The sequence below is a fragment of the Pseudolysinimonas sp. genome, from assembly GCF_057350545.1.
Window position 1 is genome coordinate 1 of the sequence record NZ_JBMRCP010000006.1, and the last position, 42,460, is coordinate 42,460.

The window sequence follows — 42,460 nt, forward strand, 5'->3', positions numbered from 1 at the left end:
GAACGGCAGACGGAGCGACGGACATGGCGGTGCCTTTCGGATCGAGATGCAGCACGTTCAGCCCTTGACGCTTCCGGCGAGGATGCCGTTGATGAAGTGCCGCTGGAACGCGATGAAGATGACGAGGGGCGGGATGAGGGCGACCGACGCGGCGGCGGGCAGCTCCCCTGTGAGGGTCGCGTAGTCGGCGGCGATCTTGTTGCCCGAGATCGTCGCCGCGAGTGTCGAGAGCATCACCTGGAGGGTCGCCATCCGTTCGGAGCTCGCGACCACGACGGGCCAGACGAAGTCGTTGTAGATGTTCATGACCGTGAGCACCGCGAGGCCGGCGAGACCGGGGCGGATGACCGGCACGACGATGCGCCAGAAGATGCCGAACTCGCCGCAGCCGTCGACCCGCGCCGCATCGAGCAGCTCGTCGGGAACCGCGGCGATGACCTGCCGCATCCAGAAGATCGCGAACGCGTCGACGGATCCGGGGAGGATGAGCGCCTGGTAGGTGTTCACCCAACCGAGCTCCTTCATCTCCAGCAGCAGGGGGATGATGAGCACGATCGTGGGCAGCATGAGCGTCACGAGCACGGCGCCGAAGAGCAGGTTCTTGCCCGGGAAGTCGTACTTCGCGAAGGCGTAGGCGGCGAGCGGGGCGAAGAAGAGCGTGATCGCCCCCTTGATCACCAACACGATGCCCGTGTTGAGGAAGCCGAGCCCGATCGGCACGTCGGAGAACATCTCGGTGAAGTTGTCGAGCGTGAACGTCGTCGGGTCGAACCCGAGCGGGTCGCGGATGATCTCGATCGCCGGCTTGAACGCCGAGAGGATCGCCCACGCGACCGGCGCGAGGAAGCCGAGGGTCAGCAGCAGGAGGAACAGCTGCGAGCCGACGGCGGGCAGCTGTCGCCGCGCGCGGGCGGGAGTCGGGGTGCGGTTCGTCATCGGGATCAGTCCTTCGCCCGCAGCAGTCGCACGAAGGCGAGCGAGAGCACCATCACGAAGATCACGAGCAGGAACGAGTTGGCCGCCCCGGTACCGAGGTCGCCGCGCGTGATGTGGTTGTAGAGGTAGTAGCCCGCGGTCGTCGTCGAGTTGTAGGGCCCGCCCTGGGTGACGACGTAAGGCTCGGCGAACATCTGGAACACCGCGAGGGTCTGCAGCACGACGGCGAACATCATGGTGCGGCGGATGAGCGGAACGGTGACGCTCCACAGCTGACGCAGACGCGAGGCCCCGTCGAGCGCGGCGGCTTCGTAGACGCTGCCGTCGATCGCCTGGAGTCCGGAGAGCAGGATGATCACGATGAAACCGGTGGTCTTCCAGAGGAAGAGCAGCGCGAGGGTCGGCTTCGCCCACTCGCTCGTCGTGAGCCAGCCGACATCCGGCAGCCCGACGAGGTTCAGAGCGCCGTTGATCGCGCCGTAGTTCTGGTCGAACAGCACGACCCAGATCTGGGCGATCGCGACGAGCGGAGTGACGAACGGCACGATGAAGGCGGTGCGGTAGAAGCCACGCAGACGGGTCTTCGCGTTGTCGAGCAACACCGCGATGACGAGCGCGACCGCGATCTGCACGGGCACGATGAGCAGCCAGAGCACCCCCGAGTTCGCCATCGACGACCAGAAGCCGGGGTTACCGAGCAGGTAGGTGTAGTTGTCGAGCCCGACCCACTCCGCGCTGCCCGCGCCCCGCCAGTTCGTGAACGACAGGCGGAGCGTGAACAGCATCGGGTAGACGCTGAAGGCACCGAAGACCGCCACGAACGGCAGGACGAACACGTACGGCGCGAGCCGGCGGCGCAGCGGGAAGCGCGAGGCTCCCCGTCGCGGCCGGGCGGCCGGACGCACCGTCTCAGGCGCGGTCGTGGCGGTCATCGGAAGTTCCTTCTTCGCGGGTGCGGCGTTACTGCCGGTCGACCAGGTTGGTCTGGATGTCGGCGGTCGAGAGGTCGATGACCTCGCGCGGCGTCAGGTCGCCGTCGAGCATCCGCTGGAGGTTGTTGCCGAGATAGTCGACGGCTCCGCCCCACCAGGAGGGTGTCGGCACGCTGCCCGGGATCTGGGCGCCCGCCTCGGTCGCGACGGCCCAGAGGTCCTGCCCGCCGAGCGACGACAGCGGCTCGAACAGCGCGTTGTCGGGGTCGGCCGCCGGCAGGTACGACGGGATCGACGTGTTGAGTCCGCCGGGGTAGACGTCGTTCGGCCCGTAGACCGCCGTGTACCCGGCCTCGTCGAACATGAGGAACTCGTAGAAGAGCCAGGCGAGTTCGGAGTTCTCGCCCTCCTTCGGCAGGATGAACGACGCTCCGCCCATCGCACCGCTGCGCGGCCCACCGGTCTCCCACGCCGGGAGCGGCATGGCGCGCCAGTCGCCGTGCGTCTCGGGCAGCAGCTGCTCGGTCGCGAAGTCGAACCAGATGGCCCACGGGTAGAAGACCTGCTGGCCGGACTCGAGGGTCGCGATGTCGGTCGGGCCCAGGTACTCCGCGCGTGTGCCGAGCCCCTCCTGCGACACGGTGTCGAGGAAGCCGAGGATCTGCTCGTACTCGGGGGAGTCGATCCGCAGCTCGCCGTTCTCGTCGGCGATGCTCGTGCCGAGCTGGCTCGCGTACATCTCGAGCTGCAGCTGTCCGAGGAACGGGCTCTGCTCGAGGTGGATCGGCGCGGAGCCGGGCACGGCCGCCTGGTAGGCGCGCGCCGCGTCGAGCAGGTCGTCGTACGTCTCGATCGCCTCGGCGTCGACACCGGCGGCCTCGAGCGCCGCGGCGTTGTAGAAGAGCAGACCCGGGTCGAGGTCGAACGGCACCCCGTAGATGCCGCCGTCGAGCGTGTTGACGTCGACCTTCTGCGGCGCGATGTCGTCGACGTAGGGCGCGAGCACGTCGCTCAGGTCCCACAGGTGGTCGGCGAAGCCCGCGACGAGCGAGTCGTCGAGGAAGACGCCGTCCGGCACATCGGTGCCCGTGATGAGGGTGTTCTGGAGCTTGCCACCGATGTCGACGGCTTCGTGGTTCACGACGATGTCGGGGTACTTCTCGTTGAACGCCGCGATCGCCGCGTCGAACACCTCGAAGAGGTCGCCTTCGCGATCCCAGATGGTGATCTCGCCCGACGGAGACGCCTCGGTGGGTGCCTGGAGACGGTCGGCGTCGGGCTCCTCGCCACCGCCGATCGTCGGGCCGCAGGCCGTGAGGACGAGCGTGGCGGCGGTCAGTGCGCCCGCGGCGGCGAGTCGGCGCCGGACCGGGGACGGACGGGATGACCTGAACAGTTGCATGACACTCCTTCGTGATCGAGACCGCGCGGGGGAACGGCGCGGTGCCTCAACTGCGTTTGCCAACGTACGCAAACGGTAGCACGGTTTGCACACGTTGCAAGCGCTAGGCTGATGCCGCCAGGGAAGGAGCCCGGATGCCCGCCACGCTGCGCGACGTTGCCGAGAGGGCGCAGGTCTCCATCCGTACCGTCTCCAACGTCGTGAGCGGCTACGAGCACGTGAGCGACCGGATGCGCGCCAAAGTGCTCGCCGCCATCGACGAACTCGACTACCGCCCCAACCCGGTCGCCCGCACGCTCCGCACCGGCCGCACCGGGGTGCTCGCTCTCGTGGTGCCCGAGATCGACGTCCCCTACTTCAGCGAACTCGCCCGCGACGTCATCAACGCCGCCGACGCCTTCGGCTACCGCGTGCTCATCCACCAGACCGGCCACGACCACGAACGCGAACGCGCGCTGCTCACCGGCGCCGACCGCACGATGCTCTTCGACGGCGTGCTGTTCAGCCCCCTGGTCACCGAGAGCGAACTGCTCGAGATGAACGTGAAGACGTCAATGCCGCTCGTGCTGCTCGGCGAGCACGACTTCGACGGACGGTTCGACCACGTCGCGATCGACAACTTCCGCGCCGCGCACGACGCCACGACGCACCTCGTCTCCCTCGGTCGCCGCCGCATCGCCGCGATCGGCGCGCAGCCGCTCGAGGCCTACGCGACCCCGCGGCAGCGCACGGCGGGCTACGAGGCGGCGCTGCGGGATGCCGGCCTCGCCCCCGACCCCGCGCTCGCCCGTGCCGCCGCGCACTACCGACGCGCGGAGGGCTACCGGGCGGCCCGCGAGCTGCTCGACGAGCACCCCGACGTCGACGCGATCTTCTGCTACTCCGACCTGCTCGCGATCGGCGCCGTGCGCGCGGTCTTCGACGCCGGCCGCACGGTACCGGGTGACGTCGCCGTCATCGGGATCGACGACGTCGAGGAGGGCCACTACTCCCGGCCGAGCCTCAGCACCGTGTCGCTCGACACGCCCTTCATCGCGCATCACGCCGTCGAACGGGTCGTCGCCCGCATCGACGACCCGGGAATCCCCGCGGAGGAGCGGATCGCGCCGCACCGTCTCGTCGTGCGGGAGAGCACCTCCGCCGGCTGACGTCAGGCGACCGGGAGCATGACGGGCGGAGGCTCGCCGGCGTCGGAGAGCGCGCGGGAGACGAGCCGGTGCCGAGTGTCGATCGCCTGCCCCATGTCGCGCGCGAGCTCGGGCCGTGAGCGCACGAGATCGTCGATGACGGTGAGCGGCACGTACAGCACCGCGACATCGGTGACGGCGACGACCTCGGCACCGGCGATCTGTCGGGTCAGTGCCGTGACACCGAGCACGTCGTCGCGCCCGAGCGTCGCGACGGGCAGCCGGGCCCCCTTCGAGGCGTTCACGTACAACTCGACGGTTCCGCTGATGATCACGCGCACGGCGTCGGGTACCGAGCCGCCGGGCTGCACGGTCTCGCCTTCGCCGTAGCGCTGAAGACACGCGCCCTGATCGGCGAGGGCGACGGCCTCGTCGGCGCTCAGGTAGAACCGTGGCGCCAGCCGGATGAGGTTCTCACGCGTCCGTGCCGGCGTCGCGTAGTTGTCGGTGAGGTCGCGATCGAGGTGCAGCCCCACCCGCCGAGCGGCGTACCAGAGCCTCGTGCGGAAGAGCCCGAGCGTGCCGTACGACTTCGCGGGACTGGTGAGCGGGATGCTCACCTCGTACCAGGTCTTGCGGACCGGGATCGCCGAGGCCTCCTCGTCCGGGTGCCGTTCGGGAAGTCCGTTCGCGACCGCGACGATGCAGTCGATGACGGCCTGGGGCGGATCGTCCGTCGCGAACCGCACGGTCGTCGACGCGCAGTACGGCGAGGTCGCCCGTGTGAGGTTGCGGAACGACGATCCGGCGAGCGTCGAGTTGGGGATGACGAGGATGCCGTTGAGCGTGTCGAGGTGCGTCGCCCGCCAGTTGACGGCGACGACGCGGCCCCTGCCGTCGGGCGTCTCGATGAAGTCGCCGATCTGGAACGGCTGCTCGAATAGCAGGAGGAGCCCGGAGAGCACCGCCCCGACGGCGTTCTGCAGCGCCAGACCGATGACGATCGACCCGATACCGAGAGCGGTGAAGAAGCCGCCGACATCCGCGTTCCAGATCCAGCCGAACAGCACCGCGAGGCAGATGACGATGAGCAGCACGCGCGCGATGTCGACGAAGATCGACGGGATGCGGTTGCGCCACGTGCCCTGCTTGGCCGTGACGAAGATCGCCAGGTTGAGCCCGTTGAGCAGCACGAGGATGAGCACGAAGCCGAACGCCGTCGCGGCGACCTTCGGCCAGGTGAACTCCGCGTTGCCCGCCTCGGTCGGGATCTGCGTGAAGAGGATGATGATCGCCGCGAGCGGCGCGAGCACGTTGCGCACGAGCAACACGATGTGCGCCCCCGGCGTGCCGCGGCGCACCATCCCGGTGTGCACCTCGCCGAGCACGAGCAACACGATCGGGAGGCCGACGATCACGGATGTCGCCGGCCAGAACCACGGTTCCGCGACGATGTCGCCGATGCTCGCGAAGACGTCGTCCATGGGCTAGAGCTCGACCGCGGCCGGGTCGACGCGCCAGACCCGCTGCCAGCCCGTGCTCGTCTCGACGACGCCCGCATCGCCGTACGGCAACGCGTCGGGGATCTTGTCGACGACGCGCTGGGTCACGAACACGCCCGACTCGGTCGCGCCGCCCTGGAGCCGGAAGGCGAGGCTCACGGCGTCGCCCCACAGGTCGTAGACCATCGACGAGCGGCCGACGAGGCCGCTCGTGACGGTGCCGGTGTCGATGCCGACACGGATGTGCAGGTCGGCGCCCTGCTGCGCGCCGAAGCGCTCGACGATGCGCGAGATGTCGAGCGAGAACTGCACGGCACGTCGCGCGTTGTCGAGGCGCGGGACGGTGAGGCCGCAACTCGCGAGGTAGCCGGCCCGCGTGCTGCGCACCCGCTCGACGCCGTGCTCCTCGGCCGCGTCGTCGAAGGCGCGGAAGATCTCGTTGAGCAGGTCGAGGGACTTCTCGGAGTCGACGCCGCGCCCGTACTCCTCGAAGCCGACGACGTCGGCGAAGAGCACGGTCACCTCCTGGTGGTCTTCGACGATCGTGCGCGCCCCCTCGCGGTAGCGCTTCGCGACGGTCTCGGGCATGAGGGTGCGCAGCAGCCGTTCGTTCTCGAGCCGCTGCTCCTCGAGCAGGGCGTTCTTGAGCTCGAGGCTGCGGCTCATCTCGTTGAACGCCGTCGCGACGTCGGCGAGCTCGTCGCTCTCGCCGGCCTCCACCTGCACACCCGTCTCACCCGCGGCGATACGGCGGGCGGCATCCCGGAGTCGGCGGAGCGGGCGCACCGCGAGGCCCGCGATGATCACCGAGATCAGGGAGACGACACCGACGATGACCGCCGACGAGATCGCGAGGTTGCGCGTGAACTCGTCGACCGGGGCGAGCGCCTCGCCCGCATCGATCTCGGCGATGATCGCCCAGCGGATGACGCCGTCGGGAGAGATCGGGGCGTAGGCGGCGATCGACCGGGCTCCGACGTAGTTCGCGCTCGTGACGATGCCCGAGCGGCCCTCGAAAGCCAGGTCGACGGCCTTCGTCGTCACGGTCTGGAGCAGGAGGGTCTGTCCGCTCGCGACGGCCTGCGCGGCTCGCTCCGGCGGGAGGCCCGCGGCGGTCGCGGCCGCCAGATACCCCTCGGGGTCTTCGACCAGGTCGCGTGACACGGAGCGCATCGTGCGATCGGTGCCGACGAGGTAGGCCTCGCCCGAGCGGCCGAGCCCGCTGTCCTCCCAGTTGCGACCGCCCGTCATGACGGTGTCGATCCGATCGATCGGCAGCCGCACGGCGATCGCGCCGACGATGGCATCCTCGCTCGCGAGGGGGGCGACCGCCCAGCCGGTCGGCGCATCGAACGCGGGCGCGTAGCCCTCGAAGTCGCCGAAGGTCACCGAGTCGAGCCGGTTGCCCGACATCGCCTGCTGGTAGGCGAGGGCGAGGTTGGTGAAGCTATACGGTCCGTCGACGAGGTCGGCTCCGAGATCGACGTCCTTGTTGACCGAGTAGATGACCTGTCCGGAGACCGAGATGAGCACGAGGCCCGGGTAGTCGTTGAGCCGCGCGAGCCGCCGCAGGTAGTCGTGGTACTCGGCGTGCGCGGCCGACCAGGCCGACCCGTCGCCGGCGTCGTCGACCGCGGACGCGTCGTCGCCGCCCTTCACTGTGTAGTGATACAGGAGGTACCGCGCGGCGTTCGACGACGGGATGAAGCTCGAGGCGTCCGACTCCTGGCCGGAGGCCTCGTTGAGCCTCGGCCCGAAGTCGTCGGTGAAATAGGCCACGAGCTCGGCGTCCTGCTCGGGAGTCAGCACGCCCTCGTCGTCGTCGAGCTCGGCGAACGCGGTCGAGAGCGCCATCTCGGCATTCACGACCGCGCTGTCGCGACTGGCCAGGAGCAGGGAAGCTTCGATCGTGTCGAAGAGGGAGACGATCTCGCGGGCCCGGGAGTCGCGCACCTCGATGAGACGGTCGTTCGCGGCCGTCGTGAGCGACTCGGTGCCGTTGATGTAGCCGATGACGCCGACGACGACGTTCGACCCGACGCTCACGAGCAGCAGCATGAGCAGCAGCAGCGACTTGATGCTCAGCGAGTGACGTTTGCGCGCGCGCAGAGCGAGGTGATCGCCCGGAGCGTCGTCGACCGTCACCGCGGGGCCTCCTGACAGCCTTCGAAAGAGTTGACTCACTTTAGCGGCTGGTACGTTCAGCGCATCCCCGGCGAGATCCGGGGATGATATGAGGACACGTCCACCAAAACCCCAGGAGCGCGCATGGCCACGCCCCCGAACAAGCAGACCCGCGAGCAGCAGCGGGAGGCCGCGCGCCTCGCCGCCGCGGAAGCCCGCCGGAAGATGCAGGCGGCCCAGACGCGCAACCGCATCCTCGCGATCGGCGGCTCGGTGGTCGGGCTGCTCGCCGTCGCGGGCATCGTGACCGCCGTCATCCTCACGAACCTCGCGCCCCCGGCCCCGGTTCCGACGGAGCGACTGAGCGGCGACTACGCCGACCGTCTCGAGACGTTCGAGGGGCTCGACGGCACCCACACCGAGAGCCGCGTCACCTACGAGCAGACGCCGCCCGCGGGTGGCCCGCACAACCCGGGCTGGCTCAACTGCGGCGTCTACGCCGAGGAGCAGGTCGACGAGTACGCGGTGCACGCGCTCGAGCACGGGGCCGTCTGGATCACCTACGACCCCGCGTTCACGACCGACGAGGAGGTGGACGCCCTCGTCGCGCTCGCGCCCGACACGTACACCGTCATCTCCCCCTACCCGGGCATCGGCGAGCCGATGGCGATCTCGGCCTGGGGTGCGCAGCTGCGCTTCACCGACGTCGACGACCCCGCGGTCGAGGCCTTCCTCGACGAGTTCTGGCGCTCGCCGAGTTCGCCCGAGCCGAACGCCCCGTGCAGCGGCGCGATCGAGGGTCCCGGCCGGGTCTCGTGAGCCGTCCGCGCGGACGCACCGTCGCGGGCCTCGTGCTCGCGGCGGCGCTGCTGCTGACGGGCGGCTTCGTCGCCGGGCGGCTCACTTCGGGAGCCTCCGGGTCGGTTCCGACGACGGAGAGCGCAGCCGCCGGCTTCCTGCGCGACATGCAGGTGCATCACGCCCAGGCCGTCGAGATGGCGCTCCTCGTCCGTGAGCGCACCGACGACGATGTCGTGCGCACGGTCGCGTACGACATCGCGGTGACCCAGGCCTCCCAGTCCGGAGCGATGTACGGGCTGCTCGACGCCTGGAACCTCCCCCAGCGTTCATCGCAGCCGCCGATGACCTGGACGCTGCTGCCCGTGATCGACGGCTCGTCGGGCGGCGGGCACGAGATGCCCTCCGGCGACACCGGGATGCCGGGGCTCGTGTCGGCCTCGCAGCTCGACGCGCTGCGGGACGCGACCGGCGACGACGCCGTGCGACTCTTCCTCGAGCTCATGATCACCCACCACGAGGGCGGCGTCGAGATGGCGGAGGCGGTGCTCGCCCGCACCGACGTGCCGCAGGTCGTCACCCTCGCGACGGGGATCGAGACGGCGCAGCTCGCCGAGATCGACCTCATGCGCGACCTGCTCGCGAAGCTGCCCGCAGTTCCCTAGCTCTCGACGGTCGCGGCCGCGAGCTGCTCGGCGAAGAGTCGCGCGTAGAGTCCGCCGGCCGCGAGGAGCTCGGCGTGCGCTCCCTGCTCGACGATGCGACCCGCCTCCACGACGAAGATGACGTCGGCGTTCACCACCGTCGAGAGTCGGTGCGCGATCGCCAGCGTCGTGCGGCCCCGCGACGCGTCGTCGAGGGCGCCCTGGACGACGCGTTCCGACACCGTGTCGAGCGAGCTCGTCGCCTCATCGAGGATGAGCACCGCCGGATCCTTGAGCAGCACGCGTGCGATCGCGACGCGCTGCTTCTCGCCGCCCGACAGGCGGTAGCCGCGCTCGCCGACGATCGTGTCGTAGCCGTCCGGGAACGACGCGATGGTGTCGTGGATGTTGGCCGACCGAGCCGCCGTCTCGAGCTCGGCGTCGGTGGCATCCGGCTTCGCGTAGCGCAGGTTCTCGGCGATCGTCGCGTGGAAGAGGTAGGTCTCCTGGCTCACGATGCCGATCGCATCGACGAGCGAGCTGCGGTCGAGGTCGCGCACGTCCTCGCCCGCGAACAGCACACGCCCCGAGGTGACCTCGTGCAGCCGCGGGACGAGGTAGGAGATCGTCGTCTTGCCGGCGCCCGAGGGGCCGACGAAGGCGGCGTAGGTACCCGGCGCGAGCGAGAAGCTCACCCCGGAGAGGGTGGTCGGCGCGTCGTCGGCCTGGTCGGGGTAGCGGAATCGCACCTCGTCGAACGCCACCTCGCCGAGGCGGTCCGGGTCGACCGGCTTCGCGTCGGGACGATCCTGGATGCTGGGGACGAGGTCGAGGTACTCGAAGATGCGCGCGAAGAGCGCCTGCGAGGTCTGCAGGTCGAGGGCGACCCGCAGCAGCCCCATGAGGGGCCACATGAGCCGCGCCTGCACCGTCGTGAACGCGACGACCGTGCCGGCGGTGACCGGGACATCCTGGTACAGCAGCCAGGCGGCGACGAGGTAGATGACCGCCGGGATGGTCGAGAGGATGACGCTCACGATCGCGAAGAACCACTGCCCCGCCATCGCCTGCTGCACCTGCAGCTTGATCTGGCGCTGGTTCTCGTCGGCGTAGCGGCCGACCTCGGTCTGCTGACGGTTGAACGCCTTCGCGAGCAGCACGCCCGACACGCTCAGCGTCTCCTGCGTGATCGCCGTCATGTCGGAGAGCGACTCCTGCGTCTTCGTCGCGATGCGGGCGCGCACCTGCCCGACGTGACGTTGCGCGACGACGAGGATGGGGAACAGCACGACGGCGACGAGTGTCATCTGCCACGACAGCAGGAGCATCGCGACGAGCGCCGCGATCACCGTGACGGTGTTGCCGACGACGCTCTGCACGGTGTTGCTCAGCACGCCCGCGACGCCGCCGACGTCGTTCTGCAGGCGCGACTGGATGATGCCCGTCTTCGTGCGGGTGAAGAAGCCGAGCTCCATCGATTGGAGGTGCGAGAACAGCCGCACCCGGAGCGCACCCATCACGCTGTTGCCGATGCGTGCGGTGAGCAGTGTCTGCGCGACGCCGAGTCCCGCCGAGGCGAACCAGGCGAGCATCATGAGTCCGACGAGCTCGAGCAGCACCGGCACGTCGGGGCGCCCCTCGGGCGGGAAGAGCCCGCGGTCGAAGGCCTGCTGGGTGAGCAGCGGCGGCAGCACCCCGAGGGCCGCGCTGAAGAGCACGAGGGTGATCGTGCCGATGAGCGCGCCGCGATAGGGACGGAACAGCCGGCCGATCCGTGCGATGAGATCCGGGATGCGCGGCGCCTCGGCGTTGAGCGCCTTCTGCAGGTCGGCATCCCGAGCCCCGACGCGGCGGCCGCCGGGTGCCATCCCCCCGCCGCCCATGCTCACGCTCGAAGCCTACGCCGCGGGGTCGCCCGCCGGCCGAGGCGCCGCGGCGTGCGGGGTGGGGCCGTCGAGACTTTTGCGCGGTTAATTGCACATTGCTCCGTCCTCCCGCAGCACTCTGCAACTGAGTGCCGCGTCACCGATCCCCGGTTGCAGAATGTCGCCGGAAGACGGAGCAATGTGCAACTAAGTCGACAAAACCCGAGGCCCGGGATGCGGAACGCCCCGGCCGCGCGGCGACCGGGGCGTTCCGTGTGCTGTGCGGGTCAGGCGACCCGTCGGCGCGGCGCGAACTGCAGCATCGCGGCGAGCGCGAGCAGCGCCACACCGAACTGCACGAGACCGAGTGCGCCGAGCATCGGCATCGTCGTGTCACCCGCGCCGGTGAGGGCGAGGGTCGGCAGCTCCGGCAGCGGGAAGGTCGGCAGGTCGCAGATGGCGGCGAAGATCTCCGCCGACGCCGTGATCGCCGGGTTGAGGAGGTGCGTCACCGTGATCGTGTAGGTCACGTTGTTCGGCACCTGGAACTCGAGCACCGTCGGGGTCGCGGCACCGGTGATGGTCTGCGACGAGATCACCGCGACGGCGAGCGGCGCGACGTTGCCCGGCGCGGGCGGAGGCGTCGACGCGATGACGTCGACCTGGTACTGCGCGCCCGGGTCGAGGTCGTCGATCGTCGCCTCGATGAGCGACTCACCCTCGATCAGGAGGCACTGGAGGTCGAGCACGATGCCGGGCGTGAGCGGGCAGGCGACGAGCGTCTCGGACGCCGCATCCTTGATGCCCGGCAGCGCCGCGTCGGCGATCGTCACCGTGTACGACTTGCCGACCTCGAGCCCCGAGTAGACCTGCGGAGCCGACGCCGACGTCACCGTGAGCGGCGTCGTGTAGCCGGGCACCGAACTACCGGCACCCTCCGTGATCGTCACGACGTAGTCACGACCGACACCGAGGTCGCTGAACGTCGCCGTGAGCGAACCGGTGCCACCGGGCACGTCGCACTGGGTGGCCTTCACACCGACGAGCGGCTGGGTCGGGCAGTCGTGCACGTCGACCGGGTCGGCCGCCGCGAAGACCGTCGTCACGAGCTTGTCGACGATCTTCACCGTGTAGGTGCCGGCCGTCGGGAGCGGGTAGGTGCGAGCCGCCTCGTTCGACGTGGCCGCGGTGAACTCATCCACCTGCACGTCGTTGATGAGCACGAGGTACGTGCGCGTCGGCACGAGCCCGGTCGGCGTCACCGTGAGCTCGAGGTCGCCGCCCACGACGGTGCACTGCTGAACGGTCACCTCGGGCTTCGCCGGGATGTCCGGGCAGGGGTTCGTCGAGAAGCCCGTGCTCGTGACGAGCGTGGCCGCGGCGACGTCGGTGAGGACGACGGTGAGCCCGGTCAGGTTCTCGGGGATGCCGTTGATCGAGAAGTTCTTCGACGTCTCACCGGCACCGGCGACGAACGCGAACTCGAGGCCGCCGTAGGCCGCACCGTCCTTGTGGACGCGGGCGACGTAGCTGCGGCCGGGGACGAGCGACGACGCCGTCACCGAGACCGAGGCGTTGCTCGTGTCGGTCGCCGTGCACTGGTTCGCGGTCACCTGCAGCTGCGAGTTCTGCGGGCACCCGACGACGACGGTGCTGATGCTCTTCGTCAACCCGGGCTGCTGATCGCTCGTCACGGTGAGCGTGTACTTGGCACCCGCCGCGAGGTTCGGCCAGCTCTTGCCGGCGGTGGTCGCGACGAAGGTGTCGAGGAGCTCGACGTCGTTCTTGAAGAGCTTGCCGGTGTAGGTCTGACCGTCGACGAGCTTCGAGATCGTCGCCGTCACCGTGGTCGTGCCGCCCACCGTGTTGCAGACGGTCGCGTCGAGCGTGAGATCGGGCGCCGCGCACGGGGTCGTCGTCTGGTTCTCCCTCTTGACGCTCCAGCCCTTGTTGAAGTCGCGGTCGTCGTGGGCGGTGACGATGACCGTCCAGGTGTTCACCTTCGTCGGGTCGGCGAAGGTGAACTTCTCGGTGAGGCTATTGCCGAAGTCCTTGTCGGCCTTCACCTCGCCGTTGATCACGACGTAGACGTGGTTCGTGCCGTTGTAGCTCTTGAGGTCGACCGAGAGCTCGTAGCAGTTCGCGTTCACGGTCGGCGTGTGCGCGTTCGCGGCGCTCACACCGGCGACGATGCCCGCCGACACGAGGAGCATCACGATCAGGCCGGCGACGAACGCCGCCCAACGAGGACGCCGAGAGCCCGTCTCGACATCGAAGGAGAAGAACGGCGAGCGCGTTCGCAGGGGGACGGAGGACATGCGGGTCTCTCGATCGGATTATGCCGCCGCGAACGGCGCTCTCGATTGCGGGGCTCGAGAGAGACGTGGGGGACGCGGCAGGGGGGATACGGGGGGCACCCGAACGGGGGACGGTCGGGCTCGGTCCTCATTATGGTGGACAGCCCGAACCGCCGCAACTAATGTTTACTCGACTCAGGTCCACCCGCCAGGCTCAGGCACTGGGAGCCCATTCCCGGCGGCACACCTCCGATCCACCAGCACCACCACGCGCCCTCCGCGCCGACTACCCCTCTTCGCGGCAGGGAGCACTCGCAGGAGACCAGTGCCCCATCCTTCCTTCGACGACGTTCGGCGCACGGCCGAAGCCGCGCTCGACCTCGGCGACGGGTCGGCCGCCGTCGCCGTGCTCCGCGCCTCCGCGCGGTGGCTCCCCGCCGAGCACGGCATCGAGTTCCGCGCGCTCGTCGCGAGACTGTCGGATGACGCCTGGCGCGACGACGCCGTCCTCGCGAGCGCGATCGGCGCCAGCTACCGATCGGCGGGTTCGCCCCCGGGTCGCGCCGCGCTCGCCTACTTCTCCGCCGCCGACGTCGCGCTGACCGGTCGCGACGACTCGGCCGACCCGGACCGCGTGACGGTCGGACTGGCACACGCGGCGGCCCTCCGCGGCCTCGGCCAGCTCGACGCCGCGCGGCAGCTTCTGTCACGCACCGAGGCCCTCGGTGCCACGAGCCCCAGGGTCTCCATCCCGCAGCGCGTCGAACTGGCGGCCCGCACCGCCCTCGAATCGGGGATGCTGGCGCTCTTCGAGGGGGAGCTGACAGCAGCGCGGGAACGACTGGAGTTCGCGCGCGGGCTCCCCGCCGACCATCTGACGCGCGCGGAGCGCCTCGAAGCGCTCGGCGGACTCGCCGTCACCGACTACCTCTACACCGGGCTGACTCAGGCAGAAGCCCACTACGCCGAGGCGCGGGAACTCGCGGGTGACACCTCCCTCTGGCAGACCGGCTACGCGGCGCCCGCGCTCGCGGCCGCGGCCCTCGTCAGCATCGAGCGCCACGACCTCGACGGCGCCGAAGCCCTCGAGGCCGAGTTGATGCGGGCGGCGTCGACCACCGAGTGGGAGCCGTTCGCCTTCGTCGTCGCGGGCTACCGCCGCCTGGCACTGCGGCGCTTCGCCGAAGCGCTCGACGAGTTGTCGCGCGCGCGACACGGCCTGCAGTCCTGGGAGCCGCCGGGCCTCGCCCTCTCGGCAGAGGAGGTGCTGAAGGGCACGGTCCTCGTCGCGCTCGACCAGGGCGACGAGGCCTGGAGCGTGTTGCGCGACGTCTCCCCCCACGAGCATCACGCCCTGTGCCCGGCGCGGATCGTCGCGCTGCTGCGCTTCCGCCACGGCGACCTTGGCGGAGCCCGGGACGCCCTGCGCGACTGCGACGCGCTCGGCGACGACCACTCACCCCGCACCCTGGTCGAGGTGCGGATGCTGCGGGCGGCCATCGAGTACGAGAGCGGCGAGTACAACCTTTCCGACGTGCTCTTCGATCGGGGACTCGCCGCGATCGCGCGCAGCGGGTCACGCGCGCCGCTGCGGTTGATCCCTCCCGGGACGCTCGCCGGCCTGAGCGCGCGCGCTCTCACGCGTCCGCACGGGGCCGAGGTCGAGCGCATCCTCGGTCGGATCGTGGAGGCCACGCAGGGCATCGAGACCGCGATCGAACCGCTCAGTCACCGGGAACTGCTCGTGCTGGCCGAGGTCGAGAAGGGATCGACCGTCGCGGGGATCGCGGCGGCGCTCTTCATCTCGCCCAACACGGTGAAGACGCATCTGAGGCGGCTCTACCGCAAGCTCGGCGTCGCGACCCGGGCGGATGCGATCCGCACGGCGAGGTCCCTCGGATTGGGACATCAGGTCACCCGCGAATCACCCGAGTAGACAGGTTCGTCCCTCACCCCATAGTGATTTGATTCTCGAGTTGCATGCGACGCGCCGTCCCTGATCCCGGCGTGCTCGGTACGACATTGGCGGGGCCGTTCGGCTGGTTACCGGAGGCCCCGCCACCCGTTCGACACAGAAAGGCGCCGCCCCCGAGGGGACGGCGCCTTTCTCGTGAAGAGAGTTACTTCAGGGTGACCGTCGCGCCGGCGCCCTCGAGGGCAGCCTTCGCCTTCTCGGCCGCGTCCTTGTTGACACCCTCGAGCACGGTGCTCGGGGCGCCGTCGACGACGGCCTTCGCCTCGCCCAGCCCGAGGCTGGTGAGGGTGCGGACCTCCTTGATGACGGCGATCTTGCCGGCACCGGCGGACTCGAGGACGACGTCGAACGTGTCCTTCTCCTCCTCGGCCGAGGCTTCGCCACCGGCACCACCGGCGGCCGGGCCCGCGGCCGCGACGGCGACCGGGGCGGCGGCGGTGACCTCGAAGGTCTCCTCGAACTTCTTGACGAACTCCGAGAGCTCGATCAGCGTCAGGTCCTTGAACGCCTCGAGGAGGTCGTCAGTGCTGAGCTTGGCCATTTCTTACTCCTTGTATTTCTCGGTCTCGATCCGGACAGCGTCAGCTGCCGGACTCCTGCTTCGCGCGCAGCGCGTCGACCGCGCGAGCGGCCTTCGCGAGCGGCGCGTTGAACATGTAGGCGGCTCCGAACAGCGAGGCCTTCATGGCGCCGGCCAGCTTCGCCAGCAGCACCTCCCGGCTCTCGAGGTCGGCGAGCTTGCCCACCTCCGACGCGGTCAGCGGGGCGCCATCGAAATAGCCCCCCTTGACCACGAGCAGAGGGTTCGCCTTGGAGAAGTCACGCAAGGTCTTCGCGACGGCGACGGTGTCGCCGTGCACGAAGGCGAGCGCGGACGGACCAGCGAGCTGGTCGTCGAACGAGCTGATACCAGCCTCGTTCGCCGCGATCTTGGTGAGCGTGTTCTTCACCACGGCATAGCTCGCGTGGTCACGGAGCTTGCTGCGCAGATCCTTGAGCTGCGCGACCGTGAGCCCGCGGTACTCGGTGAGCACGACCGCGTTCGAGCTGCGGAAGTTCTCCGCGAGCTCGGCGACAGTGGCTTCCTTGTTCGCCATGGCGTTCCGTTCTGTGGTGTGTGAATCTCGGTTGGGTCGCAACCCGCGCCCACGAAAAAAGCTCCGGCGCAAGCGCACGGAGCCACTTCCCTCGATGAGGGGAGAACTTCACACACCTACGCAGGCTTCCTTGCGGAATTTCGTCCTCACGCGAACGTGCGGAACCGGCGGTCTACGGCCTCGAGAAGGATACGTGACGGAGGCCGTCCCGGCAAGCCGAGCTCAGCCCTCGGGCTCGGACTCTGCCTTCTTCGGCGGCTTCACCGGCTTCTTGGCCGGCTTCTTCGCCGGCGCCGCCTCGATCGCAGGCGCCTCTCCGGCATCCTCGACCGCCTCGACCTGCTCGACCGTCTCGGTCTGCTCGACCGTCTCGGTCTGCTCGCCCTTCTCGGCGGTCGCGGCAGCCTCGGCGGCGTCCGCCCTCTTTCCGCGCACCGTCGGCACCACGAGCGCGACCACGATGATCGCGAGGAGGAACAGCAGCACGGCGATCGCGAGCCCGACGCCGGTGTTCGGGTCGCCCGTCGGCGGCGGGGCGTCGCCGCCTGCCGGGAGGATCGCGACGTCGTCGATCGGCACCGGGGTGCTCAACCCGGTCGATCCGGGGACGAGCGGGGTGAGCGTGCCGTCCTCGGCGAGCGCGAACCACGCGGCGGAGGGCGCGTCGTGCACGAGGGAGGAGCCGTCCGGCACCTCGGCGAGCGCGGCCGCGAGGTCGGCGTCGCGGGTGAACGAGGCGAGCTCCGGCGCGACCGAGGTGGGGTTGATCCAGATGGTGGCGAGCCCGACCGGCTCCTCGGCGATCGAGATCGGCACGACCCATTCGTTGAGCAGTTCGACGTAGCGGTCGGTCTCCTCCCCGTCGCGCAGCGCGTCGCTCCAGACGTGCACGCGCTCGATCGCGCCCGGCTTCGTGGTGTCATCGAAGTCGAGCCCGTCGCCGGCTGAACCGGGGCCGTAGACGTCGTCGAGCTGTTGCACGAGCGAGCCGTCGGCGACGTAGGTGCGCACCTCGGAGGGTACGGAGCCCTCCGCCGGTGCCGCGAGCGCGGCGCCGGTCGGGGTGAGCGCGACGGCGAGGGCGAGCAGGGCGGCGCCGGGCGCCACGAGCGCGCTGCGGAGTCGGGGCATCCGAGCGCCTTTCTGGTCGAGGGACGCCTCAGTCTCTCACCTGCACCGGCCACGGGCGGCAGGCGCACGCGATCGAGCCGCGCGAGTCGCTCGCGGTCAGCGGGTCGCCATCCCGGACGAGACCGGGATGGCGTCCGCTCGATGTCGCCGCGGTGACGCAGACTGGACCGGTGAGTCTCGCGCAGCCCATGCTCCCCCTCTGGGACGAGCCGCGCCGCAGCCACCGCGACCGCATCCTCGCCCATCAGAGCGACCGCGTCGCGTGGCTCAAGGCTCGCGCGCGTGGCGTCACCGCGACCGACGTCGCCCGACTCACGAGTGAGAAGGCCGTGAAGACGCTCGCGATGGAGAAGCTGCTCGGCTCGCGCTTCGGCGGCAACGCCTACACCGAGCACGGGCGTCTGCGCGAGCCGATGATCGGACGCTGGGCGGGACGCGTGTACGGGATGCGCTCGTCGAACGAGCTCTTCCACGCCGACGAGAATCCCCTGCACCTCGCGACCCCCGACGGGCTGCGCGAACTCGACGGCGCACGCCTCGAGCTGTGCGAGATCAAGACGACGTCGCACGGCTGGAAGGGCATCCCGCGCCACTACCTGCGGCAGGTGTGGTGGCAGCAGTACGTGCTCGGTGCCGAGCGCACGCTCGTCGTCTGGGAGAAGCACGACGAGTTCGTGCCGGTCTCCGACGAGCCGGAGTGCCGCTGGGTCGATCGCGACGACGCCGAGATCGGCAAGCTCATCGTGCTCGCCGACGACCTCCTACGCGCGATGCGTCGCGACCCCGCCGACCGGCGCTGACTCCGGCACCGGCCCCCGCGGCTCGACGGGCTTCCGCTCGAACGCGATCGCGAGCCCGTAGACGCCGAGCCACGCGATCCCGAGCGTCGTCGCGACGAATTCGAGGCGGCTGCCGAACCAGGCGTAGAAGTCGAACACCGACATGAGTCCCCCGGTCGCCGCGACGAGCGCGACCGAGATCGCCGCGATGAGCGAGAAGCGGCGGATGGCGGCGTGCCCGACCGCGAACGCGCACTGCAGCATCGCCCAGGCGGCGAAGGCGAACGCGAGCGTCGCGGCGCTCACGTGCCCGAGGTCCTGCCAGGAGAGATCGGGTCCGAAGCGCGGCACGGGGCAGCCGCTCGTGCACGGCACCTGCGACGCGACGAGGAAGAGCGCGCTCGCGATCGCGATGCTGAGCGACGGTCGCCACAGGCGCAGCACGGCGGCGCGCGACACGATGCGACGCCCGGCCCAGGCCACGAGCAGTCCGCCGAGCACGAGCAGCAGGAGCGCGCGCTCGAACCACTCCGCGGTCGGCTCCCCGTCGGCGCCGAGCTCGCTCACGTAGAGCTCGCGCGGCACGCCCATCCGGATGATCCAGATGATCGCGAGCGACCCGGTCACGCTGAGCGTGCCGAGTGCGGCGAGGATCCGGTCCCGCATCCCTCTACTTCGCGGTGGCGGCGGTGCGCAGCGGCCAGCGCCCGCGACGCGACACCCAGATGATCGCTGCGCCGACGCCGCCGATGACGGCGGCGATGAGCACGACGTAGAAGCCGACCGAGACGTAGCCGAGCTGCGCGGTGATCGGGTTGAGGAACGGGTACGGGTACCAGCCGATGACGTAGTCGGGCACGAGCACCTGGCTCGACGGGTCGAGCACGAACGGCCCGCGCACCATCGTGTAGACGGCCCACACGATCGGGAAGCTCACGATGACCCAGATGGCCTTCCACTCGATGACGCGACGACCCGGCGCGAACAGCCAGTCGATCACCACGAGGATCGGGCCGACGACGTGGAGGATCTCGTTCGACCACGCGAGGGTCGCCCCCTCGCTCACCTCGACGCCGCGCAGCAGCGTGTTGTAGACGATGCCGGTCGTCGCCATGTACGCCGTCACCGCGGCGCGGCCGATCCCGAACCACCGAGGATCATCACCACGGGAGCGCAGCAGCAGGACCGCGCCCAGGAGGAACACCACGACGGTGAGGATGTTCGAGTCGATCGTGAAGAAGCTGAAGAAGTTGACGGCGGGGACGCCGTTCTCCTCGATCCCTTTCAAGGCCCGGAAGTTCAGCGAGTGGAGGTACTGGCCGACGATCGCGGCGGTGATCGCTCCGGCGCCGAGGACGCGGAACAGGACGAAGAAGACGCGCACCTGCGGCCTCGCTTTCCGGGGCCTGCGCCCCGCTCGCATGCTAGCGGAGGCGGTAGCTTTCACGCGGCGGTGACGGCCACGTAACACCGCCGACTCATCCGCCCCTTTTACTGTGGGAGGGGAAGGCGGAGACCAGACGATGACGACGATGCGCGCGATGACGATGCCGCGAGCGGGCGGGCCGGAGGTGCTCGAACTCGCCGACGTTCCGCGACCGCTGCGCGTGAACGCCGAGGTGCTCGTGCGGGTCGTCGCGGCGGGGGTCAACCCGATCGATGCGAAGACCCGCGCCGGCAAGGGTGCGTTCCCGGGGATCGCGGCGTTCCCCGCCGTGCTCGGGAACGATTTCAGCGGACTCGTCGTCGAGGCGCCCTACGAGTCGCACCCGCTGCAGCCCGGCACGGAGGTGTACGGCATGGGGATGGTGCCGCGACTTTCGGGCGCCTACGCCGAGTTCGTCTCCGTGCCGGCGATGAGTGTCGTGCGCAAGCCGTCGCGGCTGTCCCACGTCGAGGCCGCGGCGGTGCCGCTCGCCGCCCTCACCGCGTGGGGCATGGTGGTCGAGACCGCGAAGGCGCACGAGGGGCAGCGGATGCTCATCCACGCCGGCGCCGGAGGGGTCGGCCATTTCGCGGTGCAGTTCGCGGCGTACTTCGGTGCCCACGTCATCGCGACGGGATCGGCCCGCAACGGGAGGTGGCTCAAGGAGCTCGGGGCGGCGGAGGTGGTCGACTACACCGCCGAGCGCTTCGAGGAGGTGCTCGACCCCGTCGACGCCGTGATCGATCTCATCGGCAACGTGCACGACGACACGGGTTCGCGCTCGCTGCGCGTGACGCGACCCGGAGGCCTCGTCGTGAACGGCCCGACGGGCTCGTGGCCGACGATGCTCGAGGACGCCGCCGCGGCCGGAGTGCGCGCGACCGGCTACCGCGTGTCGCCCGACGGTTCCACGCTCGCGGTGATCTCGCGGCTGCTCGAGTCGGGCGACGTCAAGGTCTTCGTCGATCAGGTGTTCGACCTCGCCGACGCGGCCGACGCGCACCGCGCGATCGAGAGCGGCCACACGCGCGGCAAGATCGTGCTCAAGGTCGCGGAGAGCTGACGCCGAGGGGCCGCCCGCGCGACTCTGCTGTACCGAACGCTCTCCCGCGCCGCGTGTCTAGACGAAAAGTCCAGTGCTCCGCGGGCGCACTCGGGCTACGTTCGACGGAACGTTCCGGCACGCCGTGCCGACGCGATCGAAGGGTCCGAGATCTTGAACCACGACACCGCAGCACTTCAGCGCTCGGCGCGCGACCACCTGTGGATGCAGTTCTCCCGGCAGTCGACGATGGAGTCCGGAGTGCCCATCATCGTCAAGGGCGAAGGCCACCACATCTGGGACTCCGAGGGAAAGAAGTACCTCGACGGGCTCTCCGGGCTCTTCGTCGTCAACGCCGGGCACGGCCGGGCGCGCATCGCCGAGGCCGGGGCGAAGCAGGCCACCGAACTCGGCTTCTTCCCGCTCTGGTCCTACGCGCATCCGAAGGCCATCGAACTCGCCGAGCGGCTCGCGCAGTACGCCCCCGGCGACCTCAACCGCGTGTTCTTCGCATCGGGCGGCGGCGAAGCGGTCGAGACCGCGTTCAAGCTCGCCAAGAACTACTGGAAGACGCAGGGCCGCCACGGCAAGCACAAGGTCGTCTCCCGCGCGATCGCCTACCACGGCACGCCTCAGGGTGCGCTCGCGATCACCGGCATCCCGGGCATCAAGGAGCCGTTCGAGCCCGTCACGCCGGGCGGGTTCCGCGTGCCGAACACCAACTACTACCGCGCCGAGGAGTCGGGATTCGGCGGCGGCTCGCTCGAGGAGTTCGGCGTCTGGGCGGCCGACCGCATCGAGCAGGCCATCCTGTTCGAGGGGCCGGAGACGGTCGCCGCGGTGTTCCTCGAGCCCGTGCAGAACAGCGGGGGATGCTTCCCGCCCCCGCCCGGGTACTTCCAGCGGGTGCGGGCCATCTGCGACAAGTACGACGTGCTGCTCGTGTCGGACGAGGTCATCTGCGCCTTCGGCCGCGTCGGCCACATGTTCGCGTGCGACGCGTACGGCTACGTGCCCGACATCATCACGTGCGCGAAGGCCCTCACCTCGGGCTATGCGCCGATGGGCGCGACGATCGTCTCGGATCGGGTCTACGAGCCGTTCTCGAGGGGCACCGAGTGGTTCGCGCACGGGTACACGTTCGCCGGGCACCCGGTCGCCGCCGCGATGGCGCTCGAGAATCTCGACATCTTCGAAGAGGAGGGACTCAACGAGCGCGTGCAGAGGCTGTCGCCGGTGTTCCGCGCGAAGCTCGAGACGCTGCTCGATCTGCCGATCGTCGGCGACGTCCGCGGTGACGGCTACTTCTTCGGCATCGAGCTCGTCAAGGACAAGGCCACGAAGGAGACCTTCGACGCCGACGAGTCGGAGCGACTGCTGCGCGGCTTCCTGTCCAAGGCGCTCTACGAGGCGGGTCTCTACTGCCGCGCCGACGACCGCGGCGACCCCGTCGTGCAGCTCGCCCCGCCGCTCACGATCGGCGAGCCCGAGTTCGACGAGATCACCCAGATCCTCCGCGGCGTGCTGAGCGAGGCCTGGGCCCGCCTCTAGATCGCCTCCCAGCCGCGCGCCGCCGCGACGTCGGGGGTGCCGGCGCGGTAGCGCAGGAGCGAGGCGTCGACGTCGAGCGCGAGCGTGGCCTTCGTCTCGCAGCTGAGCTCGGGGACCTCCTCGTCGCGGTAGAAGACGCACACCGTGCCGCCGCCGGGGAACTCCTCGGCGATGGCGGCGGCGCGCGCGGTGGGATCGGCCTCGACGAACGCGCCGAGCCGGACGTCGAGGGCGGCGAGACGCCCCCGGGTGTCGCTCATGTCGGAGTTGCGCTCCCCGCGGGCGAGCTCGGGGTCGAGGAAGTGGTTGGTGCGCCGGATCGTCTCACCCGGCGCACCCTCGATCACGGCGACGCCGACCGGTGTCGTCTCGAGGAAGGCGGCGCGAGCCCGCTCGCCGTCGTAGGTGACGACGGTGAGCGCCGTCGACGCGCCCAGCGGCACCCCGCGGGCGATCTCGACCGCCTCCTCGAGGGTGCTCGCCTCGTCGTGGATACGCCGCGCGACGAGGTGGATCGGGATGCCGAGCACCGTGCCGTCGCTCGCGTGGTTGAGCAGGTTCATGTGGCTGCCCACTCCGGCGTCGTTGAGCCCGATCTTGCCGAGGATGCCGAACTCCGTGAACTCGTGCACGCGGCGTCCGGCGTCGGTCACGTACGACCAGGCGAGCGACTCCTTCGCGAGGTGCGTGTACCAGTCCCACACCTGCAGCGTGCGCGGAGCGGAGCCGTCGGCGGGGAGGTGCACACCGGTGGAGCATTCGCCCGGGCCGCTCGGCGCCGCGAGCGCGAGGACCTCGGTGCGACCGTTGAGCAGCGCCACCTCCCAGGGCTCGAGTCCGGCGCCGGCCGCGAGCCCCGTCATCTCCGTCGCGAGGCTCGGCGACCACGCGGCGACGAGGTCGAGCATGCGGTGCGCCGTGTCACGAGCAGCGTCGCGCGGCACTCCCTTGGCGTCGAACAGGCGCCGGTAGCCGTCGAGCGACTCGGCGATCTGGCGCCCGAAACGCTCGCCGATCTCGGCCCCGCGCACGTACGGGTCACGCGTCGTGGACTCGTGGCGTCGGATGATCATCATGCGGCGGCGCTCAGCACGGCATCCCACGCGACCTCGGAGGCGATCGCGCCGAGCGCGCTCGGCATGAGCGCGTGCACGCCCATCTCGGCCGTGGTCTCGAGCGGGAAGTCGAGCTCGTCGGTCGTGACGGCGAAGAGCACGTCGCCGTCCTGGCTCGTGTGGAACGGCTGGATCGCCCGGTGCATGGAACTGTGCACCTGCTTGGCGAACTGGTCGAGCGCGTGGTCGTCGAGTCGCACGTTCGTGAACACCGCGGTGATCGTCGTGTTCCCCGGGGCGGTGGGCGGCACGGTCGCGCCGGCGAAGGCGGTCGCGTAGTCGTCGGCCGGATGGCGTCGCGCCCCGGTCGCCGAGTCGTAGTTGCCGCGCACGACCCGCTGCTCGCGATCGAGGATCGCCCCGACGGCGTTGACGACCGTGACGACGAGGATCTTGATGCCCGCGACCTCGCGGTACGCGGCACCTTGGCCCGCGAACTCGGCGCGCGACCAGTCGATCTTGCCGACGGTCGCCGCCACGCCCGCCCCGACCCGGCCGACCGGCACGCGGCCCCCGACCGCGTAGGCGAGCGCCGCCCGGCCGAGCGCGGCATCCGGGATGATCGCGTTGTTGCGCGCCGAGAAGTCGTAGATGATCGCGCCGTTGACGAGCGACAGCCGCGAGAACGAGACGTCGTTGTCGCGCTCCGCGAGGAGCGCCTCGGCGACCCCGGTCGACGCCCCGAAGCCGTAGATCGATCCACCGGCGAAGCAGATCGCCTCGACGTAGTCGTAGCCACCGCTGAGGCCTTTCGACCCGCCGCGGAAGTCCGTCGCGACGCGCGCGTGGTCGGGCAGCCGCATGACCGTCACGCCGGTGGGACCCTCCGCGTACTCGGCCGTGCCGACCATGAGGCCGGGGAAGTCGTGCAGGAGGAACTCCCGGGCCTTGCCCTGCACGGGCACGGGCGTGAGCTGCGGGTTGCCGAGGAGCCCGCGGAATCGGGGAGCCTCCGCCGGGAGCCGAGGTGGATACGTCATGGCCGTTCAATCCCATCTGTCGCAGGTCCGACCAGATGCCGGAACGTTCCGTCTTTGGCGACCGTAACGTTCCGTCGACGGGCGGTCAAGTGCTACGGTCGGAACGTTCCGGCACCGTGACCACCGAGCGAGCGAGAGGCGAGCCATGACCCCCGATCTGATCCTCCATCGCGGTCGCGTCTTCGCGCCCGGCTCCCGACCCGCCACCGCGGTCGCCGTGGCGGACGGCCGCATCTCCGCGGTCGGCGACGACGATCTGCGCGACCTCGCCGGACCGTCGACACGGATCGTCGACCTCGCCGGCCGCCTCGTCATCCCCGGATTCCAGGATGCCCACGCCCACCCCGTGTTCGGAGCACTCGAGCTCACGACCTGCACCCTGGTCGGGCTCGAGACCGTCGACGAGTACCTCGCTGCGGTCGCCGATTACGCCCGACGCCATCCCGACGACGCGACCCTCGACGGAGGCGGCTGGATCCAGTCGGCGTTCCCCGACGGGCGCCCGACCGCCGCACTGCTCGACCCGATCGTGCCCGATCGTCCGCTCCTGCTCTGGGGCAACGACGGCCACCGCGCGTGGGTGAACTCGGCGGCGCTCGCGGCGGCGGGGATCGACGAGCACACCCCCGACCCCGCCGACGGACGCATCGAGCGGGATGCCTCGGGTCGCCCGACGGGGCTCCTGTTCGAAGGCGCCGTGCGGGCCGTCACCGACCTGCTCGCCCCCGCGACCGCGGACGACCTCGACGCCGCGGTGCTCCGTGCGCAAGACCATCTCCACGCGTTCGGGATCACCGCGTGGCAGGACGCGATCGTGTCGCGTGCCGAGGACGGCGTCGACCCCGCCGAGGCCTACCAGCGCGCCGACCGGGCCGGACGACTCACGGCGCGGGTCGTCGGAGCGCTGTGGTGGGATCGGGCCCGCGGTCTCGAGCAGCTCCCCGAGCTCCTCGAGAGGCGCGAGCGGTTTCGGGGAACGCGCTTCGCGACGCCGACGGTGAAGATCATGCAGGACGGCATCATCGAGTCGGAGACCGCGGCGCTGCTCGCCCCGTACCGCGCGGCCCATGCCCACTCCGGGCTGTCGTTCGTCGACCCCGAGGTGCTGCGCGAGGCGGTGACGGCGCTCGACGCGGCGGGATTCCAGGTGCACCTCCACGGGATCGGCGATCGGGCCGTGCGCGAGGGGCTCGACGCGATCGCCGCCGCCCGTGCCGCCCGTCGCCCGGGAGCGCCCGACCCGCGCCACCACATCGCCCATGTGCAACTCATCGACCCGGCAGACCTCCCCCGCTTCGCCGAACTCGGGGTCACCGCGAACATCCAGCCCTACTGGGCGACCAACGATCCCCTCATGGTCGAGCACACCATCCCGCTGCTCGGCGACGACCGCGCGGGACTGCAGTACCCGTTCGGCTCACTCCATGCCGCCGGTGCGCGCCTCGCCGGCGGGAGCGACTGGCCCGTCTCGACCCCCGACCCGCTCGCGGGCCTCCACGTCGCCGTCACGAGGATGCTGCCCGAGGGGCACCCCGGGCGCGCGGAGTCCCGCTTCCTCCCGCGCGAGTCGCTCGACATCGCCACGGCGCTCGAGGCCTACACGGCAGGCTCCGCGTTCGTGAATCACCTCGACGACACCGGGCGCCTCGCACCCGGCTTCGCCGCCGACCTCGTCGTGCTCGACCGCGATCTGCTCTCGGTGCCGGCCGACGAGATCGGCGACGCCCGCGTCGACGAGACGTTCATCGACGGGGCGTCGGTCTACCGGCGCTGACCCGGAGGCTCGGCCGCGGCGATCCGCACGATCTCGACCGGCATCTCGCGACGCGTGCCCGCCGGCACCTCACCGCGGATCAGCTCGAACAGCAGCCGCGTGCATTCGCTGCCCGCACGGAACCCGTTCGTCGAGATCGCCGCCGAGAGCGGCGGCTCCGGATTCTGCTCCGAACCCGACGCGAGACGGAAGTCCTCGCCGAGGGTGAAGCCCCGTGCGGTGATCCCGGGGGCGACCCGCGCCGCGACGCCGTCGCCGACGCAGACGATCGAGTCGACCTCGGGGTTGTCATCGAGGAGTCGCTCGACGATCTGCTGGAGCTCGCCGGCATCCGCTCCGTAGTCGGCTGCCGTGCGCACGGCCGGGATGCCCCGCCGGCGACACCACTCGTCGTAGGCCCGCTCGGCGTCGCGCGGCCAGAGCGCGGGGGTCGTCGTGCTGATCATCGCGGGCCGCCGCGAACCGGCCGCGACGAGTTCGTCGAGCAGTGCCGAGGTCGATCCGACGCCGTCCGTCCACACCATGGCGGTCGCCTGGCGGTCGCCGGGGATGGGCTCGAGGCTCACCATCGGCAGGCCCGACGAGAGCAGCCGGTCGACGACCGGGTCGCCTTCGCGCGCATCGCACACGATGAAGCCGTCGACGTGCGGCGCGTAGCCGGCGGGCGGGGTCTCGCGCGAGAAGATGAGCGTCACGTCGTAGCTCGACGCCGCCACCTCGTTCGCGATGCCGTGCAGGATCGCGAGGTAGTACTCCGACCGCACGAGCACCTGCGGGAGGTAGAGGCCGATCGCGCCGGTCGTCGCCGTGCGCAGCGAACGCGCGGAGCGGTTGAGCGTGTAGCCGAGCCGCTGGGCGGCGGCGAGGACGGCGTCGCGCGTCGCCTCGGAGACGCGTCCGTGACCGCGGAGGGCGTCCGATGCCGTCGTCTTCGAGACGCCCGCCGCCTCGGCGACGTCGACGATCGTGATGGACGCCACAGTCCCTCCCCTTCTCCGCCTGAATCCTGCCAGACCGCGCACCGGTCGCGCCGGTGCGCGGGTCTCACCGCGCGGCGCGCAGCAGGGCGTCCCAGGCGACCTCGGAGGCCACGGTCGCGAGCGCCGTCGAGTTCACGGTGTTCTCGCCCCACGTCGAGGCGTAGTCGGCAGGCAGCTCGAGCTCACCGGTCGTGAGCGCGAAGAGCGTGTCGCCGTCCTGGTTGGTGTGGAAGGGCTGGATGCCGCGGTGCATCGAGCTGTGCACCTGGCGTCCGAAGAGGCGGAGGTCTTTGTCGCTCATCGCGACATTGGTGATGACGGCGGTGAGGGTCGTGTTGCCCACCCCGGCCGGTCGCACTCCGGCGCCGGCGAGCGCCTCCGCGTAGCCGTCCGCGAGGTGCGTGCGCTGCCCGGTCGCGGCGTCGTAGTTGCCGCGCACGATCGTGCCGCCGCGGTCGACGATGACGCCGAGCGGGTTGGGCACCGTGAGCACGAGGATGCGGATGTCGCCGAGCGCGCGGAACGCGACCCCCTGCCCCGTGAACTCGCAGCGCGAGAGATCGGCCTTGCCGGAGGTCGCCGAGAGTCCGGCGCCGCCCCGGCCGACCGCGACCCGGTCGGCGCGGCGGGCGCGGTAGGCGGCGATGCCGAGGGCGGCATCCGGGGCGATCGCGGTGTCGCGCGCGGCGTAGTCGTAGATGACGGCTCCCGAGGCGGCGACGAGGTCGGCCCACGACGTGCGGTTGCCCGTCTCGCGCAGCAGCTCCTCGTTGACGCCGGTCGTCGCGGCGATGCCGTACGACGAGCCTCCCGCGAACACGATCGCGCGGTTGTACTCCTCATAGCGGCCGATGATGCCGATCGCGCCGCCGCGGGCATCCACCGTGGTCTTCGCGGGACGGTCCATCGCGAGGACGGTGACGCCCGTGGGGCCTTCGGTGTATTCGGCGGTGCCGAGCGAGACACCGGGGAAGTCGAACTCGACGAACCCGTCGCCGTCGCCGAAGACCGGCGTGAGGGAGACGTCGTCGTTGCCGGTGCGGATCTCCCAGCCCGGGGTCGGCGCGAGACGGTGGGCGTTCATCGGACGGCCTCCAGTACGGCATCCCAGGCGACCTCGGAGGCGAGCGCCCCGACCGCGAGCGGACTCACCGGGAGCCCTTCCGCGGTGACGCCGGGATCAACCTCGTCGGTGGTCAGGGCGAACAGCACGTCGCCGTCGAAGGCGGTCGCGAACGGCCGGATGGCGCGGTTCATCGAGCCGTGCACCTGGCGGCCGAACTGCACGAGGTCGCGATCGCTCATCTTGACGTTCGTGACGACGGCGGTGATCGTCGTGTTGCCCCGATCGGCCTCGAGCACCGAGCCGGCGGCGAGCGCCGCGATCCAGTCCTCCTCGAGGAGTCCGCGCTCCCCCGTCGCCGGGTTGTAGTTGCCGCGCACGACGCGGCCGTCGCGGTCGACGACGACCCCCATCGGGTTGACGACGGTGACGACGAGCACCTTGGCGGCACCCGCCTGGCGGAACGCGGCACCCTGCCCGGCGAACTCGGCGCGGGCGCGGTGCAGTTTGCCGGTCGACGTCGTCGCGCCCGCGCCGCAGCGTCCGGTCGGCACCGATCCGTGGGTCGCGGCCCGCACCGCGGCACGGCCGAGGGCGGCATCGGGGAACACCGAGTTCTCGCGGCCCGCGTAGTCGTAGACGACCGCCGTCGACACGAGCACGAGGTCGTCGATCGCGACGCATCCCGAGGGGCGCCGGAAACGCAGCTCGTCGGCGACGCCCGAACCTGCCGACATCCCGTGCAGTGAGCCGCCCGCCAGTGCGATCGCGTGGGCGTGATACTGGTAGCCGTTGCTCATCCCGATCGCGCCGCCGCGGGCGTCGATCGCGAGGCGGGCGCCGGCCGGGATGCTGACCACGGTGACGCCGGTCGGACCCTCCGCGTACTCGACGCTGCCGACCTCGACGCCCGGGAAGTCGTACGCGACGCGGCGACCCTCGGCGGCGCGGATCGTGAGGTCGTAGTCGCCGTTCGACGGGCGGTCGCCCCACGTCGGCTCGGGGACGAGCCGGGGTGCGGGATCGACGAGGGTGCTCACAGTGCCTCCAGGAGCTGGCGGGAGTAGGGGTGCTCGGGGGTCTCGTAGAACCGCCGGGTCTCGGCGAGCTCGACGATCTCGCCGAGCTGCATCACGGCGATGCGATGCGCGACGTACCGCACGGCGGCGAGGTCGTGCGAGATGAACAGCGCGCCGAACCGGTGCTCGGCTTGCAGGTCGGCGACGAGGTTGAGGATCTGCGCCTGCACCGAGACGTCGAGCGCGCTCACCGCCTCGTCGAAGACGATGAACCGCGGGTGCGTGATGAGCGCACGGGCGATCGCGATGCGCTGCCGCTGGCCGCCGGAGAGCTCGTGCGGGTAGCGGTCGGCGAGACGTGGGGAAAGCCGCACCTGATCGAGGATCCGCAGCACCGCCGCCTCGTGGCTGCGCAGCGTGCCGCCCTGCTGCGCAGCGAGCGGCTCGGCGACGGAGAGTCCGACGGCGAGCCGCGGGTCGAGCGACCAGAACGGGTTCTGCGGAACGGTCTGCAGCTGACCCTTCCGCTCCGAGCGGCGTCCGAACGGCTTGCCGAGGAACGAGACCGTGCCGCTCGTGGGCTTGAGGAGCCCCAGCGCGACCGATCCGGTCGTCGTCTTTCCGGAGCCCGACTCGCCGACGAGACCGAGGGTCTCGCCCTCCTCGACGGCGAACGTCACGTCCTTCATCGCGGTGACCACCTCGCGGCCCGGACCCCACCCGCTCGAGAACGTCATCGAGACGGCGTCGAGGCGCAGCACCTCGCTCATCGTGCACCGTCCTTCCCGTAGGGCGCGGAGAAACTCGACGTGCCCGACTCGAGCGGCGTCGTCTCGATGCGCTCCCCCGGCTTCGCCCGCGCCGGGTCGGCCGCCGCGAGGGCGATCGTGTACGGGTGGGTGGGTGAGTCGAGCACCTGAGCCGCGGGTCCTTCTTCGACGACCTTGCCCTGGTACATCACCGCGACCCGTCGGCACCAACGCCCGACCGAGCGCAGGTCGTGGCTCAGCCAGACGACCGTCGTGCCCGACTCGGCCGCGAGGTCGAAGAGCAGCTTCGTGACCTCGGCCCGAACGCTGCTGTCGAGGGCGGCGGTCGGCTCGTCGGCGACGAGGATGCGGGGGCGCCGGGCCATCGTCATCGCGACAACGACGCGCTGCGCCATCCCGCCGGAGATCTCGTGCGGGAACGCCCGCAGCACGCGCTCGGGATCGCGCATCTTGACCCGGCCCATGAGCTCGAGCTGCTCGGCGCGCCCCATCGGGATGTCGCGCAGCGCGAGCTGCAGCTGGCGGCCGATGCGCATCGTCGGATCGAGGGCCGGCACGGGATCCTGGGGGATGAAGCCGAGGAGCTCGCGGCGCAGGCTGCGCAGCCCGTCGCCGTCGAGAGCGAGCACGTCGCGGCCGTCGACCTCGATGGATCCGCTCGCATAGCGCGCGTTGCGGGGGAGGAGGCGCCCGAGAGCCAAGGCGACGGTCGACTTGCCCGACCCCGATTCGCCGACGAGGCCGACGCTGTCGCCGACGTCGACACGCAGGTTCGCGCCGTCGAGCGCGCGGATGATCTCGTCACCCTTCGTGTACTCGACGACGAGGTCGCGGATCTCGAGGATGCTCATTCGAACGACCTCACCTCTCGGGGCTCGAACCGGTCGCTCAGGCTGTCGCCGATGAGGTTGATGCAGAGGATCGCGAGCACCATCGCGATGCCCGGCGCGAGCAGCAGCAGCGGCGACTTCACCATGTAGACGGCCCCCTCCTGCACGAGCAGCCCGAGCGACGAGCCGGGCAGTTGCACGCCGTAGCCGAGGAAGCTCAGTCCACCCTCGACGAGGATCGCGACCGACAGGGCATAGGTGCCCTGGACGGCGATCGTGCCCGAGATGTTGCCGAGGATGTGGCGCACCATGATGCGGGGTGCCGAGACCCCGCCGACGATCGCGCTCGTCACGAACTCGCGCCGCGCGACGGAGCGCGATGCGGCACCGACCATCCGCGTCATGAGGGGCACTGTCACGAGCACGATGCTCGCGAGGGCCGCGACGTAGCCGGGGCCGACGATCGCCGCCACGAGGATCGCGAGCACGAGCGCCGGGAAGGCGTAGAGGATGTCGCCGACGCGCATCACCAGCCCGCCGACGAGACCGCCCCGATACCCGGCGATGATGCCGAACACGGTGCTCAGGAGAGCGGTCACGAGTACGGCGACGAACGACAGCACGAGTGTCGTCGTGATGCCCTGCAGCAGGCGCGGCACGAGCGAGCGCCCGAGGCTGTCGGTGCCGAGCGGCCACTCTGCCCCGGGTGGGGCGAGGCGCGGTCCGACGATCGCCGTCGGGTTTCCGCCGAGTCCGAACAGCTGGCCGAGGACGGCGGCGAGGAAGAGGAGGGCGAGCACGATCGCCGCACCCTTCGCCAACCCGTCCCACGACCTCAGGTGCCGACGCAGACGGCCGCCCGGCGCGGCGACGGGGACTCGACTCAGGGGGGCGGTCACGAGGTGCGTCCCTTCCGGAGGGCGCTGACCCGCGGATCGACGAGCCCCGTCGCGAGGTCGATGACGACGCTCGCGAGCACGAAGATCGTCGTCACGAGCAGCACGCCCGCCTGGATGACGGAGTAGTCGCGGCGGCCGAGCGCCGCGAAGAGGTAGGAGCCGAAGCCCGGCACGTTGAAGATGTTCTCGACGATCACCGCGCCACCGAGGAGATAGGCGGCGAGGGTCGCGACGAGGGTGAGCACAGGGATCATCGCGTTGCGGAGGATGTGGTGCCGCACGATGAACCACTTCGGTTCGCCCCGGGCGACGGCCGCCGCGATGTGCGGCTCGACGAGCACCGCGAGCACGGCGCTGCGGGTGATGCGGGCGGTCGCCGCGACACAGAACAGGCCGAGGGTGATCGCCGGCAGGAGGAGCGAGCGCAGGCCCGCCCCGAGATCGTCGAACGGCGAGACGAAAGTGCCCACCGTGATCCCGAGGGCGAACCGCGAGAAGACGAACAGCAGCACGGCACCGAGCACGAACTCGGGAACGCTGATGCCGAGCCCGCTGAACAGGCGGCCCGCGACGCTTCCGCCCGCCGTACGCGCGTTCGTGCCGGTGAGCACGCCGAGCGGGATGCCGATCGCGATCGTGAAGACGAGCGCCATCGCGGCGAGCACGAAGGTGACGGGGAGCCGCATCGCGAAGGCATCCGCGATCGGCACCCCCGTCGCCATCGAGATGCCCAGGTCGCCGCGCACGGCGGCTCCCAGCCAGAGGAGGTACTGCTCCGGCAGGGAGCGGTCGAGCCCGAAGGTCTCCCGCACCTCCTGCCGTTGCGCCTCGTCCGCCAGCGGGCCGAGGATCAGCTGGGCGAAGTCGCCGGGCATGCTGCGGAGCGCGAGGAAGATCAACGCGGATGCACCGAGCAGTACCACGGCAGCACTCAGCAGCCGTCCTGGGAGCCAGCGGACGAGGCGCATCGGATCAGCCGACCAGGCGGAACTCGGCGAGGTAGCGCAGGATGTCGCCGTAGCCCTCGTCGGTGTTGATCGTCGGGCTCACCATGTCGGAACGGTACGCGATCACGCCGGGGCGGTTGATCAACGGAACCATCTCCGCCGACTCGTCCACGATCGCGCAGAGGGCCGTGAAGGCCTCCGCGCGCTCCGAGCCTGCCGCCGCCTGCGAGGCCGCGTCGATGAGAGCATCCTGCTCCGCGCTGCCGCTCATGTAGCGGGCCGTGAAGCCGGCCGTCGTGCGCCACCAGTTGGTGACGATCGAGGCGTCGCCGTAGCCCGCGAACCAGCTGAGGCTGAGGTCGGAGGTCATCGGCACCGCCGGGTCGCCGTAGACGCCCTCTGCCCACACGCCGTCGTCGAGGATCTCGATGTCGAGCGTGATGTCGAACTCGGCCAGCTGCTGCTGGATGACCTGGGCGATCTGGCCGGGGCCGGTCTCGGAGTTCCAGGTCTTGAGCGTCAGGTCGATCCCCTCGGCACCCGCCTCGGCGAGGAGCGCGCGGATGTCGTCATCCGAGAGCTGCTGCGACGGAAGGTCCTCCGGGGCGCACGCGTCGGGGAGGGAGTAGGGCGCGACACCGGTCGCCTGCGCGGTGCCCGCGGTCGCGAGCTCGGAGAGCTGCGCGCGGTCGATGATCGCGTTGACGGCGAACCGCACGCGCTCGTCGGCCAGCGGCGACTCCGGGTCCTGCGAGTTGAGCTGGAGGTAGAAGAAGTCGGTGTTCTGCTGGTTCACCACGGTGGCGGCGGCCGTGCCGGCGAGCAGGTCGATCGCGTCGGCATTGTTGAAGAACGCGTACTGCGCGCTGCCGTCGCGGATCGACGCGAGGCGGCTCGACTCGTCCGACACGATGCGCAGCTCGAGGGTGTCGATGCCGAGCGCGTCGCGGTCGTAGTAGTGCTCGTTCGGCTCGAACGTCCACGACTCGTCCTGCACGTGGTCGGTCGCCACGTAGGCCCCGGAGCCGACCATCTCGGTGACCGGGTCGATCTCGCCCGCCTCGATCTCGGCCATCGGGAGGATGGAGGCCGAGGTGTGGGCGAGCACGCCGAGCAGGGGCGTGTACGGCTGCGAGAGCTCGATCGTGACCTCGGCGTCGCCGGTGACCTCGATCGCGGAGATGACGGCGACCTGGCCGGACCAGGCGCCGCCCGCGAGCTGCAGACGCTCGAGGCTGCCCTTGACGTCCTCGGGCGTGACGGCGCGGCCGTTGGAGAAGGTGGCGTCGTCGCGGAGAGTGAAGACGTACTCGGTCGGGCTGACCTCCTCCCAGTCGCTCGCGATCTGCGGGGTGGCCTCGAACTCGGGACCGATGCCGACGAGGGTGTCGTAGGCGAGGCCCATGATCATCCACGAGCGCGCGGTGTCGGCGGTGGCCGGGTCGAGTCCGTTGACCTCGACCGTGTCGTAGTCGAGGTCGACGCGCAGCGTCCCCCCGGTCGACAGGCTGTCGTCGGCGACGGCGAGGAAGCCCGGGGCGACCTCCGCGGGTCCGCCTCCGGGGGTGGGGGTGTCGGCGGTACAACCCGCCAGGGCGAGGGCGCTGACGGCGAGGACGCCGCCGGCGAGGTGCAGTTTCTTCATGGTGCTGTGAACTCCTCGTGCATCGGAGGGCCCGGGGGCCCGGTGGTTCGCCGGACTCCATCGGCCGGCGTCAAGTGAGGTGGAGCACTCTCCAAGTGCCGGCGTTCGCCGGCGGTGGAGTCAGATCGTCAGCGCCCTCCCATCCTGTCGGTCTTCGGTCATCAGATCTCCGCCCAGCCGCGCTCGCGCGCGACGGCGGGGGAACCGGACGCATAGCGCAGCCGGTGGCTCTCGAGGTCGAGGGAGAAGGTCGCCTTCGTCTCCCAACCGAGGTCGGGGATCTGCTCGTCGACCTCGAAGACGCAGACCGGGCCGCCGTCGGGCAACCCCGCGACGAGCGCGTCCGCGCGCACGGCGGGGTCGGTCTCGGCGATCGCGCCGACGCGGCTCTCGAGCGCCGCGAAGCGTCCGAGCGTGTCGGCCATGGTCGGGTTTGCCTCGCCGCGGGCGAGCTCGGGGTCGAGGAAGTGGTTGGTGTGCAGGAGCGTGCGTCCGGGCTCGACGGGGAGCACCGCGACGCCCGCGGGACTCAGCTCGACGATCGCGGCGGTCGCGCGCTCGCCGTCCCACGCGCCGATGCTGATCGTCGACGACGACGCGAGCCGCGTGCTGCGGATGAGGTCGACCGCCTCGTCGAGCGTCCCGGCCTCGTCGTGGATGCGCCGCGCGATGAGGTGGATCGGAATCCCCGGGCCACGACCGTCCGACACGTGGTTCAGGATGTTGAGGTGGGTGCCGACGCCGGCGTCGTTGACCCCGATCTTGCCGAGGATGCCGAACTCGGTGAATCCGTGCACGCCGCGTCCCGCGTCGGTGACGTACGACCAGACGAGCGCCTCGGTCGCGAGGTGGAGGTACCAGTCCCAGGTCTGGAGCGTGCGCGGAGCGCTTCCGTCGGCGGGCACGTGCAGGCCTGTCGAGCACTCGCCGTGACCGCTCGGCGGGGCGAGGGCGACGATCTCGGTGCGGGCGTTGAGGAGCGAGACCTCCCAGGCCTCGAGTCGCGCGCCCTCGGCGAGCCCGGCGAGCTCGTTCGCGAGGGAGGGCGACCACTCGGCGACGTCGTCGAGGGTGCGGCGCGCGGTGTCCTCGGCGCGCGCCTCGTCGACGCCCTTGGCGCGGAAGAGGCGCCAGTAGCCCTCGAGAGTGTCGGCGATCTGGGGCGCGAAGCGCTCACCGATCTCCCGACCGCGCATCCGTGAGTCGCGTGTCGTCGACTCGTGACGCTGGATGAGCATCCGCTTCCTCTCGTACGCCGGAACGTTCCGGTTGAAGAGGACCGTAACGTTCCGGCACGCCGAGCGCAACTGCTACGTTCGGAACGTTCCGGCGCGACGACGCGTCGCGTTCCCCTGACCGCTGGGAGGTGCCCGTGCCCGAGATCGACCTGCTGCTGAGCGGCGGACGTGTGTTCACCGGCACGCGCGACGAGCGCCCCGCCACGGCCGTCGGCGTGCGTGGCGGACGCATCGTCGCGGTCGGTGGCGACGATGTCGTCGAGCTCGCGGGACCGTCGACCGAGCGCGTCGACCTCCGCGGACGCATGCTCCTCCCGGGCTTCCAGGACGCCCACGTCCACCCCGCCTGGGGCGCGCTCGAGCTGCTCCGGTGCCACCTCGCGGGGCTCACCACCCCCTCCGCCTATCTCGACCGCGTGGCACGGTACGCCGCCGAGAACCCGGGGGAGGAGTGGATCGTCGGATCGGGGTGGAGTCTCGTGCACTTCCCCGACGGAGAGCCGCGGGCCGATCAGCTCGACGCGCGCGTGCCCGACCGCCCCGTGCTCCTCTGGTCGAACGACACGCACCGGGTGTGGGTCAACTCGGAGGCGCTGCGGCGTGCCGGCATCGACGCGTCGACCCCCGATCCCGCCGACGGCCGCATCGTGCGCGACGCAGCCGGGAATCCGACCGGGCTGCTGCTCGAAGGCGCCGCCGAACCGGTCATCCGCCTGCTCCCGACGGTCGGCCAGCCCGACCTCGAGCGCGCGCTCCTCCTCGCGCAAGAGCACCTCCACGCCGCCGGGATCACGGCGTGGCACGACGCGATCCTCGCCAAGCCCGGCGAGGAGGGCGAACCCGCGGAGGCCTACCTCGCGCTGCTCGCCCGGGGCGAGCTCACCGCGAAGGTGTCGGGGGCGCTCTGGTGGGACCGCGAGCGCGGACTCGAGCAGCTCGCCGACCTGCGGGAGCTCCGCGCGCGGTACGACGCGGGGCGGTTCCGCGCCCCCGCGATCAAGCTCATGCAGGACGGGATCATCGAGAGCGGCACGGCCGCCCTCCTCGCCCCCTACCGCCACAGCCACGGCGGCGACGCCGGACTGTCGTTCATCGACCCCGAGCTGCTCGCCGCGGCGTCGGTCGCGCTCGACGCCGACGGCTTCCAGCTGCACTTCCACGGGATCGGCGACCGCGCGGTGCGCGAATGCCTGGATGCCGTGGCCGCGGCCCGTGCGGCGAACGGCGCCCGCGAGGGCCGACACCAGCTCTCGCACGTGCAGCTCGTCGACCCCGCCGACATCCCGCGCTTCGCCGCCCTCGACGTCGCCGTCAACTACCAGAGCCTCTGGGCCGCCCACGAGCCGCTCATGGACGACCACACGATCCCCGTGCTCGGCGACGAGCGGGCCGCGAGGCAGTATCCGTTCGGCGACCTGCACCGCGCGGGGGCACGTCTCGCCGCAGGGTCGGACTGGCCGGTCACGTCGCCGGATCCGATTGCCGGCATCCACGTGGCCGTGACACGACGGCTCCCTCCGGGACATCCCGACCGCGCCGACGAGCCGTTCCTGCCCGAGCAGGCGCTCGATCTCGCCACCGCGCTCTCCGCTTACACCTCCGGCGCCGCCTACGTGAACCAGCTCGACGACACCGGGCGGATCGCGCCCGGGTTCGCCGCCGACCTCGTCGTGCTCGACCGCGACCTGTTCGAGATCGCCGAGGATGAGATCGGCACGGCGCGCGTCGCCGCGACCTACGTCGACGGGAGGCGGGTGCATGGCCACGCGTGAGGGACATCTCGCCCGCATCGTCCGGTACCCCGTGAAGGGTCTCCCCGGAGTGTCCGATACTGCGGCGACCGTGCAGCCCGGGCGCGGACTGCGGCACGACCGCGGCCTCGCGATCGATCGCGGCACGATCCCCACCCGCGACGAGAGCGGCTGGAATCCCCGCGAGACCTACTTCCATCTCGCGATGACCGAGCAGATCGCCCTGCTCGCCACCGAGCTGCGCGACCCCGAGTCGGACGCCGCCGTGCTCACGCTCCGCGCCGGCGAGACCGCGGTCGACGTGCGGCTCGATCCTGCGGGCTACGCGGCCGACGTGCCCGCCGCCGACACCCTCCTCGCGGACGCGCTCCCCGCCGGCCCGCTCGGCGCCCCCGGCCTGCGCCGCACGGGCGTGCCGCTCTGGGACTGGCCCGCCGCGCAGCTCTCCCTCATCAACCTCGCGACGCTGCGCGCACTCGCCGAGGCGGCCGGCGTCGACGTCGACCTGCGTCGTTTCCGCGGCAACCTCTACCTCGACGGGCTCGCCCCCTGGGAGGAGTTCTCGCTCCTCGGCCGCCGCATCCGGATCGGCGATGCCGAGTTCGAGGTCTTCCAGCCGACCGACCGGTGCCGGGCGACGACGATCGACCCCGTGCGGGCCGTCTCCGACCTCAACGTGCCCGCGCTCCTGGCCGGGCGGTTCGGGCACATGTTCTGCGGCGTCTACGCCCGGCCCGTCACGGCGGGGACGATCCGCGTCGACGACCCGCTCTCGGTCGTCGACGAGCGGCCGCCGCCGATCGCGCGCGCGACCCCGTCCTGGCCTCGCCGAGGCACCGTGCTGTCGTCGGAACCGGCGGGCGGTTCGGTGCGCAGTCTCTGGATCGAGGATGCCGCCGACCTCGCGCCGACCGCGATGCCCGGCCAGCACATCCGGGTGCACCTCGCGGGTGAGACCGCGCCGGCGTGGCGCTGCTACACGATCTCGGGCGTGCGCGACGGCGCGTTCCGCGTGAGCGTGAAGCGCGACGGGCGCATCTCGACCGCGCTCCACGACGGCCTCGCGCCGGGCGACGACCTCGTCCTCACCGGCCCGTTCGGTGACGTCACGCTCCGCGAGGCCGAGGGTCGGGATGTCGTGCTCCTCAGCGCGGGCGTCGGCATCACCCCCACCGCCGCGATGCTCCGCGGCCTCGCCGGCGCGGCGGAGCAGGGGCGCCGCGTGCGGGTGCTCCACGTCGACCGCGACGCCGCCTCGGTGCCGCTCTGGGACGAGGTGCGGACCTCCGCCGCCGACGCGGGCGCCGACGTGCGCCTGCACCTCACGCGTGCGGCGGACGACGACCTCGCGGCTCTCGGCGCGATCGCGGGCCGCCCCGGGGCCGACGCGCTGTCCGCGGTGCTCGCGGGACTCGACCCCGACCGCGTCGCGGTGTACGCGTGCGGACCGGCGGAGTTCACCGCGGGGGTGCGCCGCGAGCTCGCCCTGCTCGGGGTCGCCGACGACGCCGTGCACGTCGAGGTGTTCTTCTCGCCGACGACCGCCGAGCTCACCGAACCTCGCGAACCGTCGACGCCGGGGCCCCACACGATCGTCGTCGGCGACGACGTGATCGAGTGGCGGCCCGCCTTAGGGAGCGTGCTCGACGCGGTCGAGGGCGTCGGCATCCCGTGGCCGTCGGGATGCCGCACCGGCGCGTGCGGCACGTGCGTGCGCCCGCTGCGCTCGGGCAGCGTCGAGTACCTGAGCGACCCCGTGTCGCCGCCGAAGGCCGGGCACGTGCTGGTCTGCTGCTCGGTGCCGACCTCCGACGTCGAGTTCGACTGACCACATCCGCGGGTTGAGGATCAGCCCTTGAGGTAGACGGTCGTCGTCTCGGTGAAGAAGTCGCGTGCCGCGGCGCCCTGCTCCTTGGGGCCGAACCCGGAGGCGCCGACCCCGCCGAACGGCACGTGCGGGTCGGCGCCGCCCGACTCGGAGTTGACGTGCAGCACGCCCACGCGGAGGTCGTCGACGGCGGCGAGGGCGCGGCCGAGGTCGCGCGTGAAGACCGCCGCGGAGAGACCGAACTCCGCGTCGCCCACGAGCGCGAACGCCTCCTCGGCGTCCCGGGCGCGCCGCACCGAGAGCACGGGCCCGAAGAGCTCGTCACGCCACAGTGTTTCGGTCACAGCCCCGGCGCCCGCGAGCTCGAAGACCGCGGGGTCGACGTAGTAACCCTCTTCGGGAGTATCGCCCGGATGTCCGGAGAGCTCACGCACCCCGTCCGCCCGCGCCGCCGCGACCACGGCAGAGACCCGAGCCTGCGCACGATCGTCGACGAGCGGACCGAGGTCGGTCGCCGCGTCGAGGGGGTCGCCGAGACGCAGCGCCGCGGTGCGGGCCGCGAGGCGCTCGAGCAGCTCGTCGGCGACGCCCGGCGTCACGACGAGGCGCGACGTCGCCGTGCAGCGCTGTCCCGAGCCGCGGAACGCACCGGCCATCACCTGGTCGACCGCGACGTCGAGGTCGGCGTCGTCGAGCACGACCGAGGCGTTCTTGCCGCCCAACTCCGCCTGGAACGGGGTGCCTGACGCGGCCAACAGGCCCGCGAGCTCCCGCCCGACGGCCGTCGAGCCGGTGAACGTGAACCCGTGCACGTCGGGGTGCCGCGCGAGCCGCGAGCCGAGCGCCCCCGGGCCCGCGACGAGGTTGAGCGCGCCCGCCGGGAGTCCCGCCGACACGAGGGCCTCCGCGAGCCGCTGGGCGAGGAGCGGCACACTGCTCGCGGCCTTCCACACGACGGTGTTGCCGTGCACGAGGGCGGGCGCGATCTTCCAGGCCGGGATCGCGACGGGGAAGTTGAACGGCGTCACGACCGCGACGACGCCGAGCGGTCGTCGGGTGACGAGGATGCGCTCGCCCGCGCGCGGCGAGGCGTAGAGCTCGCCGGCCTCGCGGTCGCCCGCCGCACCCTGGTACCGCAGCACCTGGGCGGCCCGCAGCACCTCGCCGCGGCCTTCGGCGAGCGGCTTGCCCTCCTCGCGGCTGAGTTCACGACCGAGCGCGTCGGCATCGCGCTCGAGCAGCGTCGCCGCCCGGATCAGCACGGCGCCGCGCTCGGCGAGGGGGAGGCGTGCCCAGTCCCGGGCGGCCCGGGCGGCCGCGGCGACGGCGCGGTCGACCTCGACCTCGGTCGCCGTCGCACCCTCCGCGACGACGGTCTCGGGGTGCGCGGGGTCGACGCTGCGGAGCACCGGGCCCGAGCCGTCGACCCACTCGCCGTCGATGAGCAGCCGCAGCGCGACCGTCTCGTCCACGCTCATCCGCGGAAGGCCGGGATGCCGGTGATCGCGTGGCCGATGACGAGGGCGTGCACCTCGTCGGTGCCCTCGTACGTGCGCACCGACTCGAGGTTCGCCGCGTGGCGCATCGGAGAGTGGTCGAGCGTGATGCCGTTCCCGCCGAGCATCGCGCGGGCTTCGCGGGCGATGCGGATCGCGGCGCGCGTGTTGGCGAGCTTTGCCATCGAGATCTGGTGCGGCTTCAGGCGCCCGGCATCCTTCGCCCGCCCGAGGTGGAGCGCGAGCAGCTGCCCGTTGCCGATCTCGACGGCCATGTCGGCGAGCTTGGCCTGGGTGAGCTGGAAGCCGGCGAGCGGCTTGTCGAACTGCAGCCGCTGCTGCGAGTACTCGAGGGCCGCACGGTAGGAGTCGAGAGCCGCCCCCATGACGCCCCAGGCGATGCCGTAGCGCGCCTCGTTGAGGCACGCGAACGGTCCGCGCAGACCCTCGGCGCCCGGCAGACGCGCCGACTCGGGCACGCGCACGTCGGCGAGTTCGATGTCGCACTGGATGCTCGCGCGCATCGAGAGCTTCGGGGTGATCGGCGTCGCGCTGAACCCGAGGGTGTCGGTGGGCACGAGGAAGCCGCGCACGCCGTCGTCGGTCTGCGCCCAGACGACCGCGACCTGGGCGATCGAGGCGAGGCCGATCCAGCGCTTCGCGCCGTTGATCACCCAGTCGTCGCCGTCGCGCCGCGCGAACGTCGTCATGCTGCCGGGGTCCGAGCCGGCCCCCGGTTCGGTGAGGGCGAAGCAGCCGATGATCTCGCCGGCCGCCATCCGCGGCAGCCACTCGGTCTTCTGCGCCTCGGAGCCGTGCTTCGCGATCGCACTCATCGCGAGCGACCCCTGCACCGAGACGAAGGTGCGCAGCCCCGAGTCGCCGGCCTCGAGCTCCGCCGCGGCGAGGCCGTACTCGACGGCCGAACGGCCGGCGCAGCCGTAACCCTGGATGTGCATCCCGAGCAGGCCGAGCGCGCCCAGCTCGGGCACGAGCTCGCGCGGGAACTCGGCGGTCTCGAACCATTCGGCGATCCGAGGTCTCACCGACTCGTCGACGAAGGATCGCACGCGCGTGCGCACGGCCTTCTCCTCGTCGGTGAGCAGCGCATCCACATCGAGCAGGTCATAGGGGTCCGGCATGCGGCCACCCTAGGCAGCAGAACCCGTCCAGCAGATCGGATGATGCGCACAGAAGACCCACCCATATGATCGGATCGTCCAAGGGAGGCTCCGCGTGGTCACGCTCTCGCAGCTCGTCGGCAGCATCGAGTCGGCGCTCGTGCCGGTGACCGCGGCCGCGCGCCGCCCCGTGCCGCTCACCGGCATCCACATCTCCGAACTGCGCGACCCCACCCCGTTCCTCGAGGGCGGCGAGCTGCTCCTGACCACCGGCATGCCCTTCGCCGAGGCGCCCGGAGGGATCCCCGCCTACGTCGATCGGCTCCGCGAGCGCGGGGTCGCCGCTCTCGCCCACGGCGTCGGACCCGCGCTCGAC

General features: G+C 71.1%; 36 protein-coding genes. 11 read left to right on the top strand and 25 right to left on the bottom strand.

From position 1 onward, the window contains the following. Positions 1-57 precede the first annotated feature (57 nt). The 3 genes from ACO1X9_RS00885 to ACO1X9_RS00895 are packed head-to-tail and all read right to left on the bottom strand — an operon-like array spanning position 58 to position 3,270. On the bottom strand, positions 58-936 hold the full coding sequence (locus tag ACO1X9_RS00885; RefSeq protein WP_486348944.1) for a carbohydrate ABC transporter permease: 879 nt from the start codon (positions 934-936) through the stop codon (positions 58-60). A 5-nt stretch (positions 937-941) separates the two neighbouring features. Further along, the gene (locus ACO1X9_RS00890) at positions 942-1,868 is read right to left on the bottom strand and encodes a carbohydrate ABC transporter permease (RefSeq protein ID WP_486348945.1); all 927 of its coding nucleotides are present in this window, start codon (positions 1,866-1,868) and stop codon (positions 942-944) included. A gap of 28 nt (positions 1,869-1,896) precedes the next feature. Continuing rightward, positions 1,897-3,270: an ABC transporter substrate-binding protein gene (locus ACO1X9_RS00895; RefSeq protein ID WP_486348946.1), complete on the bottom strand. Its 1,374-nt coding sequence runs from the start codon at positions 3,268-3,270 to the stop codon at positions 1,897-1,899. Between the two features lie 134 nt (positions 3,271-3,404). Between ACO1X9_RS00895 and ACO1X9_RS00900 the strand changes: the two genes are divergently transcribed. Continuing rightward, on the top strand, positions 3,405-4,418 hold the full coding sequence (locus tag ACO1X9_RS00900) for a LacI family DNA-binding transcriptional regulator (protein WP_486348947.1): 1,014 nt from the start codon (positions 3,405-3,407) through the stop codon (positions 4,416-4,418). A 2-nt stretch (positions 4,419-4,420) separates the two neighbouring features. On the opposite strand, the gene ACO1X9_RS00905 is transcribed toward ACO1X9_RS00900, so the two are convergent. Together ACO1X9_RS00905 and ACO1X9_RS00910 are read right to left on the bottom strand one after the other, a co-directional pair. After that, positions 4,421-5,881 carry a mechanosensitive ion channel domain-containing protein gene (locus ACO1X9_RS00905; RefSeq protein ID WP_486348948.1) on the bottom strand — a complete coding sequence of 487 codons (1,461 nt, stop codon included), beginning with the start codon at positions 5,879-5,881 and terminating at the stop codon, positions 4,421-4,423. Between the two features lie 3 nt (positions 5,882-5,884). After that, positions 5,885-8,044, bottom strand: coding sequence for an adenylate/guanylate cyclase domain-containing protein (locus ACO1X9_RS00910; RefSeq protein WP_486348949.1), 2,160 nt, complete (start codon positions 8,042-8,044; stop codon positions 5,885-5,887). 123 nt (positions 8,045-8,167) lie between these two features. Between ACO1X9_RS00910 and ACO1X9_RS00915 the strand changes: the two genes are divergently transcribed. Together ACO1X9_RS00915 and ACO1X9_RS00920 are read left to right on the top strand one after the other, a co-directional pair. Next, a complete protein-coding gene (locus tag ACO1X9_RS00915; protein ID WP_486348950.1) occupies positions 8,168-8,842 on the top strand; it encodes a thioredoxin-like domain-containing protein in 675 nt (224 codons plus the stop codon). After that, positions 8,839-9,486 (top strand): DUF305 domain-containing protein, encoded by a 648-nt coding sequence (locus ACO1X9_RS00920; protein ID WP_486348951.1) that lies wholly within the window; start codon positions 8,839-8,841, stop codon positions 9,484-9,486. Before ACO1X9_RS00915 ends, ACO1X9_RS00920 begins: the two co-directional genes overlap by 4 nt. Here ACO1X9_RS00920 and ACO1X9_RS00925 read toward each other — a convergent pair. Together ACO1X9_RS00925 and ACO1X9_RS00930 are read right to left on the bottom strand one after the other, a co-directional pair. Beyond that, positions 9,483-11,348, bottom strand: a complete 1,866-nt coding sequence (locus ACO1X9_RS00925; RefSeq protein ID WP_486348978.1) for an ABC transporter ATP-binding protein — start codon at positions 11,346-11,348, stop codon at positions 9,483-9,485. The genes ACO1X9_RS00920 and ACO1X9_RS00925 overlap by 4 nt on opposite strands. 269 nt (positions 11,349-11,617) lie before the next feature. Beyond that, the gene (locus tag ACO1X9_RS00930; RefSeq protein WP_486348952.1) at positions 11,618-13,648 is read right to left on the bottom strand and encodes a hypothetical protein; all 2,031 of its coding nucleotides are present in this window, start codon (positions 13,646-13,648) and stop codon (positions 11,618-11,620) included. A gap of 304 nt (positions 13,649-13,952) precedes the next feature. Between ACO1X9_RS00930 and ACO1X9_RS00935 the strand changes: the two genes are divergently transcribed. After that, the gene (locus tag ACO1X9_RS00935) at positions 13,953-15,563 is read left to right on the top strand and encodes a LuxR C-terminal-related transcriptional regulator (protein ID WP_486348953.1); all 1,611 of its coding nucleotides are present in this window, start codon (positions 13,953-13,955) and stop codon (positions 15,561-15,563) included. 184 nt (positions 15,564-15,747) lie between these two features. Here the strand turns inward: ACO1X9_RS00935 and rplL are convergent, their stop codons facing one another. The 3 genes from rplL to ACO1X9_RS00950 form a co-directional block, all read right to left on the bottom strand. Further along, entirely contained in the window at positions 15,748-16,143 is a 396-nt protein-coding gene (rplL, locus tag ACO1X9_RS00940; RefSeq protein ID WP_486348954.1) for a 50S ribosomal protein L7/L12, read from the bottom strand. 40 nt (positions 16,144-16,183) lie between these two features. Then, positions 16,184-16,699 carry a 50S ribosomal protein L10 gene (gene rplJ / locus ACO1X9_RS00945; RefSeq protein ID WP_486348955.1) on the bottom strand — a complete coding sequence of 172 codons (516 nt, stop codon included), beginning with the start codon at positions 16,697-16,699 and terminating at the stop codon, positions 16,184-16,186. 222 nt (positions 16,700-16,921) lie between these two features. Continuing rightward, positions 16,922-17,830 carry a hypothetical protein gene (locus tag ACO1X9_RS00950; protein ID WP_486348956.1) on the bottom strand — a complete coding sequence of 303 codons (909 nt, stop codon included), beginning with the start codon at positions 17,828-17,830 and terminating at the stop codon, positions 16,922-16,924. Between the two features lie 170 nt (positions 17,831-18,000). Between ACO1X9_RS00950 and ACO1X9_RS00955 the strand changes: the two genes are divergently transcribed. Beyond that, positions 18,001-18,630 carry a YqaJ viral recombinase family protein gene (locus tag ACO1X9_RS00955; RefSeq protein ID WP_486348957.1) on the top strand — a complete coding sequence of 210 codons (630 nt, stop codon included), beginning with the start codon at positions 18,001-18,003 and terminating at the stop codon, positions 18,628-18,630. Here ACO1X9_RS00955 and ACO1X9_RS00960 read toward each other — a convergent pair. Both ACO1X9_RS00960 and ACO1X9_RS00965 read right to left on the bottom strand, forming a co-directional pair. Next, complete coding sequence (locus ACO1X9_RS00960) at positions 18,592-19,275, bottom strand: DUF998 domain-containing protein (RefSeq protein ID WP_486348958.1); 684 nt, start codon at positions 19,273-19,275, stop codon at positions 18,592-18,594. The two genes, ACO1X9_RS00955 and ACO1X9_RS00960, sit on opposite strands and share 39 nt — an antisense overlap. Positions 19,276-19,279: 4 nt before the next feature. Further along, complete coding sequence (locus ACO1X9_RS00965) at positions 19,280-19,993, bottom strand: Pr6Pr family membrane protein (RefSeq protein ID WP_486348959.1); 714 nt, start codon at positions 19,991-19,993, stop codon at positions 19,280-19,282. A gap of 148 nt (positions 19,994-20,141) precedes the next feature. Here ACO1X9_RS00965 and ACO1X9_RS00970 point away from each other — a divergent pair, with 148 nt between their 5' ends. Together ACO1X9_RS00970 and ACO1X9_RS00975 are read left to right on the top strand one after the other, a co-directional pair. Beyond that, entirely contained in the window at positions 20,142-21,098 is a 957-nt protein-coding gene (locus ACO1X9_RS00970) for an NADP-dependent oxidoreductase (protein ID WP_486348979.1), read from the top strand. A 153-nt stretch (positions 21,099-21,251) separates the two neighbouring features. After that, positions 21,252-22,628, top strand: coding sequence for an aspartate aminotransferase family protein (locus ACO1X9_RS00975; RefSeq protein WP_486348960.1), 1,377 nt, complete (start codon positions 21,252-21,254; stop codon positions 22,626-22,628). Here the strand turns inward: ACO1X9_RS00975 and ACO1X9_RS00980 are convergent. Together ACO1X9_RS00980 and ACO1X9_RS00985 are read right to left on the bottom strand one after the other, a co-directional pair. Beyond that, complete coding sequence (locus ACO1X9_RS00980) at positions 22,625-23,704, bottom strand: C45 family autoproteolytic acyltransferase/hydrolase (RefSeq protein ID WP_486348961.1); 1,080 nt, start codon at positions 23,702-23,704, stop codon at positions 22,625-22,627. The genes ACO1X9_RS00975 and ACO1X9_RS00980 overlap by 4 nt on opposite strands. Then, a complete protein-coding gene (locus ACO1X9_RS00985; protein WP_486348962.1) occupies positions 23,701-24,723 on the bottom strand; it encodes a P1 family peptidase in 1,023 nt (340 codons plus the stop codon). Before ACO1X9_RS00985 ends, ACO1X9_RS00980 begins: the two co-directional genes overlap by 4 nt. Before the next feature lie 145 nt (positions 24,724-24,868). On the opposite strand from ACO1X9_RS00985, the gene ACO1X9_RS00990 reads away from it, so the two are divergent. Beyond that, on the top strand, positions 24,869-26,497 hold the full coding sequence (locus ACO1X9_RS00990; RefSeq protein WP_486348963.1) for an amidohydrolase: 1,629 nt from the start codon (positions 24,869-24,871) through the stop codon (positions 26,495-26,497). Here the strand turns inward: ACO1X9_RS00990 and ACO1X9_RS00995 are convergent. From ACO1X9_RS00995 to ACO1X9_RS01035, 9 genes are all read right to left on the bottom strand, one after another. Next, positions 26,485-27,477: a LacI family DNA-binding transcriptional regulator gene (locus tag ACO1X9_RS00995; protein WP_486348964.1), complete on the bottom strand. Its 993-nt coding sequence runs from the start codon at positions 27,475-27,477 to the stop codon at positions 26,485-26,487. The two genes, ACO1X9_RS00990 and ACO1X9_RS00995, sit on opposite strands and share 13 nt — an antisense overlap. A gap of 64 nt (positions 27,478-27,541) precedes the next feature. Next, positions 27,542-28,561: a P1 family peptidase gene (locus tag ACO1X9_RS01000; protein WP_486348965.1), complete on the bottom strand. Its 1,020-nt coding sequence runs from the start codon at positions 28,559-28,561 to the stop codon at positions 27,542-27,544. Further along, on the bottom strand, positions 28,558-29,580 hold the full coding sequence (locus ACO1X9_RS01005; protein WP_486348966.1) for a P1 family peptidase: 1,023 nt from the start codon (positions 29,578-29,580) through the stop codon (positions 28,558-28,560). The genes ACO1X9_RS01000 and ACO1X9_RS01005 overlap by 4 nt, the downstream gene beginning before the upstream one ends. Next, complete coding sequence (locus ACO1X9_RS01010; protein WP_486348967.1) at positions 29,577-30,329, bottom strand: ATP-binding cassette domain-containing protein; 753 nt, start codon at positions 30,327-30,329, stop codon at positions 29,577-29,579. The genes ACO1X9_RS01005 and ACO1X9_RS01010 overlap by 4 nt, the downstream gene beginning before the upstream one ends. Beyond that, positions 30,326-31,180, bottom strand: a complete 855-nt coding sequence (locus tag ACO1X9_RS01015; RefSeq protein WP_486348968.1) for an ABC transporter ATP-binding protein — start codon at positions 31,178-31,180, stop codon at positions 30,326-30,328. Before ACO1X9_RS01015 ends, ACO1X9_RS01010 begins: the two co-directional genes overlap by 4 nt. Next, complete coding sequence (locus tag ACO1X9_RS01020; protein ID WP_486348969.1) at positions 31,177-32,058, bottom strand: ABC transporter permease; 882 nt, start codon at positions 32,056-32,058, stop codon at positions 31,177-31,179. The genes ACO1X9_RS01015 and ACO1X9_RS01020 overlap by 4 nt, the downstream gene beginning before the upstream one ends. Continuing rightward, entirely contained in the window at positions 32,055-33,026 is a 972-nt protein-coding gene (locus ACO1X9_RS01025) for an ABC transporter permease (RefSeq protein ID WP_486348970.1), read from the bottom strand. Before ACO1X9_RS01025 ends, ACO1X9_RS01020 begins: the two co-directional genes overlap by 4 nt. A 4-nt stretch (positions 33,027-33,030) precedes the next feature. Further along, entirely contained in the window at positions 33,031-34,650 is a 1,620-nt protein-coding gene (locus tag ACO1X9_RS01030; protein ID WP_486348971.1) for an ABC transporter substrate-binding protein, read from the bottom strand. A gap of 161 nt (positions 34,651-34,811) precedes the next feature. Further along, a complete protein-coding gene (locus ACO1X9_RS01035) occupies positions 34,812-35,888 on the bottom strand; it encodes a C45 family autoproteolytic acyltransferase/hydrolase (RefSeq protein WP_486348972.1) in 1,077 nt (358 codons plus the stop codon). A 134-nt stretch (positions 35,889-36,022) separates the two neighbouring features. Between ACO1X9_RS01035 and ACO1X9_RS01040 the strand changes: the two genes are divergently transcribed. Further along, the gene (locus tag ACO1X9_RS01040) at positions 36,023-37,660 is read left to right on the top strand and encodes an amidohydrolase (RefSeq protein ID WP_486348973.1); all 1,638 of its coding nucleotides are present in this window, start codon (positions 36,023-36,025) and stop codon (positions 37,658-37,660) included. Beyond that, on the top strand, positions 37,647-39,467 hold the full coding sequence (locus tag ACO1X9_RS01045) for an MOSC domain-containing protein (protein ID WP_486348974.1): 1,821 nt from the start codon (positions 37,647-37,649) through the stop codon (positions 39,465-39,467). Before ACO1X9_RS01040 ends, ACO1X9_RS01045 begins: the two co-directional genes overlap by 14 nt. Positions 39,468-39,487: 20 nt before the next feature. Here the strand turns inward: ACO1X9_RS01045 and ACO1X9_RS01050 are convergent, their stop codons facing one another. Both ACO1X9_RS01050 and ACO1X9_RS01055 read right to left on the bottom strand, forming a co-directional pair. After that, positions 39,488-40,945 carry an aldehyde dehydrogenase family protein gene (locus tag ACO1X9_RS01050; RefSeq protein ID WP_486348975.1) on the bottom strand — a complete coding sequence of 486 codons (1,458 nt, stop codon included), beginning with the start codon at positions 40,943-40,945 and terminating at the stop codon, positions 39,488-39,490. Next, the gene (locus tag ACO1X9_RS01055; RefSeq protein WP_486348976.1) at positions 40,942-42,105 is read right to left on the bottom strand and encodes an acyl-CoA dehydrogenase family protein; all 1,164 of its coding nucleotides are present in this window, start codon (positions 42,103-42,105) and stop codon (positions 40,942-40,944) included. Before ACO1X9_RS01055 ends, ACO1X9_RS01050 begins: the two co-directional genes overlap by 4 nt. 94 nt (positions 42,106-42,199) lie before the next feature. Between ACO1X9_RS01055 and ACO1X9_RS01060 the strand changes: the two genes are divergently transcribed. After that, on the top strand, positions 42,200-42,460 hold a 261-nt coding region (locus tag ACO1X9_RS01060), incomplete at its 3' end, for a PucR family transcriptional regulator ligand-binding domain-containing protein (RefSeq protein WP_486348977.1).

What these genes read in the sequence shown, in the direction of transcription:
- ACO1X9_RS00885 (WP_486348944.1), bottom strand. Translation starts at nt 936, where the DNA reads ATGACGAACCGCACCCCGACTCCCGCCCGCGCGCGGCGACAGCTGCCC.
- ACO1X9_RS00890 (WP_486348945.1), bottom strand. Translation starts at nt 1,868, where the DNA reads ATGACCGCCACGACCGCGCCTGAGACGGTGCGTCCGGCCGCCCGGCCG.
- ACO1X9_RS00895 (WP_486348946.1), bottom strand. Translation starts at nt 3,270, where the DNA reads ATGCAACTGTTCAGGTCATCCCGTCCGTCCCCGGTCCGGCGCCGACTC.
- ACO1X9_RS00900 (WP_486348947.1), top strand. Translation starts at nt 3,405, where the DNA reads ATGCCCGCCACGCTGCGCGACGTTGCCGAGAGGGCGCAGGTCTCCATC.
- ACO1X9_RS00905 (WP_486348948.1), bottom strand. Translation starts at nt 5,881, where the DNA reads ATGGACGACGTCTTCGCGAGCATCGGCGACATCGTCGCGGAACCGTGG.
- ACO1X9_RS00915 (WP_486348950.1), top strand. Translation starts at nt 8,168, where the DNA reads ATGGCCACGCCCCCGAACAAGCAGACCCGCGAGCAGCAGCGGGAGGCC.
- ACO1X9_RS00925 (WP_486348978.1), bottom strand. Translation starts at nt 11,348, where the DNA reads ATGGGCGGCGGGGGGATGGCACCCGGCGGCCGCCGCGTCGGGGCTCGG.
- ACO1X9_RS00930 (WP_486348952.1), bottom strand. Translation starts at nt 13,648, where the DNA reads ATGTCCTCCGTCCCCCTGCGAACGCGCTCGCCGTTCTTCTCCTTCGAT.
- rplL (WP_486348954.1), bottom strand. Translation starts at nt 16,143, where the DNA reads ATGGCCAAGCTCAGCACTGACGACCTCCTCGAGGCGTTCAAGGACCTG.
- rplJ (WP_486348955.1), bottom strand. Translation starts at nt 16,699, where the DNA reads ATGGCGAACAAGGAAGCCACTGTCGCCGAGCTCGCGGAGAACTTCCGC.
- ACO1X9_RS00950 (WP_486348956.1), bottom strand. Translation starts at nt 17,830, where the DNA reads ATGCCCCGACTCCGCAGCGCGCTCGTGGCGCCCGGCGCCGCCCTGCTC.
- ACO1X9_RS00960 (WP_486348958.1), bottom strand. Translation starts at nt 19,275, where the DNA reads ATGCGGGACCGGATCCTCGCCGCACTCGGCACGCTCAGCGTGACCGGG.
- ACO1X9_RS00970 (WP_486348979.1), top strand. Translation starts at nt 20,142, where the DNA reads ATGCGCGCGATGACGATGCCGCGAGCGGGCGGGCCGGAGGTGCTCGAA.
- ACO1X9_RS00980 (WP_486348961.1), bottom strand. Translation starts at nt 23,704, where the DNA reads ATGATGATCATCCGACGCCACGAGTCCACGACGCGTGACCCGTACGTG.
- ACO1X9_RS00985 (WP_486348962.1), bottom strand. Translation starts at nt 24,723, where the DNA reads ATGACGTATCCACCTCGGCTCCCGGCGGAGGCTCCCCGATTCCGCGGG.
- ACO1X9_RS00990 (WP_486348963.1), top strand. Translation starts at nt 24,869, where the DNA reads ATGACCCCCGATCTGATCCTCCATCGCGGTCGCGTCTTCGCGCCCGGC.
- ACO1X9_RS01000 (WP_486348965.1), bottom strand. Translation starts at nt 28,561, where the DNA reads ATGAACGCCCACCGTCTCGCGCCGACCCCGGGCTGGGAGATCCGCACC.
- ACO1X9_RS01010 (WP_486348967.1), bottom strand. Translation starts at nt 30,329, where the DNA reads ATGAGCGAGGTGCTGCGCCTCGACGCCGTCTCGATGACGTTCTCGAGC.
- ACO1X9_RS01015 (WP_486348968.1), bottom strand. Translation starts at nt 31,180, where the DNA reads ATGAGCATCCTCGAGATCCGCGACCTCGTCGTCGAGTACACGAAGGGT.
- ACO1X9_RS01025 (WP_486348970.1), bottom strand. Translation starts at nt 33,026, where the DNA reads ATGCGCCTCGTCCGCTGGCTCCCAGGACGGCTGCTGAGTGCTGCCGTG.
- ACO1X9_RS01030 (WP_486348971.1), bottom strand. Translation starts at nt 34,650, where the DNA reads ATGAAGAAACTGCACCTCGCCGGCGGCGTCCTCGCCGTCAGCGCCCTC.
- ACO1X9_RS01035 (WP_486348972.1), bottom strand. Translation starts at nt 35,888, where the DNA reads ATGCTCATCCAGCGTCACGAGTCGACGACACGCGACTCACGGATGCGC.
- ACO1X9_RS01045 (WP_486348974.1), top strand. Translation starts at nt 37,647, where the DNA reads ATGGCCACGCGTGAGGGACATCTCGCCCGCATCGTCCGGTACCCCGTG.
- ACO1X9_RS01050 (WP_486348975.1), bottom strand. Translation starts at nt 40,945, where the DNA reads ATGAGCGTGGACGAGACGGTCGCGCTGCGGCTGCTCATCGACGGCGAG.
- ACO1X9_RS01055 (WP_486348976.1), bottom strand. Translation starts at nt 42,105, where the DNA reads ATGCCGGACCCCTATGACCTGCTCGATGTGGATGCGCTGCTCACCGAC.